The 56,642-nt window shown below is 64.9% G+C and carries 57 protein-coding genes and 1 pseudogene (2 of these 58 cut by a window edge); 10 read left to right on the forward strand and 48 right to left on the reverse strand.

Annotated features, from left to right (window positions below; translation table 11 throughout):
• The 21 genes from APT63_16455 to APT63_16555 form a co-directional block, all read right to left on the reverse strand.
• A protein-coding gene (locus APT63_16455) for a carbon-nitrogen hydrolase (protein ID AMA47084.1) crosses the window boundary here: on the reverse strand, window positions 1–541 show its 5' portion. The gene continues 251 nt to the left of window position 1, outside the view; 541 of the gene's 792 nt are visible here — the first part of the coding sequence; it begins with the start codon at window positions 539–541; its stop codon lies beyond the left edge, outside the window.
• Window positions 529–1,677 (reverse strand): aminotransferase, encoded by a 1,149-nt coding sequence (locus APT63_16460; protein AMA47085.1) that lies wholly within the window; start codon window positions 1,675–1,677, stop codon window positions 529–531. Before APT63_16460 ends, APT63_16455 begins: the two co-directional genes overlap by 13 nt.
• Before the next feature lie 66 nt (window positions 1,678–1,743).
• Entirely contained in the window at window positions 1,744–3,207 is a 1,464-nt protein-coding gene (locus APT63_16465; GenBank protein ID AMA47086.1) for a ribosome biogenesis GTPase Der, read from the reverse strand.
• Between the two features lie 116 nt (window positions 3,208–3,323).
• A complete protein-coding gene (locus APT63_16470; GenBank protein AMA47087.1) occupies window positions 3,324–4,466 on the reverse strand; it encodes an outer membrane protein assembly factor BamB in 1,143 nt (380 codons plus the stop codon).
• 1 nt (window position 4,467) lies between these two features.
• Window positions 4,468–5,109, reverse strand: a complete 642-nt coding sequence (locus tag APT63_16475; GenBank protein AMA47088.1) for a GTP-binding protein — start codon at window positions 5,107–5,109, stop codon at window positions 4,468–4,470.
• Window positions 5,110–5,148: 39 nt separating this feature from the next.
• On the reverse strand, window positions 5,149–6,438 hold the full coding sequence (locus APT63_16480) for a histidine--tRNA ligase (GenBank protein ID AMA47089.1): 1,290 nt from the start codon (window positions 6,436–6,438) through the stop codon (window positions 5,149–5,151).
• Window positions 6,439–6,462: 24 nt separating this feature from the next.
• Window positions 6,463–7,572: a 4-hydroxy-3-methylbut-2-en-1-yl diphosphate synthase gene (locus APT63_16485; GenBank protein AMA47090.1), complete on the reverse strand. Its 1,110-nt coding sequence runs from the start codon at window positions 7,570–7,572 to the stop codon at window positions 6,463–6,465.
• 3 nt (window positions 7,573–7,575) lie between these two features.
• The gene (locus APT63_16490; protein AMA47091.1) at window positions 7,576–8,562 is read right to left on the reverse strand and encodes a Cro/Cl family transcriptional regulator; all 987 of its coding nucleotides are present in this window, start codon (window positions 8,560–8,562) and stop codon (window positions 7,576–7,578) included.
• A complete protein-coding gene (locus APT63_16495; GenBank protein AMA47092.1) occupies window positions 8,562–9,320 on the reverse strand; it encodes a pilus assembly protein PilW in 759 nt (252 codons plus the stop codon). Before APT63_16495 ends, APT63_16490 begins: the two co-directional genes overlap by 1 nt.
• Window positions 9,321–9,333: 13 nt before the next feature.
• Entirely contained in the window at window positions 9,334–10,479 is a 1,146-nt protein-coding gene (locus APT63_16500; GenBank protein ID AMA47093.1) for a 23S rRNA (adenine(2503)-C2)-methyltransferase, read from the reverse strand.
• A 28-nt stretch (window positions 10,480–10,507) separates the two neighbouring features.
• A complete protein-coding gene (locus APT63_16505) occupies window positions 10,508–10,933 on the reverse strand; it encodes a nucleoside-diphosphate kinase (GenBank protein ID AMA47094.1) in 426 nt (141 codons plus the stop codon).
• Window positions 10,934–11,021: 88 nt separating this feature from the next.
• Window positions 11,022–11,222, reverse strand: coding sequence for a Fe-S assembly protein IscX (locus tag APT63_16510; GenBank protein AMA47095.1), 201 nt, complete (start codon window positions 11,220–11,222; stop codon window positions 11,022–11,024).
• Window positions 11,223–11,233: 11 nt separating this feature from the next.
• Window positions 11,234–11,575, reverse strand: coding sequence for a 2Fe-2S ferredoxin (locus APT63_16515; protein ID AMA47096.1), 342 nt, complete (start codon window positions 11,573–11,575; stop codon window positions 11,234–11,236).
• Window positions 11,576–11,578: 3 nt separating this feature from the next.
• Window positions 11,579–13,441 carry a molecular chaperone HscA gene (hscA, locus tag APT63_16520; protein ID AMA47097.1) on the reverse strand — a complete coding sequence of 621 codons (1,863 nt, stop codon included), beginning with the start codon at window positions 13,439–13,441 and terminating at the stop codon, window positions 11,579–11,581.
• Between the two features lie 42 nt (window positions 13,442–13,483).
• Window positions 13,484–14,005, reverse strand: a complete 522-nt coding sequence (hscB, locus tag APT63_16525; protein AMA47098.1) for a co-chaperone HscB — start codon at window positions 14,003–14,005, stop codon at window positions 13,484–13,486.
• Window positions 14,006–14,012: 7 nt separating this feature from the next.
• Window positions 14,013–14,336, reverse strand: coding sequence for an iron-sulfur cluster assembly protein IscA (gene iscA, locus APT63_16530; GenBank protein AMA47099.1), 324 nt, complete (start codon window positions 14,334–14,336; stop codon window positions 14,013–14,015).
• A 28-nt stretch (window positions 14,337–14,364) separates the two neighbouring features.
• Complete coding sequence (locus APT63_16535) at window positions 14,365–14,751, reverse strand: scaffolding protein (protein AMA47100.1); 387 nt, start codon at window positions 14,749–14,751, stop codon at window positions 14,365–14,367.
• Between the two features lie 57 nt (window positions 14,752–14,808).
• Window positions 14,809–16,023, reverse strand: a complete 1,215-nt coding sequence (locus tag APT63_16540) for a cysteine desulfurase (protein ID AMA47101.1) — start codon at window positions 16,021–16,023, stop codon at window positions 14,809–14,811.
• A 42-nt stretch (window positions 16,024–16,065) separates the two neighbouring features.
• Window positions 16,066–16,557 (reverse strand): transcriptional regulator, encoded by a 492-nt coding sequence (locus tag APT63_16545; GenBank protein ID AMA47102.1) that lies wholly within the window; start codon window positions 16,555–16,557, stop codon window positions 16,066–16,068.
• Window positions 16,558–16,723: 166 nt separating this feature from the next.
• Window positions 16,724–17,509 carry a serine acetyltransferase gene (locus APT63_16550; protein ID AMA47103.1) on the reverse strand — a complete coding sequence of 262 codons (786 nt, stop codon included), beginning with the start codon at window positions 17,507–17,509 and terminating at the stop codon, window positions 16,724–16,726.
• Window positions 17,510–18,274 carry an RNA methyltransferase gene (locus tag APT63_16555; protein ID AMA47104.1) on the reverse strand — a complete coding sequence of 255 codons (765 nt, stop codon included), beginning with the start codon at window positions 18,272–18,274 and terminating at the stop codon, window positions 17,510–17,512.
• 146 nt (window positions 18,275–18,420) lie between these two features.
• On the opposite strand from APT63_16555, the gene APT63_16560 reads away from it, so the two are divergent.
• On the forward strand, window positions 18,421–19,239 hold the full coding sequence (locus tag APT63_16560) for an inositol monophosphatase (protein AMA47105.1): 819 nt from the start codon (window positions 18,421–18,423) through the stop codon (window positions 19,237–19,239).
• A gap of 54 nt (window positions 19,240–19,293) precedes the next feature.
• On the opposite strand, the gene APT63_16565 is transcribed toward APT63_16560, so the two are convergent.
• The 7 genes from APT63_16565 to APT63_16595 form a co-directional block, all read right to left on the reverse strand.
• Entirely contained in the window at window positions 19,294–19,725 is a 432-nt protein-coding gene (locus APT63_16565; protein ID AMA47106.1) for a stringent starvation protein B, read from the reverse strand.
• A gap of 10 nt (window positions 19,726–19,735) precedes the next feature.
• Entirely contained in the window at window positions 19,736–20,359 is a 624-nt protein-coding gene (locus APT63_16570; GenBank protein AMA47107.1) for a stringent starvation protein A, read from the reverse strand.
• Between the two features lie 116 nt (window positions 20,360–20,475).
• Entirely contained in the window at window positions 20,476–21,210 is a 735-nt protein-coding gene (locus tag APT63_16575) for a cytochrome C (protein AMA47108.1), read from the reverse strand.
• Entirely contained in the window at window positions 21,207–22,421 is a 1,215-nt protein-coding gene (locus APT63_16580) for a cytochrome B (protein AMA47109.1), read from the reverse strand. Before APT63_16580 ends, APT63_16575 begins: the two co-directional genes overlap by 4 nt.
• Complete coding sequence (locus APT63_16585) at window positions 22,421–23,014, reverse strand: ubiquinol-cytochrome c reductase iron-sulfur subunit (GenBank protein AMA47110.1); 594 nt, start codon at window positions 23,012–23,014, stop codon at window positions 22,421–22,423. The genes APT63_16580 and APT63_16585 overlap by 1 nt, the downstream gene beginning before the upstream one ends.
• Before the next feature lie 208 nt (window positions 23,015–23,222).
• Complete coding sequence (locus tag APT63_16590) at window positions 23,223–23,615, reverse strand: 30S ribosomal protein S9 (protein AMA47111.1); 393 nt, start codon at window positions 23,613–23,615, stop codon at window positions 23,223–23,225.
• Between the two features lie 14 nt (window positions 23,616–23,629).
• Window positions 23,630–24,058, reverse strand: coding sequence for a 50S ribosomal protein L13 (locus APT63_16595; GenBank protein ID AMA47112.1), 429 nt, complete (start codon window positions 24,056–24,058; stop codon window positions 23,630–23,632).
• A gap of 359 nt (window positions 24,059–24,417) precedes the next feature.
• Between APT63_16595 and APT63_16600 the strand changes: the two genes are divergently transcribed.
• Window positions 24,418–25,449, forward strand: a complete 1,032-nt coding sequence (locus APT63_16600; protein AMA47926.1) for an AraC family transcriptional regulator — start codon at window positions 24,418–24,420, stop codon at window positions 25,447–25,449.
• A 530-nt stretch (window positions 25,450–25,979) separates the two neighbouring features.
• On the opposite strand, the gene APT63_16605 is transcribed toward APT63_16600, so the two are convergent.
• From APT63_16605 to APT63_16615, 3 genes are all read right to left on the reverse strand, one after another.
• Window positions 25,980–27,074 (reverse strand): ATPase, encoded by a 1,095-nt coding sequence (locus APT63_16605; protein ID AMA47113.1) that lies wholly within the window; start codon window positions 27,072–27,074, stop codon window positions 25,980–25,982.
• Window positions 27,075–27,157: 83 nt separating this feature from the next.
• Window positions 27,158–28,507: a tryptophan--tRNA ligase gene (locus APT63_16610; protein AMA47114.1), complete on the reverse strand. Its 1,350-nt coding sequence runs from the start codon at window positions 28,505–28,507 to the stop codon at window positions 27,158–27,160.
• 24 nt (window positions 28,508–28,531) lie between these two features.
• Window positions 28,532–29,161: an alpha/beta hydrolase gene (locus APT63_16615; GenBank protein ID AMA47927.1), complete on the reverse strand. Its 630-nt coding sequence runs from the start codon at window positions 29,159–29,161 to the stop codon at window positions 28,532–28,534.
• A 145-nt stretch (window positions 29,162–29,306) separates the two neighbouring features.
• On the opposite strand from APT63_16615, the gene APT63_16620 reads away from it, so the two are divergent.
• Window positions 29,307–29,741 (forward strand): cytochrome D ubiquinol oxidase subunit III, encoded by a 435-nt coding sequence (locus APT63_16620; GenBank protein AMA47115.1) that lies wholly within the window; start codon window positions 29,307–29,309, stop codon window positions 29,739–29,741.
• Between the two features lie 1,042 nt (window positions 29,742–30,783).
• On the opposite strand, the gene APT63_16625 is transcribed toward APT63_16620, so the two are convergent.
• From APT63_16625 to APT63_16640, 4 genes are all read right to left on the reverse strand, one after another.
• The gene (locus APT63_16625; protein AMA47116.1) at window positions 30,784–31,980 is read right to left on the reverse strand and encodes a methionine gamma-lyase; all 1,197 of its coding nucleotides are present in this window, start codon (window positions 31,978–31,980) and stop codon (window positions 30,784–30,786) included.
• 231 nt (window positions 31,981–32,211) lie between these two features.
• Entirely contained in the window at window positions 32,212–34,113 is a 1,902-nt protein-coding gene (locus APT63_16630) for an adenylyl-sulfate kinase (GenBank protein AMA47117.1), read from the reverse strand.
• A gap of 15 nt (window positions 34,114–34,128) precedes the next feature.
• Complete coding sequence (locus APT63_16635; GenBank protein AMA47118.1) at window positions 34,129–35,046, reverse strand: sulfate adenylyltransferase; 918 nt, start codon at window positions 35,044–35,046, stop codon at window positions 34,129–34,131.
• A 404-nt stretch (window positions 35,047–35,450) separates the two neighbouring features.
• The gene (locus APT63_16640) at window positions 35,451–36,209 is read right to left on the reverse strand and encodes a metal-binding protein (GenBank protein AMA47119.1); all 759 of its coding nucleotides are present in this window, start codon (window positions 36,207–36,209) and stop codon (window positions 35,451–35,453) included.
• 203 nt (window positions 36,210–36,412) lie between these two features.
• Here APT63_16640 and APT63_16645 point away from each other — a divergent pair, with 203 nt between their 5' ends.
• The 3 genes from APT63_16645 to APT63_16655 all read left to right on the forward strand — a co-directional run bounded on the left by APT63_16645 (window position 36,413) and on the right by APT63_16655 (window position 39,954).
• Window positions 36,413–37,582 (forward strand): 2-alkenal reductase, encoded by a 1,170-nt coding sequence (locus APT63_16645; protein ID AMA47120.1) that lies wholly within the window; start codon window positions 36,413–36,415, stop codon window positions 37,580–37,582.
• A 147-nt stretch (window positions 37,583–37,729) separates the two neighbouring features.
• Window positions 37,730–38,386: a carboxylesterase gene (locus APT63_16650; protein ID AMA47121.1), complete on the forward strand. Its 657-nt coding sequence runs from the start codon at window positions 37,730–37,732 to the stop codon at window positions 38,384–38,386.
• Window positions 38,387–38,487: 101 nt separating this feature from the next.
• On the forward strand, window positions 38,488–39,954 hold the full coding sequence (locus APT63_16655; protein ID AMA47928.1) for an ATP-dependent RNA helicase RhlB: 1,467 nt from the start codon (window positions 38,488–38,490) through the stop codon (window positions 39,952–39,954).
• A 668-nt stretch (window positions 39,955–40,622) separates the two neighbouring features.
• On the opposite strand, the gene APT63_16660 is transcribed toward APT63_16655, so the two are convergent.
• From APT63_16660 to APT63_16680, 5 genes and pseudogenes are all read right to left on the reverse strand, one after another.
• Window positions 40,623–41,069, reverse strand: coding sequence for a molybdenum cofactor biosynthesis protein MoaE (locus APT63_16660; GenBank protein AMA47122.1), 447 nt, complete (start codon window positions 41,067–41,069; stop codon window positions 40,623–40,625).
• Window positions 41,070–41,071: 2 nt separating this feature from the next.
• Window positions 41,072–41,317 (reverse strand): molybdopterin synthase sulfur carrier subunit, encoded by a 246-nt coding sequence (locus APT63_16665; protein AMA47929.1) that lies wholly within the window; start codon window positions 41,315–41,317, stop codon window positions 41,072–41,074.
• Entirely contained in the window at window positions 41,317–41,787 is a 471-nt protein-coding gene (gene moaC / locus APT63_16670) for a cyclic pyranopterin monophosphate synthase accessory protein (GenBank protein ID AMA47123.1), read from the reverse strand. Before moaC ends, APT63_16665 begins: the two co-directional genes overlap by 1 nt.
• Before the next feature lie 97 nt (window positions 41,788–41,884).
• Window positions 41,885–43,279, reverse strand: a complete 1,395-nt coding sequence (locus APT63_16675; protein ID AMA47124.1) for an ATPase — start codon at window positions 43,277–43,279, stop codon at window positions 41,885–41,887.
• Window positions 43,280–43,638: 359 nt separating this feature from the next.
• Window positions 43,639–44,745, reverse strand: a pseudogene (locus APT63_16680) (polysaccharide deacetylase).
• A 111-nt stretch (window positions 44,746–44,856) separates the two neighbouring features.
• Between APT63_16680 and APT63_16685 the strand changes: the two are divergent.
• Window positions 44,857–45,633, forward strand: a complete 777-nt coding sequence (locus tag APT63_16685) for a hypothetical protein (protein AMA47125.1) — start codon at window positions 44,857–44,859, stop codon at window positions 45,631–45,633.
• 69 nt (window positions 45,634–45,702) lie between these two features.
• On the opposite strand, the gene APT63_16690 is transcribed toward APT63_16685, so the two are convergent.
• Window positions 45,703–46,554, reverse strand: coding sequence for a hypothetical protein (locus APT63_16690; protein ID AMA47126.1), 852 nt, complete (start codon window positions 46,552–46,554; stop codon window positions 45,703–45,705).
• 170 nt (window positions 46,555–46,724) lie between these two features.
• Between APT63_16690 and APT63_16695 the strand changes: the two genes are divergently transcribed.
• Both APT63_16695 and APT63_16700 read left to right on the forward strand, forming a co-directional pair.
• Window positions 46,725–47,189: a multidrug transporter gene (locus tag APT63_16695; protein ID AMA47127.1), complete on the forward strand. Its 465-nt coding sequence runs from the start codon at window positions 46,725–46,727 to the stop codon at window positions 47,187–47,189.
• Window positions 47,190–47,217: 28 nt separating this feature from the next.
• On the forward strand, window positions 47,218–48,042 hold the full coding sequence (locus APT63_16700) for a short-chain dehydrogenase (GenBank protein ID AMA47128.1): 825 nt from the start codon (window positions 47,218–47,220) through the stop codon (window positions 48,040–48,042).
• A 580-nt stretch (window positions 48,043–48,622) separates the two neighbouring features.
• Here the strand turns inward: APT63_16700 and APT63_16705 are convergent.
• From APT63_16705 to APT63_16720, 4 genes are all read right to left on the reverse strand, one after another.
• On the reverse strand, window positions 48,623–50,053 hold the full coding sequence (locus tag APT63_16705) for an RND transporter (protein ID AMA47129.1): 1,431 nt from the start codon (window positions 50,051–50,053) through the stop codon (window positions 48,623–48,625).
• Complete coding sequence (locus tag APT63_16710) at window positions 50,050–51,111, reverse strand: efflux transporter periplasmic adaptor subunit (protein ID AMA47130.1); 1,062 nt, start codon at window positions 51,109–51,111, stop codon at window positions 50,050–50,052. The genes APT63_16705 and APT63_16710 overlap by 4 nt, the downstream gene beginning before the upstream one ends.
• A 27-nt stretch (window positions 51,112–51,138) precedes the next feature.
• Window positions 51,139–52,677 (reverse strand): disulfide bond formation protein DsbA, encoded by a 1,539-nt coding sequence (locus tag APT63_16715; protein ID AMA47131.1) that lies wholly within the window; start codon window positions 52,675–52,677, stop codon window positions 51,139–51,141.
• A 165-nt stretch (window positions 52,678–52,842) separates the two neighbouring features.
• Window positions 52,843–53,754, reverse strand: coding sequence for a LysR family transcriptional regulator (locus APT63_16720; GenBank protein ID AMA47132.1), 912 nt, complete (start codon window positions 53,752–53,754; stop codon window positions 52,843–52,845).
• Window positions 53,755–53,954: 200 nt separating this feature from the next.
• Here APT63_16720 and APT63_16725 point away from each other — a divergent pair, with 200 nt between their 5' ends.
• Window positions 53,955–54,401, forward strand: coding sequence for a universal stress protein (locus tag APT63_16725; GenBank protein AMA47133.1), 447 nt, complete (start codon window positions 53,955–53,957; stop codon window positions 54,399–54,401).
• A gap of 24 nt (window positions 54,402–54,425) precedes the next feature.
• Here APT63_16725 and APT63_16730 read toward each other — a convergent pair whose 3' ends face one another.
• The 3 genes in view from APT63_16730 to APT63_16740 are tightly spaced (at most 10 nt apart) and all read right to left on the reverse strand, a layout consistent with a single transcriptional unit that may run on beyond the window.
• The gene (locus tag APT63_16730; GenBank protein ID AMA47134.1) at window positions 54,426–55,283 is read right to left on the reverse strand and encodes an efflux transporter periplasmic adaptor subunit; all 858 of its coding nucleotides are present in this window, start codon (window positions 55,281–55,283) and stop codon (window positions 54,426–54,428) included.
• Between the two features lie 10 nt (window positions 55,284–55,293).
• Window positions 55,294–55,494, reverse strand: a complete 201-nt coding sequence (locus APT63_16735) for a Na+-dependent transporter (protein AMA47135.1) — start codon at window positions 55,492–55,494, stop codon at window positions 55,294–55,296.
• Window positions 55,484–56,642, reverse strand: the 3' portion of a protein-coding gene (locus APT63_16740; GenBank protein ID AMA47136.1) for a fusaric acid resistance protein. It continues 1,019 nt past the right edge of the window; 1,159 of the gene's 2,178 nt are visible here — the last part of the coding sequence; its start codon lies off the right edge, out of view; its stop codon occupies window positions 55,484–55,486. The genes APT63_16735 and APT63_16740 overlap by 11 nt, the downstream gene beginning before the upstream one ends.

Below are 56,642 nucleotides of genomic sequence, written 5' to 3' on the forward strand. Positions count from 1 at the left end.
AGTGCTGGCGCCGTGCAGCCGGCCAGTTGGCGGTGTACAGCAGCAGGTCGGTGTCGCGGGCATCCCGACTCCACACCGGAAAGCGCAGGTCGTAGCAGATCAACGGGCGGATGCGCCAGCCCTTGAGCTCGAACTGCACCTGACGCTCGCCCGGCGTGTAGTGTTCGTGCTCACCGGCCATGCGGAACAGGTGGCGTTTGTCGTAGTGCAGCACCTCGCCATCGGGGCGCGCCCACAACAGTCGGTTACGGTGGCTGCCATCCTCGGCCCGGACGATCACGCTGCCCGTGACCACCGCGCCCACGGCCGCCGCCTGTGCCTTGAGCCAGGCGTGGGTCGGGCCCAGCTCGGGTTCGGCCAGGGCCTCGGACTGCATGGTGAAGCCGGTGGTGAACATCTCCGGCAGGATGACCAGATCGACCGTACCGACCTGGGCCAGCAGCGTCTCGAGGTGGGCCTTGTTGGCCTGGGGGTCGTGCCAGGCCAGGTGCGTCTGGACCAGGGCCAGGTGCAGGTCAGGCAATGCATTCAGATCGCGCATAGTCGTTCCGCTGCCTGGCGCAGCGTCTCCTCACGTTTGGCGAAGCACAATCGCACCAGGCGCTGCCCGGCGATCGGTCGCTGGTAGAACACCGAGATGGGGATGGTCGCCACGCCGTGCTCCCGCGTCAGCCACAACGCCATGTCGGTGTCGTCGAGGTCCGGGCGGATGGCGCTGTAGTCGACCAGCTGGAAGTAGGTGCCCTGGACGGGCGTGAAGGTGAACCGTGACGATGCCAGCAGGCCACAGAGCAGGTCGCGCTTGGCCTGATAGAACGCCGGCAGGCGTTCCACGTGGCCTGGGTCCTGCGCCATGAAGTCGGCCAGGGCATGCTGCAACGGGGTGACACCACAGAAGTTGACGTACTGGTGCACCTTGCGCAGTTCGGCCGACAGCCGCGCAGGCGCCACCACATAACCGGTCTTCCATCCCGTCACGTGATAGGTCTTGCCGAACGAACTGACCACGAAGGCACGCGACCTCAGGGCCGCATGCGCCAGCACGCTGGCATGCCGCACCCCGTCGTAGACCAGGTGTTCGTAGACTTCATCGCTGAGCAGCAGGATGTCGCGCCCCTCGATGAGGGCTGCCAACTGGTCGAGGTCTTCTGCCGTGAGCAGTGCTCCGCTGGGGTTATGCGGCGAGTTGATCACGATCATGCGCGTGCGGGGGCTGAGGGCATCGCTCAGGCGTTGCCAGTCGATGCGAAAATCGCCACCGTCCAGGGCCACATGGACGCACTGCCCACCGGCCAGACGCACCGCCGGGTCATAGCTGTCGTAGCACGGGTCGAAGACGATCACCTCATCGCCTGGACGGACCACGGCGTGAATGGCGCAGAAGATGGCCTCGGTCGCCCCGGGCGTGATGGTCACGTCCTGCTCGGGGTCCACGAGGGCGCCGTACAGCGACGCGATCTTGCGCGCCACCTGCTCGCGCAAGGCCGGCAGTCCGGCCATGGGCGCGTATTGATTGTGCCCGGCGAGCACATGCCGCCCCACGGCTTCCAGCAGGCCCTGGGGCCCGTCGAAATCCGGGAACCCCTGGGAGAGGTTCAACGCGCCCGTCTCGGCCGCCAGCTGCGACATGGTGGTGAAGATGGTCATGCCGACGTTCGGCAACTTGCTGTCGATCATGGGGCGCTCCGTGGGGTCCGATGGGGCGACGGCTGCAGGCGACGAGCTTGCAGCTTGCCGCTGCCCTTACCGCTTGTCCTTGCGCTTTTTCTCCGCCTTCTTGTGGTGAGACATCAGGCGGCGCTTCTTGTTGACCTGGCGATCGGTCAGGGTGTTCTTGTTGCCCTCGTAGGGGTTGTCACCGCCCTTGTACTCGATGCGGATCGGCGTACCGACCAGGCGCAGCACGCGACGGTAGGTGTTTTCCAGGTAGCGCGAATAGGAGCGAGGCACCTTCTCGACCTGGTTGCCGTGGATCACGATGATCGGCGGGTTGGCGCCGCCCAGGTGGGCATAGCGCAGCTTGATGCGGCGACCGTTGACCAGCGGCGGCTGGTGCTCGCTGACGGCGTCCTCGAGGATCTGGGTCAGGCGGCTGGTGGGCCAGCGGGTCACTGCCGACTTGAACGACGCCTGGACCGACTTGTACAGATGGCCAACGCCGGTGCCGTGCAGCGCCGAGATGAAGTGGATGTCGGCGAAGTCGACGAAGAACAGCCGGCGTTCCAGCTCGGTCTTCACGTAGTCGCGCTCGCCTGGCGCCATACCGTCCCACTTGTTCAAGGCGATGACGATGGCACGACCGGCCTCCAGCGCGAAGCCCAGCAGGTTCAGGTCATGGTCCACCACGCCTTCGCGGGCGTCCATGACGAAGATCACCACGTTGGCGTCCTTGATCGCCTGCAGCGTCTTGACCACCGAGAACTTCTCGACTTCCTCGTGGATCTTGCCGCGCTTGCGCACCCCGGCGGTGTCGATCAGCGTGTACTTCTCGTCGTCACGCTCGAACGGGATGTAGATGCTGTCACGGGTGGTGCCAGGCTGGTCGTAGACCACCACGCGCTCTTCGCCGAGCATGCGGTTGACCAGGGTCGACTTGCCGACGTTGGGCCGGCCGATGATGGCGATCTTGATGCCATCCTTCTCGCTCGGCCCTGGAATGCGCGCAGCCTCCTCGCCTTCGGCGACGTCCTGGTCGAGCGCTTCGTCTTCCTTGTCACGGGGCAGGTGGCCCAGCACCGATTCCATCAGCGCATTGATGCCACGGCCCTGGGAGCCGGCCACCGGGATGGCGTTGCCCATGCCCATCGGCGCGAACTCGGCGCGGGCCGTGTCCGGGTCGATGTTGTCGATCTTGTTGGCCACCAGGATCGCCTGCTTGTTCCGCTTGCGCAGGTGCTCGGCGATCATCTGGTCGGCGGCGGTCATGCCGGCACGGGCGTCGACCAGGAACAGGACGTAATCGGCCTCTTCGATGGCCATCAGGGACTGCTCGGCCATCTTCTCGTCCATGCCGACCTCGTCACCGGTGATACCCCCGGTGTCGATCAGGATGAACGTGCGGCCTTGCCACTGCGCCTCGCCGTACTGGCGGTCGCGGGTCAGGCCCGACAAGTCGCCGACGATGGCGTCGCGGGTCTTGGTCAGGCGGTTGAACATCGTGGATTTGCCGACGTTCGGCCGACCCACCAGGGCGATAACGGGAACCATGAGGCTCTCCAAATACGTGAATTCTTGAAAATGCAAAGGCCGCTGCAAGGCAGCGGCCGAAGTTCATGCGGTACACGAAGTACCCGCTCGAGGCCGGCAAGGCCTCAAGCATAGCGTCAGCGGAGGGTCAGCGCTTCGAGCTTGCCACCGTTGCCGAACACATAGAGTGTGTCGCCGACGACCAGGGGGCGGGCACGCAGGCCATCCCGGTCGACGCGCTCGCGGCCGACGAAGCGACCGTCGACCTGGCTGAGCAGGTGCAGGTAGCCTTCGAAGTCACCGACGGCGACGTAGCTGGAGAACACCTCCGGTGCCGACAGCTGACGACGCGCCAGCGATTCGTTGCTCCACAGGGCACTGGCCGAACGTTCGTCGATGCCTTCGACGGTGCCCGAAGCCTGGCTGACGTAGACGTTACCGAACCCTTGGGCGACACCGACGTAGCTCGACGCATCGCGCTGCCACAACGAGCGACCGGTTTCCAGGTCCAGGCCCGCGACGCGGCCCTGGTAGGTGCTGACGTAGATCACGCCGCCGGACAGCAGTAGCCCGCCGTCGATGTCGACCACGCGCTCCAGCTCCGAACGGCCCTGCGGCACGGCGACCCGCGCTTCCCAGACCGGCACGCCGTTCTGGGTGTCCAGGGCGATCACCTTGCCGGTCGACAAGCCGGCCACCGCCAGGCGGTTGGTGACGATCGGCGCACCGGTACCGCGCAGGGTCAGCACCGCCGGGGTACTTTCGTAGATCCAGCGGCGATCGCCGGTGGCGGCGTCCAGGCCGATCACACGATCGTCCTGGGTCTGCACCACCACCACGTCACCGTTGTTCGCCGGAGGTGCCAGCACTTCGCTGGTCACCCGCGAGCGCCAGCGCTCTTCACCGGTGTCGGCATCCAGGGCGATCACTTCGCCCTTGAGGGTGCCGAGCATGACCAGGCCATAGCCGACGCCGACGGCGCCAGACACGGGCAGGTCCAGGTCCTGTTTCCAGATCACGTCGCCGTTGCTGCGGTTCATGGCCATGACCACGCCGTGGACGTCCGACGCGTAGATGCGGTCGTTTTCGACGGCCGGCACCAGCGTGTTGTAGGTCTCGCCCTGGCCGTCACCGATGGAGCGGCTCCACAGCTTGGTGAGGTGGACCTCTTCGGTGAACTGGGTCAGCTCGGCCGGTGGCAGTTCCTTCTTGCTGTTGCTGCTGCAACCCGCTGCCAGAACGGCAAGGGCCAGCACTGCTGCTTGTTTCCAACCGATCACGTCAGGCGTCCCCTTTGGCCAGGTCATCCAGCTTCAGTTGCAGGCCACCGACCGCGGCGTCATCCGACAGCGCAGCCTTGGCTTTTTCGTAGGCCCCATGGGCATCGTCGGCACGACCCAGCTGTACCAGCAGGTCGCCCTTGAGTTCTTCACGGCTGGCCAGGAAGGCCTTGTCGGCATCGCCGTCCAGCAGCTTCAGGCCTTCTTCGGCCTTGTTCTGGGCCGCCAGCACGCGGGCCAGACGCTGGCGCGAGATCTCGCCGAGCGTTTCGTTGGCCGGCTTGTCCATCACGCCCTTGAGCTCGGCGGCGGCATCGTCCAGCTTGCCGTCGTCGACCGCCACGCGGGCCACGAACAGGCTGCCGTACTGAGCGTAGGCGGTACCGCCATACTCGCTCTTGAGCTTGCTGGAAAGCTCGGCGACCTTGGTCGTGTCTGGCTGGCCGTTGGGCGTCGTCGACGTTTCCAACAGGGCCTGGTACAGGATCGACGCGCCCTGGGACTGGTTGGCCTGGTACTTGTGCCAGGCCTGCCAGCCCACCACCACGGCGGCGGCCAGCAGCGCGCCGGTCAGCAGCGGCTTGCCGTTACGGTTCCACCAGTCCTTGGCCTCGGCCATCTGGTCATCATCGGTACTCGACACCCCAATACTCCTTCTAAGCAATTCGGCTGTTCGACCGCTTCACGCCTGGGCGAGAGCGGCATCCAGATGCCCGGCCAGGGCATCCCAGGCAATGTTCTGTTGTTCACCCTGGCCACGCAGCGGCTTGAAGCCCACCTGCCGAGCAGCCAGCTCGTCGTCGCCCATGATCAGCGCATACAGCGCGCCGCTCTTGTCGGCCTTCTTGAATTGGCTCTTGAAGCTGCCGCCCCCGGCGTTGACCTGCAGGCGCAGCCCCGGCAGGCGATCGCGCAGCCCTTCGCTCAGGCGCAAGGCCGCCAGCTCCGCCTGCTCGCCGAAGGCGCACAGGTAGACGTCGACCTGACGGCTGATCGATTCCGGTACCTGGCCCAGGGTCTCGAGCAGCAGGATCAGACGCTCGATGCCCATGGCGAAGCCGACGCCCGTGGTCGGCTTCCCGCCCATCTGTTCGACCAGTCCATCGTAGCGGCCACCGGCACAGACCGTGCCCTGGGCACCGAGCTTGTCGGTCACCCACTCGAACACCGTCTTGCTGTAGTAGTCCAGACCGCGCACCAGTTTGGTGTTGAGACGGAACGGAATGCCCGCGGCGTCCAGACGTGCCTTCAGGCCCTCGAAATGCAGGCGCGATTCCTCGTCGAGATGATCCTCGAGCTTGGGCGCATCGACCAGCACGGCCTGGGTGCCGGCATCCTTGCTGTCGAGGATGCGCAGCGGATTGCTCTTGAGACGGCGCTGGCTGTCCTCGTCGAGCTGGTCCAGGCGTGCGGACAGGAACTCCACCAGCGCATCGCGATAGCGGGCACGTGCCTCGCTGGTGCCCAGGCTGTTGAGCTCCAGGGTGACCGCGTCACGGATGCCCAGCTGGCCCCACAGGCGCCAGGTGAGCATGATCAGCTCGGCGTCGATGTCCGGCCCGTCGAGGTTGAACACCTCGACCCCGATCTGGTGGAACTGCCGGTAGCGGCCTTTCTGCGGACGCTCGTGGCGGAACATCTGGCCGATGTACCAGAGTTTCTGCACCTGGCCATTGCCGGTGATGCCATGCTCGAGCACGGCACGCACGCAGGCCGCGGTGCCTTCGGGACGCAGCGTCAGCGAATCGCCGTTGCGGTCCTCGAAGGTGTACATCTCTTTTTCGACGATGTCGGTCACTTCACCGATCGAGCGCTTGAACAGCTCGGTGAACTCGACGATCGGCGTGCGGATCTGGCTGTAGCCATACGTATCCAGCAGGCCGGCCACGGTGCCTTCGAAGTAACGCCACAGCGGCGACTGCTCGGGCAGGATGTCGTTCATGCCACGAATGGCTTGCAGCGATTTGCTCACGGAAGATCCTTACGCATCTGTCGGTCAGCCTCGGGCGATCAATGCCGCGTCGGCCTCGGCCTTTTCGGCCGCTTTCTGGCGGATGAGCTTTTCCAGCTCGTCCACCAAGTTGTCATTGGTGAGTTTCTGCGACGGCTTGCCGTCGATGTAGATCAGGTTGGGCGTGCCGCCGGTCAGCCCTACATGGGCTTCCTTGGCTTCACCCGGACCGTTGACCACACAACCGATCACGGCCACGTCCAGCGGCACCAGCAGGTCTTCGAGGCGGCCTTCCAGGTCGTTCATGGTCTTGACCACGTCGAAGTTCTGCCGCGAGCAGCTCGGGCAGGCGATGAAGTTGATGCCGCGCGAGCGCAGCCGCAACGACTTGAGGATGTCGTAGCCAACCTTGACCTCTTCCACCGGGTCGGCGGCCAACGAGATCCGGATGGTATCGCCGATGCCTTCGGCCAGCAGCATACCGAGACCGACCGCCGATTTCACCGTCCCTGAACGCAGGCCACCGGCTTCGGTAATGCCCAGGTGCAGGGGCTGGACGATCTGGCGGGCCAGCTGGCGGTAGGCGTCGACGGCCATGAACACGTCGGAGGCCTTGACGCTGACCTTGAAGTCCTGGAAATCCAGCCGGTCCAGGTGCTCGACATGGCGCAGGGCCGACTCGACCAGGGCGGCGGGCGTGGGCTCGCCGTACTTCTTCTGCAGGTCCTTTTCGAGCGAGCCGGCGTTGACGCCGATGCGGATCGGGATACCCCGGTCGCGGGCGGCGTCGACCACCGCGCGGACGCGGTCTTCACGGCCGATGTTGCCGGGGTTGATGCGCAGGCAGTCGACGCCCAGCTCGGCCACGCGCAAGGCGATGCGGTAGTCGAAATGAATGTCGGCGACCAGGGGCACCGAAACCCGCTGCTTGATGCGGCCGAACGCCTCGGCGGCGTCCATGTCCGGCACCGAGACCCGCACGATGTCGACACCGGCATCGACCAGACGGGTGATCTGCGCGACGGTGGCGTCGACATCGTTGGTGTCGGTGTTGGTCATGCTCTGCACCGCAATGGGCGCATCGCCGCCCACGGGCACCTTGCCTACCCAGATCTTCCGGGATTCGCGGCGCTTGATCGGAGATTCACCGTGCATGGATTACTGTCCCAACTTGAGGCGGGCGGTCTGGCCGCTGGTGAACGGTGCGGTATCGACCGCCTGGCCGTTATAGGAAACCTGGGCGCCGCGCGCGTAGCCCAGGCGCACCGCGAGCGGTGGCTTGCCGGACAGCTCGAGGCGATCGCCCTTGCGCTTGACGCCGCTGGACAGCACCTTGCCGGTGGCATCGGTGACCTGGGTCCAGCAGTCGGCGGAAAAATCGATGGCCAACTGGCCCTGGCCGGCCACTGGCGCGGCGGCAGGCGCCGGGGCCGTCGTCGGGGCTGGCTGGGTCGTCGTCGCTGGCGGCGTCACGGCGGACACGGCCGGTGCGGTGCTGGCGGTCGCCGGCGCGCTCGAGGCCGTCACCGGCGCAGTGCCCTGGGACGGCGCAGGCGCATCGGCCACGGCGTCATTGCTTGCCTGCGGCAGGGCCAGGGGGGCCGACTCGGGCTGCTCGCCCGCGGCGACGGCCTGGTCTTCAGGCTCGTCCAACGGATGGATCTGGGTCGTGCCGTCGGCACTTTCGACCTCGACGTGCTCCATGGCCAGGTTGCCCGCGTCCTTGCGCGGACCACCCTGGTCCTGCCACCAGGCGAACCCGCCGCCCACGACGGCCAGCAACAGCAGCAGGCTGACGCCGCGCAGGATGTTGTGGGACAGGCGCATGGGTTCTTCGATACGGCCCAGCGAATGCACGTCGCTGCCCTTGGCGTGGGTGCCGGTGTGCTGATCGAAGGCATCGACCAGGGGCGCCTGGTCCAGGTCGAGCAGTTTCGCATAGGCGCGGATGTAGCCGCGTGCGAAGGTGTGTCCGGGCAGCCGATCGAAGGCGCCCGTTTCGAGATGGTTCAGCGAACTGACGGTCAGGTTGAGCTTGCTGGCCACTTCAGCCTGGGTCCAGCCACGGCTTTCGCGGGCCTGACGCAAGCGCTCACCGGGATGCTGGCCAGTCGCTGCTGCTAGTTCGGGATGCGCGGCTTTCATCATTGCTCCGACAGGTAGTGCTGATAGTCCGGCGTGCCGGGGTAAAGTCCATTCAGGGCGCGGTCCGAGGCGGTCGCCTGCCTGCCGGCGTCTGTCTCGCGCGACAGCCGCCGTTCCAGCGCCTGACTGCGTGGACCGGGTTCGGCCACCTGCTTGAAACGCTCATGGTAGTCACGCGCCTGCTCCAGGTCGCCTTCATCGAGCGACAGCTCGGCCAGCGCCAGCAAGGCACGTGGCTGATGGGGATCGAGCGTGACGGCCTTGCGCAGGTAGGCCTGGGCCTCGTCGCGACGACCGAGCTTCAGGGCCGTCATGCCCAGGTTGCCGTACACCTGCGGACGCTCAGGATACAGCGTATCGCTGGCCGCTTGGCGAAACATCTGCTCGGCCTGGGCAAATTCTCCACGAGCATAAAGGAAACTGCCGAAGTTGTTGCAGATTCGTGCGTCATGGGGGCGCGTGGCGAGGGCGGTACGAAAATGCGTCCTGGCGGTTTCGTCATCTTCTTCGGCCTGCGCCACCAGTGCCAGGGCCGCATGGGCGTCGGCATCCCGGGGGTCGAGCGCCAGCGCGCGCATCAGGGGAACCTTGGCTTGCTGCACCCGCCCCTGGTGTAGGTAGCCCAGGCCCAGCTGTACGGAAGCCCGCCCCGCCTGCGCCCTGCCCTCGCGACTGGCGAGCGGATCGACCGCGCCGCTGGTGACGCAACCGGCCAGCAGCGAGAGCGACAGCATCGACAGCGCGGCGCGCAGGGTCATCGGCGCGGTTCCGTCAGTTGCCTGCGGCGCCGTCGTTCATCTCGGCGTCAGCGTTGAGCTGGCGCACGGCGATGTAACGCTCGCTGCGTCGAGTGCGGTCCATGACCTGGCCGACGAGCTGCCCGCAGGCGGCATCGATGTCCTCGCCACGGGTGGTCCGGGTGGTAACGTTGAAGCCACCATGGTGCAGCAGGTCCTGGAAGCGCCGGATCGCGTTGTTGCTGGGGCGCTCGTAGCCCGAGTGCGGGAACGGGTTGAACGGGATCAGGTTGATCTTGCACGGCACGTCGCGCAGCAGCTCGATCATTTCGGCCGCGTGCTGCGGCTGGTCGTTGACGTCCTTGAGCAGCGTGTACTCGATGGTCAGCACGCGCTTGCCACCCAGGGTGGCCATGTAGCCCAGGCACGAGTCCAGCAGCATCTTGAGCGGGTACTTGCGGTTGATCGGCACCAGCTGGTTGCGCAGCTCATCGTTCGGCGCGTGCAGCGACAGCGCCAGGGAAACGTCGATGTGCTTGGCCAGCTCGTCGATCATCGGCACCACGCCGGAGGTCGACAGGGTGACGCGACGCTTGGAAATGCCATAGCCCAGATCGTCCATCATGATCTTCATGGCGGCGATGACATTGTCGAAGTTCAGCAGGGGCTCGCCCATGCCCATCATGACCACGTTGGTGATGGCGCGGTCGATCTTGGCCGGGACGGTCCCGAAGGATTTGTTCGCGACCCACACCTGACCGATGACTTCGGCGGCGGTGAGGTTGCTGTTGAAGCCTTGCTTGCCGGTGGAGCAGAAACTGCAGTCCAGGGCACAGCCGGCCTGGGACGACACGCACAGGGTGCCACGGTCGTCGGTAGGGATGTAGACGGTCTCGACGCAGCTGCCAGAGGCAACGCGGACCACCCACTTGCGCGTTCCGTCGGCGGAGATGTCTTCACTGACCACTTCCGGCGCGCGAATCTCGGCAACGCCCTTGAGCTTTTCGCGCAAGGCCTTGCCGACGTTGGTCATGGCGTCGAAATCATCGACGCCAAAGTGGTGAATCCATTTCATCACCTGCCCGGCACGGAAGCGCTTCTCCCCGATCGAGTCGAAGAACTGTTCCATTTCCGGCTGGGTCAGCCCCAGCAGGTTGATCTTTTCAGCAGATGTCGTCATGGATTCACCCTCACTCGTCAGCCTTCGCTTAGCGAGTGGTTACCTCGGTAGCAGCGAAGAAGTAAGCGATTTCGCGAGCGGCAGCGGCTTCGGAGTCCGAACCGTGCACGGCGTTGGCGTCGATCGACTCGGCGAAGTCGGCGCGGATGGTGCCGGCAGCGGCTTCTTTCGGGTTGGTGGCGCCCATCAGCTCACGGTTGCGCGCGATGGCGTTCTCGCCTTCCAGCACCTGAACCACGACAGGACCGGAGGTCATGAAGGCAACCAGGTCACCGAAGAAGCCGCGCTCTTTGTGCTCGGCGTAGAAGCCTTCGGCTTCGGCCTTGGACAGCTGCTTGATCTTGGAAGCGACGATGCGCAGGCCGGCTTCTTCGAAGCGCGAGGTGATCTTGCCGATCACGTTCTTGGCAACGGCGTCAGGCTTGATGATGGAGAAAGTACGTTGAACAGCCATGGAAAACTCCGGAATTTGAGTGTTGCGAAAAATTGAACCCGCGGATTATACGCGGGTTCCAGGGGATTGCCTAACCTGCCGAAGCGACTCAGTCGGCTTCTTCGATCCACGCCGCCTGGATGGCTTCGAGCACCTTTTCACCGGCGCGCTTGGGATCGTCGGAAAACTCCGGCAGCTCCTGCACCCATTTGTGCAGCTGGACGAAATTCACATAGCGAGGATCGACGTCCGGCTTGCTTTCGGCAAGCTGGATGGCGATCTCAAGTACGTCAACCCATTTCAGACTCATGCAGACGGCCCTCAGTGCGGCGCTTCAGCGGCGTGGTTGAGCGAGTACTTGGGGATCTCGATGGTCAGGTCCTCATCGGCCACCACCACCTGGCAACCCAGGCGCGACTGCGCTTCCAGGCCCCAGGCCTTGTCCAGCATGTCTTCCTCGAGCTCGTCGGCCTCTTCGAGCGAATCGAAGCCCTGGCGCACGATGCAATGGCAGGTGGTGCAGGCCTTGACGCCGCCGCAGGCGCTTTCCATCTCGATGTGATGGTCATGGGCCAGTTCCAGGATGTTGGTCCCGGCTGGCACGTCCACGGTCAGCCCTTCGGGGCAGAATTTCTCATGCGGCAGGAATGTCACCAGCGGCATCGGTTACTCCTCGATCTCATTCAGGTTGCGCCCGGCCAATGCGGCTTTGACCGTCGAATCCAGGCGACGGGCGGCAAACGCGTCGGTCACCTGCGACAGACGCTTGGTCTGTTGCTCGATGGCGGGGCCATCGGTGCCGGTCAGCAAATCACGTAGGTCCTGCATCTGCATCTGGATCGCCAGACGCTCTTCTTCGTCGAGCAGGCGCTCGCCATCGGCCTGCAGGGCACCGTCGACCGCTTCGAGCAGCCGCTCGGCATCGACCTGGTGCTCGCGCAGCTGGCGCGCCTGCTTGTCGCTGCCGGCATGCTCGAAGGAGTCCTTGAGCATGCGGGCGATTTCGCCGTCGGTCAGGCCGTAGGATGGCTTGACCTGAATGCTGGCCTCCACGCCGGAACCCACCTCGCGCGCCGCGACGCCGAGCAGGCCGTCGGCATCGACCTGGAAGGTCACGCGGATCTTCGCAGCGCCCGCCACCATCGCCGGAATGCCACGCAGTTCGAAGCGCGCCAGGGAGCGGCAGTCGCTGACCAGCTCGCGTTCGCCCTGCAGCACATGGATCATCATGGCCGACTGGCCATCCTTGTAGGTGGTGAACTCCTGCGCGCGCACCACCGGAATCGTGGTGTTGCGCGGAATGATCTTTTCCATCAGGCCGCCCATGGTCTCCAGACCGAGCGACAGCGGGATCACGTCGAGCAGCAGCAGGTCGCCGCCTTCGCGGCGATTGCCGGCCAGCGTGTCGGCCTGGACGGCGGCACCGACGGCCACGACCTGATCGGGATCGATGGACGTCAGGGGCGTACGCCCGAACAGCGCACCGACCGCCTCGCGCACTCGAGGCACGCGGGTCGAACCGCCGACCATCACCACCTCGGCGACCTCCTCCAGCTCCACGCCACTGTCGCGCACGGCGCGACGGCAGGCCTTGAGGCTACGGGCGATCAGCGGCTCGATCATCGCGTCGAAGGCGGTGCGGGTCAGCTGAGCGGTCCAGGCGCCATGGCGCACCTCGACCGACTCGGCGTCGGTCAGGGCTTCCTTGGCGGCGCAGGCGGTCTGCATCAGCTGGCGCTGGGTCGAGGGGTCGAGGTCGTTGTCCAGCCCGGCCTGGTCGATGATCCAGGTGGCGATGGCATGGTCGAAATCGTCGCCGCCCAACGCGGTGTCACCGCCAGTGGCCAGCACCTCGAAGACCCCGGCGGTCAGGCGCAGGATCGAGATGTCGAAGGTCCCGCCACCCAGGTCGTAGATGGCGACCACGCCTTCGGCGTTCTGGTCCAGGCCGTAGGCCACGGCGGCTGCCGTCGGTTCGTTGAGCAACCGCAGCACTTCCAGGCCGGCCAGACGCGCGGCGTCCTTGGTGGCCTGGCGCTGGGCGTCGTCGAAGTAGGCCGGAACGGTGATCACCGCCCCGACCAGTTCGCCGCCCAAGGTCTCTTCGGCGCGTTGACGCAGCGACTTGAGAATGTCGGCCGACACCTCGACCGGGCTTTTCGGGCCCTGCACGGTGTCGATGAACGGCATGTGCGACTCGCCATCGACGAAGCGGTAGGGCAATTGCTCGCCCAGCTGCCGCACGTCGGCGCGGCCACGCCCCATCAGGCGCTTGACCGACAGGATCGTGTTGAGCGGGTCGAGGGCGGCGGCGGCGCGAGCGCCCTGGCCGACCTGGGTGCCTTCGGCCGAATAGCGCACGGCCGAAGGCAGGATGACCTGACCGTCGGCGTCGGGCAGCGGCTCGCTGCGGCCGCTGCGTACGGCGGCGACCAGGGAATTGGTGGTGCCCAGGTCGATACCCACCGCCAGGCGCCGCTGGTGCGGCTGGGGGGTCTGACCGGGTTCGGCGATCTGCAGTAGGGCCATGCTTATCTGAATACCTTAGGCGTCGTCACGGTCGACACCGGGTTAATCGTCGAGGCGCTCTTCGAGTTGGCGCACTTCTTGGGCGAGCTTGTCGAGGAACTGCATGCGGCGCATCAGGCGTTCGGCCTGTTCACGCTGTGCTGCATCGTCCCAGCAGGCGGCGAAGGCCTCGTCGAGCGCGCTCTGCGCAGCCTTGACGCGGCGCTTGAAGACCGCGACACCGTCGAGGTCGGCCTCGTCGTGCAGCTCCTCGAGCTCTTCACGCCACTGCATCTGCTGCATCAGGAAGTCCGGGTCGTGGACCGTCACTTCCTGAGGCACCTCTTGCCCATCAAGGGCCAGCAGGTAGCGGGCGCGCCGCGGGGCGCTGCGCAGGGTCTGGTAGGCTTCGTTGAGCGCGGCGGAGCGCTCGAGCGCGAGGCGCTGCTCACGTTCGGACGCATCGGCGAAGCGATCCGGGTGGACCTCGCGGGCCAGTTCACGGTAGCGAACGGCCAGCGCATCGAGGTCCAGGCGGAATGCCGGCTGGAGGTCGAACAGGGCGAAATGGCAAGGAGTACCCACGGCAGCCTCAGACGTTGAAGCTTTCGCCGCAGCCACACTCACCGCGCACGTTGGGGTTGTTGAACCTGAAGCCTTCGTTCAACCCTTCCTTGACGAAGTCCAGCTCGGTGCCGTCGAGGTAGACCAGGCTCTTGGGGTCGATGATGACCTTCACGCCGTGGTTCTCGAAGACCTGGTCTTCATCGGCCAGTTCGTCGACGAACTCCAGCACGTAGGCCAGGCCCGAGCAGCCGGTGGTGCGCACGCCCAGACGAATGCCTTCGCCCTTGCCGCGACCCTGGAGGGAACGCCGCACATGGTTGGCGGCGGCTTCTGTCATGCTGATAGCCATCGAGACTCCTTACCTTGCGACAGGCGAGTTAAAGCAAACCTTTCTTCTGCTTGTAGTCGCGTACGGCCGCCTTGATGGCGTCCTCGGCGAGCACGGAGCAGTGGATCTTCACCGGCGGCAGGGCCAGTTCTTCGGCCAGCTGGGTGTTCTTGATGGTTTCGGCTTCGTCGAGGGTCTTGCCCTTCATCCACTCGGTGGCCAGCGAGCTGGAGGCGATGGCCGAACCGCAACCGTAGGTCTTGAACTTGGCATCTTCGATGACGCCCTGCTCGTTGACCTTGATCTGCAGGCGCATCACGTCGCCGCACGCCGGAGCGCCGACCATGCCGGTACCGACATCGGGATCCTCGGCGTTCATCTTGCCGACGTTGCGCGGATTTTCGTAGTGGTCGATGACCTTTTCGCTATATGCCATGGTGCAATTCCTTCCTCATCTGGGAGCCGCTCTTGCCGGCGACTGCTTGGCGGCTGCTTAGTGGGCGGCCCATTCGATCTTGGAGATGTCGACGCCGTCCTTGTACATGTCCCACAGCGGCGACAGTTCACGCAGCTTGCTGACCGCTTCGCAGACCTTGCGGGCGGCATGGTCGACGTCTTCTTCGGTGGTGAAACGGCCGAAGGAGAAACGGATGGAGCTGTGCGCCAGCTCGTCGTTGCGACCCAGTGCACGCAGCACGTAGGACGGCTCGAGCGACGCGGAGGTGCAGGCCGAGCCGGACGAGACGGCGATGTCCTTGAGCGACATCAGCAGCGACTCGCCTTCGACGTAGTTGAAGCTCAGGTTCAGGTTGTGCGGTACGCGGGCGGTGCTGCTGCCGTTGATGTACAGCTCTTCGAGGTCGGAGACCTGGCTGAAGAAGCGGTCGCTCAGGGCCTTGATGCGCACGTTCTCGGCGGCCATTTCCTGCTTGGCGATGGCGAAGGCTTCACCCATGCCAACGATCTGGTGGGTCGGCAGGGTGCCGGAACGCATACCGCGCTCGTGGCCGCCACCGTGAATCCCCGCTTCCAGACGCACGCGCGGCTTGCGGCTGACGTACAGCGCGCCGATGCCCTTGGGCCCGTAGACCTTGTGCGCGGAGAACGACATCAGGTCGACCTTGAGCTTCTGCAGGTCGATCTCGACCTTGCCGGCCGACTGCGCGGCATCGACGTGGAACAGCACGCCACGCGAGCGGGTCAGTTCGCCGATCGCGGCGATGTCGGTGATGGAGCCGACTTCGTTGTTCACGTGCATGATCGACACCAGGATGGTGTCATCGCGCAGGGCCGCCTCGACCATGGCCGGGGTGACGATGCCGTCTTCGCCAGGCTCGAGGTAGGTGACTTCGAAGCCTTCACGCTCCAGCTGGCGAGCGGTGTCGAGGATCGCCTTGTGCTCGACCTTCGAGGTGATGATGTGCTTGCCCTTGGTGGCGTAGAAATGCGCCACGCCCTTGAGGGCCAGGTTGTCCGACTCGGTGGCGCCACTGGTCCAGACGATCTCGCGCGGGTCGGCGTTGATCAGTTCGGCCACTTGGCGGCGAGCGTGTTCGACGGCCTCTTCGGCCTTCCAGCCGAACAGGTGCGAGCGCGACGCCGGGTTACCGAAGTTTCCGTCGAGCGTCAGGCATTCGACCATTTTCTGGGCGACGCGTGGATCGACTGGCGTGGTCGCGGAGTAATCGAGGTAGATCGGCAACTTCATTTCGTATCTCCTATCAGGCGGTCGCGCCGCTCGTCGAAACGGTCATTCGACGGCGGACGTCTCAATCTTGTCCAGGTGGGCGGAACGGCCCGCGACACGGCGCAGGTCCTGGCGGTGGGCAACTTCCTGGACTTCTCGGCGGATGACCAGATCGGCCAGGCTGATACCACTGAGGAACGTGTGGATCTGCTCGCTGAGGTCACACCACAGGTGGTGCGTCAGGCAGGTATCGCCACCATGGCAATCGCCCAGCCCCTGGCAACGGGTAGCGTCGACCGACTCGTTGACCGCGTCGATGACTTGCGAGACCTGGATGGTGTCCATGCCTCGGGACAGCTGGTAGCCGCCGCCGGGGCCTCGTACGCTGGAAACCAGGCTGTTGCGACGCAACTTGGCGAACAACTGTTCCAGGTAGGAAAGGGAAATGCCCTGGCGTTCGGAGATGTCGGCCAACGATACCGGTCCATGCGTGGCATGCAATGCCAGATCGAGCATGGCAGTCACCGCGTATCGGCCTTTGGTAGTCAATCGCATGGCTATCGGGTACCACGGGAGTTACAGGATAGTGGACGGGATTATGCAATTTCCGAGCATTCAAGTCAACTATAAAACCTACTGCTTTAGTCGGAATTAACCCCGAAAGACGGCCCGCATCATAGCAGGTACGGCGCATGAGCACACGCGCCGTACCTGCCCGCTGTCAATGTGGCGGGGTGTCGCCCTGCACGTCCTGCTTGACCTCGGCGAAGTCCTCGTCCCGCAGGGCGGGCATGTCCTTGGCGCAGTAGCTGCTGTCGAGCTTGCTCAGCTCGCCGCAGACCTCTTCCAGACGACCATCGACTGCCTGCAGGTGATCGAGCAGAAGCCCGATGGCCCGGGCCACCGGGTCGGGCATGTCGCCACTCACGCCATAGGCATCGAACCCGATCTTCGCCGCCATGGCCTTGCGCTTGGCCTCGACCTCGCCGTCCTCGGCCTTGACGATGATGCGCCCCGGAATGCCGACGGCGGTGGCCCCGGCAGGCACTTCCTTGGTGACCACGGCATTGGAGCCGATCTTGGCGCCCGCGCCGACGGTGAACGGGCCGAGCACCTTGGCCCCTGCGCCGACCACCACGCCATCTTCCAGGGTCGGGTGACGCTTGCCCTTGTTCCAGCTGGTGCCACCCAGGGTCACCCCCTGGTAGAGCGTCACGTCGTCACCGATCTCGGCCGTCTCGCCGATCACGATGCCCATGCCATGATCGATGAAGAAACGCCGCCCGACCTTGGCCCCCGGGTGAATCTCGATCCCCGTCAACCAACGGCCGAAGTTGGAGACCAGCCGCGCCAGCCATTTGAAATCACGGATCCACAGCGCGTGCCCCAGCCGGTGCAGCCAGATGGCATGCATGCCCGGATAGCAGGTCATCACCTCGAAGGCATTGCGCGCCGCTGGGTCGCGGTGGAACACGCTCTGGATATCTTCACGCAGACGCTCGAACATCTATCGGTCCTTCCGTTTGTGCGGCTCGCCCCGGGCCACTTTCTGGGTCTCGGTGAGAATGCCGCGCAGGATGCTCACTTCGGTACGCTCGACCGCACTGCGCCCGTACAGACGCCGCAGGCGCGGCATCAGTTGACGAGGCTTTTCCGGGTCGAGAAAGCCGATGTCCACCAACGCCTGCTCGAGGTGCTGATAGAACAATTCCATTTCGTCCATGGTCGCCAGCTCCGACGGGGTGGCCGCCGGCTTCGACGATGAAGCGCCCTGCCCGCCACTGGCCAGCCAGGCGGTACGCACCTCATAGGCCAGCACCTGCACCGAAGCGGCCAGGTTCAGCGAGCTGAAGTCAGGGTTGGACGGGATGTGCACGTGGAAATGACAACGCTGCAGCTCATCGTTGGTCAGCCCGGCATGCTCGCGCCCGAACACCAGGGCGATCTCCTCGCCGAGGGCTGCATGCTCGATCACTGCACGACCGCATTCGCGCGGATCGATCAGCGGCCAGGGCAGACGCCTGTCGCGGGCACTGGTGCCCAGCACCAGGCGGGTGCCGACCAGCGCTTCTTCGAGGCTGTCGACCACGACGGCGTCGGTCAGCACGTCATCGGCCCCCGAGGCCCGGGCGGAGGCCTCGGGCGACGGGAATTGCTGCGGCTGGACCAGCACCAGGCGCGACAGACCCATGTTCTTCATGGCACGCGCAGCGCCGCCGATGTTGCCGGGGTGGCTGGTATTGACCAGGACGACACGAATGTTTTGCAGCACGGTAATGCGCTCGCGGAGGCAGTGGGCGGAGGCAGAATCTTACAGAAGGCACCTCGCCAGCGCCACGAAAGCGAACGTCACGCTTCAGCGCGCGAACTTTTCTGCTAGAATGTGCGGCTTTCTTTAACACTCCAGGTGACCCACCCATGCAGCCTATGCTGAATATCGCGCTGCGCGCCGCTCGCAGCGCCAGTGAACTGATCTTCCGCTCCATCGAACGCCTGGATACCATCAAGGTCGACGAGAAGAACGCCAAGGACTACGTTTCGGAAGTCGATCGCGCCGCCGAGCAGAGCATCGTCAACAGCCTGCGCAAAGCGTATCCGAACCACTCCATCCAGGGCGAGGAGACAGGTCTGCATGCCGGCACCGGCGAGGAAGGCAAGGATTACCTGTGGATCATCGATCCACTGGACGGCACGACCAACTTCCTGCGTGGTATCCCGCACTTCGCCGTCAGCATCGCCTGCAAATACCGGGGTCGCCTCGAGCACGCCGTGATCGTCGATCCGGTTCGCCAGGAAGAGTTCACCGCCAGCCGCGGCCGTGGCGCCCAGCTTAACGGCCGTCGCCTGCGCGTCAGCTCGCGCAGCAGCCTCGAAGGCGCCCTGCTCGGCACCGGCTTCCCGTTCCGTGACGACCAGCTCGGCGATCTGGACAACTACCTGGGCATGTTCCGCGCCCTCACCGGCCAGACCGCCGGCATCCGCCGCGCAGGCGCCGCGAGCCTGGACCTGGCCTACGTCGCGGCCGGTCGCTTCGATGCGTTCTGGGAGTCGGGCCTGTCCGAGTGGGACATGGCCGCAGGCGTGCTGCTGATCCAGGAAGCAGGCGGCCTGGTCAGCGACTTCAATGGCGGCCACGACTTCCTCGACAAGGGCCACATCGTCGCTGGCAACGTCAAGTGCTTCAAGGCCGTGCTGACGGCGATCCAGCCGCACCTGCCGGCGCACATGAAGCGCTGATCCGTCACGCCGCGCCGAAAAAAGGCGACCCCTGGAGGGTCGCCTTTTTCATGCCTACTTGACCACTTTCAGGCTCGGCGGCCCGCTGGGACGAGGAGGCTGACCGCCGTCGTCCGGCGAGTCGTCACCCGGCAGCTCATCGAAGCCTGCCTCGGCATCCTCCTCATCCATCAGCGCAGGCTCCAGCTCGAAGACCATGCCCTGGCCGTTCTCACGGGCGTAGATACCCAGGATAGCGGGCACCGGCACGTACAGCGTGTGCGCGACACCACTGAAACGCCCTTCGAAGCTCACGGCTTCGTTGTCCATGTGCAGGTTGCGCACGGCACTGGGCGAGATGTTCAGGACGATCTGGCCGTCACTGGCGAAACCTTGGGGGACCTGGACAGCCGGGTAGTCGGCGTTGACCAGCATGTGAGGTGTGCAATCGTTGTCGACGATCCACTCGTAGAGCGAGCGCACCAGGTAAGGGCGACTGGAGTTCATCAACGGCTCCTTAAGCATTGCGCATTGCGCGTTCGGCAGCGGACAGGCTCGCCTGGAAAGGCTCGCGAGCGAACTGTCGCTCCATGTAATCGGCCAGCGGCTTGGCCTGCCGTGGCAACTCGATGTTCATCAGTGGCAGACGCCACAGTATCGGCAGTAGACAGCAGTCGGCCAGACTTTGCTCCTCGCTCATGAAACAGGCGAACCTAGCGAACACCGGCGCCACGCCGACCAGGCTCTCGCGAAGGGCCTGGCGGGCCACGGCGCGCTGGGCATCGGGCAAGCGCTCGTCGAGGATGACATCGGCCTGCGTGCACCAGTCGCGCTGGACGCGGTGCATCAGCAGGCGCGTGTTACCACGTGCCAGGGGATAGACCGGCAGCAGCAAGGGATGAGGATAACGCTCCTCGAGGTACTCCATCAGCACGCTGGACTCGTAGAGCGCCAGGTCACGGTCGACCAGCATCGGCACGCTGCCGTAGGGATTGATCTCGGTCAGATGTGCCGGCAGGCGACCCGCCTCGACCTCGACGACTTCGACGGTGACGGCCTTTTCCGCGAGCACCAGGCGCACGCGGTGAGAGTAGTGGTCAGCGGGGTCGGAATAACAGGCCAACCCGTTGGGCGCACCCATGGTGCTCCTCCTCGCAAACAAAGGGATAGGATGACAAAGACGAACGCGCCTGTGAGACCTTCGTGTCGACACGAAAGCGCTCGAAGGCGCGTCTATGGTGCAAGGACTCGACGCGCTCAGGGCACGTCCTTCCAGTATTCTCGCTTGAGCAGGTAGGCCAGCGCCATGAACACCGCGAGGTACAACAGCACGTAGACGCCGAGACGTCGGTGCTCGAGCCGGGAGGGATCGGCCGAATAGGCCATGAAACCCACCAGGTTCCTGATCTTCTCGTCGAATTGACGGGGCGTCAGGGTACCCGAATTCGGCACCAGGGTCAGCTGGTCGCAGGTCTTGCCGGACGATGCCGCGGCACTGCCAGGCGCACAGCCCAGCACCTGCCGCCCCTGCAGCCCTGCCAGCACGTTGGGCATGCCCACGCCCGGCAGTACACGATTGTTCGTTCCCAAGGGGCGTGATGGGTCTTCGTAGAAGCTGCGCAGGTAGGTGTACAGCCAGTCCTCCCCTCGCACCCGGGCGATCAGGGTCAGGTCCGGTGGCGCTGCGCCGAACCAGGCCTTGCCGTCTTCGGGGCGCAGGCTGCTGGTCATGTGATCGCCAATCTTGGCGCCTGTGAACACCAGGTTCTCCAGCATCATGGCATGGGGAATGCCCAGGTCGTCGGCCACCCGCTCGTAACGCTGAAACTGCATGCCATGGCAGCCCATGCAGTGATTGACGAAGGTCCGCGCACCGTCCTGCAAGGCGGCTTTGTCGCTCAGGTCGATGCGCGCCTCATCCAGCCCAGCCGCGGCCGCCCAGACGCCGTTCGACCAGAGCAGCCATGCCAACGCCATCAACAGGGCCTTCATCGGCGCGTGACTCGCGCAGGAACGGGCAAGGTCCGCTCGCGACGGGTATAGAACGGCATCAACAGGAAGTAGGCGAAGTAGATCACGGCGCAGCCCCGTGCCAGCCAGGTACCCCACAGGCTCGGCGCCTGCAGGCCCAGCACGCCCAGGGTCACGAAGGCCACGCAGAACAGGCCCAGGAAAACCCGGCTGGCCCAGCCCTTGTAGCGCATCGAACGCACCGGGCTGCGGTCGAGCCACGGCAGCGTGAACAGCAAGGCGATCGCCCCTGCCATCGCCAGAACGCCGAACAGCTTGTCCGGCACCGCGCGCAAGATCGCGTAGAACGGCGTGAAGTACCAGACCGGCGCGATGTGCTCGGGCGTTTTCAGGGTGTTGGCCTGCTCGAAGTTGGCGCGCTCCAGGAAATACCCGTTCATGTCCGGGAAGAAGAACACCACCGCGCAGAACACGAACAGGAAGACGCCGATACCGAACAGGTCCTTGACGGTGTAGTACGGGTGGAAGGCCACGCCATCGAGCGGTACGCCGTTCGGCCCCAGGTGCTGCTTGATGTCGATACCGTCCGGGTTGTTCGAACCCACCTCGTGCAGCGCCATGATGTGCAGCACCACCAGCCCGAGCAGAAGCAGGGGCAACGCGATCACGTGCAGGGCGAAGAAACGGTTCAACGTGATACCGGAAATCAGGTAGTCACCGCGCACCCATTGCGCCAGGTCCTCGCCGATCACGGGGATGGCACCGAACAGCGAGATGATCACCTGCGCGCCCCAGTAGGACATCTGCCCCCAGGGCAGCAGATAGCCCATGAACGCCTCGGCCATCAGCGCCAGGTAGAGCAGCATGCCGAACACCCACACCAGCTCGCGCGGCTTCTGGTAGGAGCCATAGAGCAGGCCACGGAACATGTGCAGGTAGATGACGATGAAGAACGCCGAGGCACCGGTCGAATGCAGGTAGCGCAGCAGTGCGCCATATTCCACGTCGCGCATGATCGACTCGACCGAGGCGAAGGCGCCCTCGGCGGTGGGGGTGTAGCTCATGGTCAGCCAGAGCCCGGTGACCAGCTGATTGATCAGCACCACCAGCGCCAACGAGCCGAACAGGTAGAACACGTTGAGGTTCTTGGGCACGTAGTAGCGACTGAGGTGCCCCCGCCACAACCGGGTCAACGGGAAGCGCGCATCGATCCACTGCACGAGCTTGTTCATCATGCGCCCTCCTGATCGACACCGATCACGATCACATCCTCGGATTCATAGGCATGGGGTGGTATAGGCAGGTTGAGCGGTGCAGGCTGTGCCTTGTAGACACGCCCGGCCAGGTCATAGCGTGAACCATGGCAGGGGCAGAAATACCCGCCCACCCAGTCAGGCCCCAGGTCGTCGGGCGCCACTTCGGGACGGAAGGACGGCGAACACCCCAGGTGCGTGCACAAGCCGATGACCACGAAGATGTCCGGCCGGATCGCGCGCGTACGCGGGTCCACATAAGCCGGCTGGTTCGAGGCGAGGGAACGGGGATCGGCCAGTTCAGGCACCAGCGTGTCGAGGGCGGCCAGCATCGGCTTGCCACGCCGCAGGACGAACACCGGCTGACCCCGCCACTCGACCACCATCTGCTGACCCGGCTCGATCTTCGCGACGTTGATCCTGACCGGCGCCCCGGCGGCCTTGGCCTTGGCGCTCGGGAACCAGGCCTTCACCAAAGGCACCGCAGCACCCACCGCCCCCGCCGCACCGACCACAGACGTGGCCGTCACCAGAAAGCGGCGCCGCCCTGTATTGACGCCGTCGTTGCTCATCTCACCTCTCCACCGCCATGAATCGCCGTTCGCCACCGAACGGGACGGCAGACAAAAACTGGCCGAATGGTAAGAACCCAGGCGAGGGATGACAAGGTAAATAGCGTTGGCGGCCCATGGCGGGCGGTACGACGCGATCTTGTACATACGCCGGAAACAAAAAACCCGACTCCATTGGAGTCGGGTTTTTTGGACTGCCGAAGCGCGATTAACGCTTGGAGTACTGAGGACGCTTACGTGCTTTACGCAGGCCCACTTTCTTACGCTCGACTTCACGGGCGTCGCGGGTCACGAAGCCAGCACGACGCAGCGCGCCACGCAGGGATTCGTCGTATTCCATCAGTGCACGGGTGATACCGTGACGGATAGCACCGGCCTGACCGCTGACACCACCACCGATGACGGTGACGTAGATGTCGAACTTCTCGACGGTCTCGGTCAGCTCCAGCGGCTGGCGAACAACCATGCGAGCGGTTTCGCGGCCGAAGAAGGTGTCCAGAGGACGGTTGTTGATGGAGATGTTACCGGTGCCCGGACGCAGGAAAACGCGAGCGGTTGCGGTCTTGCGACGGCCAGTGCCGTAATTTTGAGTCGCCGACATAATGAACTATTCCGTTAAATCTTCAGTTCTTGGGGCTGCTGAGCAGTATGAGGGTGGTTAGCGCCCGCATAGACCTTCAGCTTACGGTACATGTCGCGACCCAGCGGGTTCTTAGGCAGCATGCCTTTGACCGCGGTCTCGATCACGCGCTCAGGGGCCTTGGCGATCAGCTTCTCGAAGCTGATTTCCTTGATGCCGCCCGGGAAACCGGAGTGGGAGTAGTACATTTTGTCCGAAGACTTGGCACCAGTGACACGTACCTGCTCGGCGTTGATGACGACGATGTAGTCGCCGGTGTCAACGTGAGGGGTGTACTCTGCCTTGTGCTTGCCGCGCAGGCGCAGTGCGATTTCGGTAGCCAGACGACCCAGGGTCTGACCAGCGGCGTCGACCACGAACCAGTCGCGCTTTACTGTTTCTGGTTTAGCAGTAAAAGTTTTCATTCTTTATAGCCTCAAGGGCCGCCCAGCGAAAATAAGACGGCGGATCTTACTGGATAGTGCTTCGCTTGACAAGACAAGCGCGCAGCCGCATAGGGACGCTATCGGGGGCTCGGGTCAGCGCGTCCAATATTCGGCAGGGTTCCTTCGTGGGTGGTGCATCACTCCCACCGCACTGAGAGGGTGAGGATTATCCAGATTACGGAGAAGATTTCAACCTGCTTTGACGAGTAAACGCGCGTTTCGTGACGCTGGTAGCAGACATGACCTCAGGGCGAGCGTGGATACTGGACACTGATGCCGAAAGGTAAGACGATCCAGCCAACGAAAGTCCTCTTGTCTCTATAAGAATAATCACCATGATGTTCGACCCACCTTCGGCGTCGTTGCGGCGCGTCAACATTCTGGCCATCGACACGGCCTTCGCTTCGGCCCTGATGCAGGCCAAGGACTTCTTCCACCTCGCCTGCCTGCGCTTCGGCCGGCAAATGGGCGTCGGCCCGCAGCCGATGTTCGACATCCACCTGGTGAGCCCGGACGGGCAGCCCGTGAACAGCTTCAGCTCCGTGCAGATCCCGGTGGACGGTGGCCTGGAAGACGCCGACCTCATCCTGCTGCCGCCTTTCGCGGAAAGCTTCGACACGCTGTCCGTGCGCTACCCCCAGGTGCCTGCCTGGCTGCGCGAGCAGCATGCGCGGGGCGCGGTCCTGTGCGGTGAGTCGAGCGGGGTGTTCTGGCTGGCCGAAGCCGGCCTGCTCGACCACAAGGAGGCCACCACCTACTGGCGCTTCTTCGACAGCTTCGCCGCACGCTTCCCCAAGGTGAACCTCAACCGCGACAAGCACCTGACCGACGCCGACAACCTGTATTGCGCCGGCGGCACCACCTCGGCGTGCGACCTGTACATCTACCTGATCGAGCGGTTCTGCGGCGCGAGCGTGGCCCGGACCGTGGCTCGCGACATCCTCTACGAGGTGCAGCGCAGCTACACCCCGGGGCGCATCGGCTTCGGCGGCCAGAAGCTGCACCAGGACCTGTTGATCCTGCAGATCCAGCACTGGCTGGAGGAGCACTTCGCCGACAAGTTCCGCTTCGAGGACGTGGCCCGCAACCACGGCATGAGCATCCGCAATTTCATGCGCCGCTTCCAGAGCGCGACGGGCGACAAGCCTCTGCACTACCTCCAGCGGCTGCGCATCGAAACGGCCAAGGGACTGCTCTCGAGTACACGCAAGAGCATCAAGACCATCAGTTACGAGGTGGGATATGACGATGCGAGCTTCTTCGCCCGCCTCTTCCGCCAGCACACGCAACTGTCACCCAACCAGTACCGTCAGTTGCGGGCGTCGGGCACGGAAAGCAGCAGACCGCAGGCGGTGGTGGAGGTGGAGTAGCGGCGAGCGGCAGTGGATGAGGGGTATTCATCCGCAGCCACGCCATGGTGAGGGCATCCATCACAGTACTCTGTGGGAGCAACTGTCTTTTTCTACTTGCTGCATGCCCGATCCCATGGGCTGATGCGTAGGCTTACCCGCGACGCAGGCGGCGCCTGACAGAGCCCTATCGCTGGCAAGCCAGCTCCCACCCAGACCTCTGCAGCCGTCAGTGCAGGCAGGGCTGCGCAAGCAGCTTGTGGGAGCAACTGTCTTTTTCTACCTGTTACATGCCGGACTGCATGGACTAATGTGTGGGCCCTGCGGGCCCAATCGCGGCACTGGGGCCGCTCCTACACCCGTAGATTCACCGCAGGGGTACAGGCGATCACGGACCTGTGGGAGCGGGCTTGCCCGCGATAGCATCCGGTCCGTCACCGCCTGCATCGCGGGCAAGCCCGCTCCCACACAGGACTGTGCCGGTCTGTCAGATCCGCGAAACGCCCTCAGGCGTCTTCTCGCTCGAGGGCGATCGGCCTAGTCCCCTGCACTCAGGGCTTGTGCGCCCGCGACAGGAACTCGTGGGACTGCATCTCCAGCAGTCGGCTCAGGGTCCGCTGGAACTCGAAGCTCAGACGCCCACCGGTGTACAGGTCCTTGAGCTCCACTTCGGCCGAGATGATCAGCTTGACGTTACGGTCGTAGAATTCGTCGACCATGTTGATGAAGCGCCGCGCGATGTCATCGGTGGTCACGCCCATCTGCTCCACGTTGCTGAGCAGCACGGCGTGGAAGATCTTGCCCAGTTCGATGTAGTCGTTCTGGCTGCGCGGGCCGTCGCACAGGGCGCGGAAGTCGAACCAGGCCACGTCGTCGCAGGTGCGCAGCGCATGGATCTCGCGGTTCTCGATCACCAGCACGTCGTTCTCGACCGCCTGGGTGCACTCGGGCGTTAGCGCCTTGAAGCTCTGGCGCAGGCTTTCATGCGCGGCCTCGTTGAGCGGGTAATGGAACAGCTCGGCCTGTTCCAGGTGCCGCAGCCGATAGTCCACGCCGCTGTCGACGTTCACCACCTCGGTGTTCTGCTTGATCATCGCGATCGCGGGCAGGAAGCGCGCGCGCTGCAGGCCATCCTTGTACAAGCCGTCGGGCACGATGTTGGAGGTCGCCACCAAGGTCACGCCGTTCTTGAACAGCTCCTCCATCAGGGTGCCGAGGATCATGGCATCGGTGATGTCGGAGACGAAGAATTCGTCGAAGCAGATGACGCGCGCTTCCTGGGAGAAGCGCTTGGCGATGATCGTCAGCGGGTTCTTCTCGCCCTTGAGCGTTTTCATCTCTTCATGGACGCGCTTCATGAAGCGGTGAAAGTGCGTGCGCATCTTCTGCTTGAACGGCAGGGCTTCGAAGAAGGTGTCGACCAGGTAGGTCTTGCCACGTCCCACGCCACCCCAGAAGTACAGACCCTTGACGGGCGCCTGCTCCTTGCGGCCGAACAGCTTGCCGAACAGGCCAGGCTTGTCGTGCTCGGCGGCCAGCAGATCGTCGTACAGCCGCTGCAGGTGGCGCACTGCTGTTTCCTGCGCCGCGTCGTGGAAGAAGTCAGGGCGTTTCAGATCGGCTTGATAGCGTTCTAGAGGCGTCATAAGTGGTCAGCAAGGCAACAAAAGCGGGCCGTCACTGTAGCGACGGCCCTGGGTAATGGCAATCGGACTTGCGTCAGATTGTCTCAGTCGTGAACCGGCTGCAGCGCCGCACGCAGCCCTTCGATGGCGCGGTCGCGCGCAGCGGCGTCGGCGAACGCCGGGCTGTCGGCGACCTGCTCGTCGTCGAGCCAGACACTGAAGCCCGTCGCCTCGGCGCGCAGGTCGAGCTCGCCGCCCTGTTGCAAGCGCTTGCTCACGGCCCCAGCGGCCTTGCCGTCGGCGAAACGGCGCGACAGCAACAGTTGCTCGCCATCGGCAGCCAACAGGCGGAAGCGGAAGCTGCCATCGTCGTCACGGAAGCTGACGAAACGTGCAGCCTTGGCAGCCTTCTTCTTGGCCCCGCTGGTCACTTGAGCGCTGGCACAGAACGAGCGCAGGCCGACGGCTTCACGCAACTGCTCGAGGAACGGCGATGCGGTACGGCGTGCTTTCTGCGCGCCGGCCAGGAGGATGTCTTCCAGGTCCGCCGGACGCTCGATCAGCTGGTGATAGCGCTCGCGTGCCTCGCCCAGCTGGCTGTCCAGCAGCTGGAACAGACGCTGCTTGGCCTCGCCCCACCCCAACCCTTCCAGAAGCGCCTGACGGAATTCGCCGCTCTGGGCAGGGGTGGAGAACGCCTGGTAGAGGGTGAACAGGTGCGACTGGTCAGGGTCCTTCGGTTCGCCTGGCGCGCGCGAGTCGGTGACGATGCGCGAGATGGCGTCCTTCATGTCCTTGGCGCTGCTGAACAACGGGATGGTGTTGTCGTAGCTCTTGGACATCTTGCGCCCGTCGAGCCCTGGCAGCGTGGCCACGCTCTCTTCGATCAAAGCTTCGGGCATGACGAAGAATTCCTTGCCCTGGCCGAACAGGTGGTTGAAGCGCTGACCGATGTCGCGGGCCATTTCCACATGCTGGATCTGGTCGCGCCCGACCGGGACCTTGTGCGCGTTGAACATCAGGATGTCGGCGGCCATCAGCACCGGGTAGCTGTACAGCCCCATGCTCACGCCGGCATCCGGGTCTTCGCCGTTTTCCAGGTTCTTGTCCACCGACGCCTTGTAGGCATGGGCGCGGTTGAGCAGGCCCTTGGCGCTGACGCAGGTCAGCAGCCAGGTCAGCTCGGGGATTTCCGGAATGTCGGACTGCCGGTAGAACGTCACCTTGTCCGGGTCCAGGCCACCGGCCAGCCAGGTCGCGGCGATTTCCAGGCGCGAACGTTGGATGCGCAACGGGTCGTCGCACTTGATCAACGCATGGTAGTCGGCGAGGAAGTAGAACGAGTCGGCACCAGGCTGCTGGCTGGCGAGGATCGCCGGGCGAATGGCGCCGGCATAGTTGCCCAGGTGCGGCGTGCCGGTGGTGGTGATACCGGTGAGAATCCGTGTCGTCATGGGTTATCGCTTGATCAGGCTTGCTCAGTTCGAAAGACGCGGCAGCAGCAGATCCTTCAGATCGGTCAGCTTGCCATGAAAGAAGTGTCCGCATTCTGCCACTTTCAGCAGTTCATGGGGGCGCGTCAGTGCGTCGGACCATTCGTACACGAGAGACGGCGCCACCACTTCATCGGCGTCCGGTTGCACCACGGTCAGCGCGCCGCGCTCCGGCAGCGGGAAGTCCGGGCCGAGCCGCATCACGGCCGGCGCGATCATGAACAGGTGCTGCACCGGCGTTTCACGTGCTTCGAGCCGGCCGACCAGGCTGGCCGCGACGAAGCCGCCGAACGAGAAGCCCAGCACGACCAGGGGCAGGCCGGGGTGACGCTCGCCGATCCAGGCGGCGACGGCCTCGGCGTCGGCCACTTCGCCAGCGCCCATGTCATGGCTGCCAGCGCTCTGGCCGACGCCCCGGTAGTTGAAGCGCAGCGTCGCGTAGCCGGCGTCGCGCGCGGTGCGCTGCAGGGTGGAGACCACCTTGTTGAGCATGGTGCCGCCCTGGACCGGGTTGGGGTGGCAGATCAGCGCGACGCCACGTGCGTCGGCGACGTCCAGGTGCAGCGCTTCCAGCGGGCCGCAGGGGCCGTCGATGAACAGCGGGGTTTCGCGGATGAGCAAGGCACTACTCCGTGACCTCAGGAAAGGTCGACTCGTCTAGCTTGGGAATTCTGTTCTGGCATATTGGCGATCGCTCGCGGTATACAGCGCAGGTCTGAGCCGGTAACGTAAAGCAAAGCCGTTTAGAGAGGAAGGACTCGTGGAACACTCGCTTCTAGTTTGGTTGCTGCCCACCCTGGCCCTCGTGGTCGGCGTCGTGGTCGGTTTCGCCCTCGCCCGCCTGCTGCCCAAAGCGGTGCCGAGCAGTACCCAGCGCCAGCTGGACGATATCCAGCAGCGCTTCGACACGTACCAGAACGAAGTGGTCACCCACTTCAACAGCACTGCGACCCTGGTATCGCGCCTGACCCAGAGCTACCAGGACGTCCAGAATCACCTGGCCGACGGCGCCAACCGCCTGGCCCTGGACGAACTGACCCGTCAGCGTCTGCTGGCGTCGTTGCACGCCGAAGCCGCGCAGCCGCACCGCGACCGCCTGACTCCGCCGAAGGACACCGAGGCGCCTCGCGACTATGCGACCAAGGCGCCGGATGCGCCGGGGATGCTCGATGAGAGCTACGGGTTGAAGCGCTGAGTGGCGCATGCTGCATGAGGGCCTCGCAAGAGGCCTTTTTTGTGGCCGTCGTTGGACGTTTTTCGATCGTGAGGGCGCTCACGTCATTCCCTTGAGGCGCTTGAACTGACCTCTCGCGGGCAAGCCCGCTCCCACAGGTGGATGAGTGCGGTGATGATCTGACAGGCCGAGGTGCAACATGATTAAGCATGGCTACAAACGTGGGCCTAGATTTGAATGTTTCGTTGAACAGGACAAGACCCACGAGCAAATTATTGAGCGCGCAACTCGCTCTGGTGGCGGAGATCTATTCTAATGAGCAAGCCTGGGCGAAGCATCTTGAACATAGAAACAATGCACTCCGGCAGGGCCTGCCTAAATTTAACCTCACATATAGAATGGGAAGATTTTCCGCTTTATGCACTAAGGCTTCTTGAGCCACTGAAGGGTTATATTATTAACAAGTCAGACGCTGTCGATATCAGAGTCTGGGACGTCGCTATCGAGCAAGAAATTTTTCGTCTTACTTTCGATGATTTTCCAGTCATGGTATCACTCGAAGCATCAACACCAGCCGGCGATCTGCTACTTGCCAAACTCAAAATAAAACTAGGAAATCTGGATCTCTAGGGATCTCAAGGCACATTCAAACCAAGCTATTGCCCCTTGCAAGCACTGTCCGGCCTGAAAGATCATGCAAAAACCCAGGGCAGGCCACTCCCCGCCCAAGCGACAGATTTTGGATGAGTATCTTGATTGCATCTCATCAAGCCTGCTCACGCCTGATCAACAAGAGCCTCAAATCGCGTCGGACAAAAGCTCATTTTACCAATCCGCATTACACGGCATCTGCGTCACTGTGCCGACTGTCATCTTGATCAACCTCAACACATCTTAAAATACTGTTTCCTTCGCACGATCCCAAGCACTCACCACAAAAATCACTATGAACTCGTCCGCGAAACTCACCAAGCCACTTTGAGTCACGCATTGATTTCAAATACCACGTTACTTATTCATTACTCAACGCTCTGCCAACCTACATCATCTGCGAAGTCCATGGCTATTGACACAGGCGCAACGCCTGCTCCACATCCGCCAGCAGGTCATCCACCTCCTCTAACCCGACCGACAGCCGCACCAACCCCTCGGAGATGCCGTGCTGCAGACGCTCCTGCGGACTGTACGCGCTGTGGGTCATGCTGGCCGGGTGCTGAGCCAAGGATTCCGCATCCCCCAGGCTCACCGCGCGACTGAACAGCTGCAACGCATTCATGAAGCGCCGCCCCGCAGCCACGCCGCCCCTGAGTTCGAAGGCGATCATGCCACCCGGCAGACGCATCTGCCGTTGCGCCAGGGCATGCTGCGCGAAGCTCTCCAGCCCGGGATAGCGCACCTGCTCGACCTGAGGCGCCTGTTCGAGCCGTCGCGCCACGGCCAGGGCATTGCTGCAGTGACGATCCATGCGCAGTGCCAAGGTCTTGATGCCGCGCATCAGCAGCGAGGCATCGTGGGGCGACATCACGGCACCGGTCATGTCCTTGAGCCCCTCCAGACGGATCCGTCCCACCAGCGCCGCGCTGCCGATCACCAGGCCAGCGGTGATGTCGCCATGGCCACTCAGGTACTTGGTCGCCGAGTGCACCACCAGATCGGCCCCCAGCGTCAGTGGACGTTGCAGGTAAGGCGTGCAGTAGGTGTTGTCCACCACCACCAGCACGTCATGACGACGCGCCACGTCCACCACGCGGGCGATGTCCACCAGACGCATGGTCGGGTTGGCCGGCGTCTCGAAGAAGATCATTCGCGTACGGGGCGTGATGGCGGCCGCCAACGCCACGGGATCGTCGAGGTCGACATGCCGGACCTTGACGCCGAACTGGCCGATGCCATGGTGCACGAACGCGAACGTGCAGCCATACACGGTCAGGCCGACGATCAGCTCGTCGCCTGGACGCAGCAGGGTCCACAGGGTCGAGGTGATCGCGCCCATGCCCGACGCCAGGGCCAAGGCTGCCTCGCCCTCTTCCAGCGACGCCATGCGCTGTTCCAGCACGGCCAGGGTCGGGTTGGAGATGCGGCTGTAGAAGTGCCCGTCGGCCTCGCCCGCGAAGCAGGCCGCGCCGTGTTCGACGGTGGGAAAGGCATAGGTCGAGGTCTGGTAGACCGGAGGTATTAAGGCGCCTTGATGGGCCTGGGGATCGTAGCCATGGTGGATGGCCCGTGTGGAAAAACCGTAGCGGTCGTCAGCATCGCCCATGACCTAATACCTCCAGTGGTTTGGCATAAGCTTATGCCACTGGTGCGACCTGCGCGCTCGGACATGACTGAAGGCGGTGCGAAGAGCCCTGTGGTGGCAAGCGCCTGCACGCCGCTGCTGACAGCGCCGTCTTGCCAGCCTGCCCACGCTTCACCCTTCAGCCTGTCGGTCGCCCATGAAAAAACCCGCCAGGCTCATCGCCATGGCGGGTTTTTCCCTTCAAGCCAATCGCTAGATCGCGCCACGCGCACGCAGCACATCCAGCACCTGCTTGACGCCTTCTTCCACGCTCGCGGTCTGGGTGTCGATCACCAGATCGGCATCCAGCGGCACATCGTACGGGAAGCCTTCGCCCGGGATGTTGTCGCCCCCGGCGGCATACAGGCCCTGCGGGTCACGCTCGCGGCACACCTGCGGCGAAGCCTGCACGTAGACGGTGACCAGGCGCTCGCTGCCGATCAAGGCCTTGGCCTGCTCGCGCCCCTCGGCATCCGGCGCCACGAAGGCCGCCAGGGTCAGCAGGCCCGCTTCGTTGAACTGACGGGCCACGTGCGCGGCGCGGCGCCAGTTCTCGGTGCGACCGGCGCGGTCCTGCGGCAGGCCCTTGTTCAGGTCGTGGCGCAGGTTCTGGCCGTCGAGGACATAGACCGCACGGCCCATGTCGAACAGCTTGCGCTCCACGGCGTAGGCCAGGGTGCTCTTGCCCGCGCCGGACAGGCCACTGAACAGGACCGTCGCCGGCTGCTGGCCGAAGCGTCGCGCGCGCTCTTCGGTGCTCACGTGCGACGACGTCCCGTGCTGACCCGCGCCACCGTGTGGCAGCACCGGCGGCGCGATGATCATGCCGGCACCGACGGTGCCGTTGGTCAGGCGGTCGATGACGATGAAGGCGCCCGTGGTGCGGTTGCTGTCATACCCGTCCAGCGCGATCGACCAGTCCAGGCTGACCTTGACCTTGCCGATCTCGTTGAGCTGCAAGGCGCTGGCGGCCCCGCGCTCCAGGGTATTCACATCGACCTTGTGGGCGATGCTGGCGATCGAGCCCGGCACGTAGCTGGTGGCGCGCTTGATGTCGTACTTCTTGCCCGGCAGCATCGGCTCTTCGGCCATCCACACCAGCATGGCGTCGAACTGGTCGGTGACCGGCGGCACGTTGTCGGCGTGCACCAGCAGGTCGCCACGGGAGATGTCGATCTCGTCTTCCATGGTCAGGGTCACGGCCTGGCCGGGGCCTGCGTGCTCCAGCTCACCCTCGTAGGTGACGATGGACTTGACCCGGCTGCTCTTGCCCGACGGCAGGACCACGACTTCGTCGCCCTTGTGCACGATGCCGCTGGCCAGGGTGCCGGCGAAGCCGCGGAAGTTCAGGTTGGGACGGTTGACGTACTGCACCGGGAAACGCAGATCGGTGAAGTTGCGGTCGGCCGCGACTTCCACGGTTTCCAGGATTTCCATCAGCGCCGGGCCGGTGTACCACGGCGAACGTTCGCTGCGGTTGACCACGTTGTCGCCCTTGAGGGCCGACATCGGCACGAAGTGCAGGCTGCTGGGCTGCAGGTTGATGGCATCGGCGAATTTCAGGTAGTCGGCCTTGATCGACTCGAAGACGCCTTCATCGAAGCCCTTGAGGTCCATCTTGTTGACGGCGACCACGATGTGCTTGATGCCCAGCAAGGAGGCGATGTAGCTGTGGCGACGGGTCTGGGTCTGCACGCCATAGCGCGCGTCCACGAGGATGATCGCCAGGTCGCAGGTCGAGGCGCCGGTGGCCATGTTGCGGGTGTACTGCTCGTGGCCCGGCGTGTCGGCGATGATGAACTTGCGCTTGGCGGTGGAGAAGTAGCGGTAGGCGACATCGATGGTGATGCCCTGCTCGCGCTCGGCCTGCAGGCCATCGACCAGCAGTGCCAGGTCGACTTCCTCGCCGGTGGTGCCGGACTTCTTCGAGTCACGGGTGATGGCCTCGAGGTGGTCCTCGTAGATCATCTTGGAGTCGTGCAGCAGGCGCCCGATCAGGGTGCTCTTGCCGTCATCCACGTTGCCGCAGGTGAGGAAACGCAGCAGTTCTTTGCGCTCGTGCTGAGCCAGATAAGCGAGGATGTCTTCGCTGATCAAATCGGATTGGTGCGACATGGAGTAACCCTGAAGTTAGAAGTAGCCCTGACGTTTCTTGTCTTCCATGGAGCCGGCACCGTCATGGTCAATGACCCGGCCCTGGCGCTCGGACGTGCGCGTCAGCAGCATTTCCTGAATGATGTCGGTCAGGCTTTCGGCCTCCGACTCGACGGCGCCCGTCAACGGGTAGCAGCCCAGGGTACGGAAGCGCACCTTCTTCTTGACGATGCGGGCCTTCTCCTCGTCGGAGAGGTGCTCCAGGATGCGATCGTCGTCGATCATGATCAGGGTGCCGTTCTTCTCGATGACGTCGCGCTCGGCGGCGAAGTACAGCGGCACGATCGGGATGCCTTCGAGGTAGATGTACTGCCAGATGTCCAGTTCGGTCCAGTTCGACAGCGGGAAGACGCGGATCGACTCGCCCTTGTTGACCTTGCCGTTGTAGACGTTCCACAGCTCGGGACGCTGGTTCTTCGGGTCCCAGCGGTGCTTGCTGTCACGGAACGAGTAGACGCGCTCCTTGGCGCGGGACTTCTCTTCATCGCGACGCGCGCCACCGAAGGCAGCATCGAAGCCATGCTTGTCCAGCGCCTGCTTCAGGCCCTGGGTCTTCATGATGTCGGTGTGCTTGGCACTGCCGTGGGTGAACGGGTTGATGCCCTGTGCCACGCCTTCGGGGTTCACATGGGTGATCAGTTCCAGCCCCATCTCCTCGACCATGCGATCGCGGAAGCGGTACATCTCCTGGAATTTCCACTGGGTGTCGACGTGCATCACCGGGAACGGCAGCTTGCCTGGGAAGAAAGCCTTGCGCGCCAGGTGCAGCATCACGGCAGAGTCCTTGCCGATCGAGTAGAGCATCACCGGGTTATCGAACTCGGCGGCCACCTCGCGGATGATGTGGATGCTCTCCGCCTCCAGCTGTTTCAAGTGCGTCAGTTTGTCGACCATGGCTACTCACGAAAAACGATCTTATGGACGGCCGTCGGGCCGTGTTCGAGCAGGGCACTCTATCACAGCGACACTGTTCTATTTAGGAGGGGGGATAGACCGAAACAGTCTAACCATATGCCGTGAGGTTTGAGGGTTTTGGGCTGCACGCGGCAAGCAATGAGGTTGAACCTGGGGGAGCCGGGTCGCCAGCGATGACAGCGGTGTCGGCACCGTCGCTATCGCTGGCAAGCCAGCTCCCACAGGGCGCTGCGATAGCCTGCAACGCCGTGGCATGGCTACGGACGTGGGAGCAGCCCCTGCAGGGGCACCGAGCCGGCCGCGATCGGGCCCGCCAGGGCCCACATCAGCACTTGGCAACCCCATGGAATCTCCCACAGGTTGTTTCTAGCCTGTGGTTATTTTCAGACCGGGTTGGGGCAGTCGATGAACACGTGCTCGACGGCGAAGCGGCGGGCCAGGTAATCGCCCAGGGCCTGGACGCCGTAGCGCTCGGTGGCGTGGTGGCCGGCGGCGATGAAGCTGATGCCATTCTCGCGCGCGCTGTGGACGGTCTGTTCAGAGGCCTCGCCGCTGAGGAACAGGTCCACGCCCGCGGCGATGGCATCGTCGATGTAGCCCTGTCCGCCCCCGGTGCACCAGCCCACGCGGCTGACCAGGCGTTCGCTGTCGATCAGCAACGGCTCGCGGCCGAGGGCTTCGTGGACGCGGCGGGCGAAATCGCGTGCCGGGGTCGGTTCGGCCAGCGAGCCGATCAGGCCGATGATCTTCGGGTTGCCCGGGTCGAGCGGACCCTCGACCGTGATGTCCAGCTGCCGTGCGAGCTGGACGTTGTTGCCGACGTCGGCGTGCACGTCCAGGGGCAGGTGAAAGGCCAGCAGGCTGAGGTCGTTGCGCAGCAGGGTGGCCAGGCGGCGCTGCTTCATGCCGGTGATGCAGGGGTTCTCGCCCTTCCAGAAGTAGCCGTGGTGCACCAGCACCAGGTCGGCGTCGGCTGCCACCGCGGCGTCGAGCAGGGCCTGGCTGGCGGTCACGCCGCTGACGATGCGGCGCACCTGGGGCCGGCCCTGGACCTGCAGACCATTGGGGCAGTAATCCTGGATCTTCGCGCTGGCCAGATAGCGTTCGGCTTCCTCGACCAAGGTACTCAGGGCAACGGCCATGGGATGTCTCCTCCATGCAGCGGGTGGTCGGGCCTGCGCCCGAAAAGGCGTCCATTATACGAAGGGCGGCCGTCACGCGGGCAAACCCGTCGCCTGGCCGGCGCAATCGCACGCCAGCATCGTCGTCGCGACACGGGATGTGTATGATCGCGCGCGTTCCCGGGTGTGCCGTCACCCACCCTGCCCTTTCCAGGATGTGATCGATGTTCAAGTCCATGCGTTATTTTGCCTGGCCATTGCTGACCGGCGTGCTCATCGCCCTGCTGGTGATCCAGCGCTTTCCCCAGTGGGTCGGCCTGCCCAGTCAGGACGTCAACCTGCAACAGGCCCCGCAGACCACGCAGACCGTGCAGGGCCCGGTGTCCTATGCCGACGCGGTGACCGTGGCGGCGCCGGCCGTGGTCAACCTGTACACCACCAAGGCCAGCAAGGCCACCGGCAAGAACGCCCACCCGCTGTTCGAGGACCCACAGTTCAAGCGTTTCTTCGGCGACAACCTGCCCAAGCAGCGACGCTGGGAGTCCAGCCTGGGGTCGGGGGTGATCATGAGCCGCGAAGGCTACCTGCTCACCAACAACCACGTGACCGCCGGTGCCGACCAGATCGTGGTGGCGCTCAAGGATGGGCGCGAGACCCTGGCACGGGTCATCGGCAGCGATCCGGAAACCGACCTGGCGGTGCTGAAGATCGACCTCACCGACCTGCCGGCGATCACCATCGGGCGCTCCGACACCCTTCGCATCGGCGACGTCTCGCTGGCCATCGGCAACCCGTTCGGGGTCGGCCAGACCGTGACCATGGGCATCATCAGCGCCACCGGCCGCAACCAGCTGGGGCTGAACAACTACGAGGACTTCATCCAGACCGACGCGGCCATCAACCCGGGCAACTCCGGGGGCGCGCTGGTCGATGCCAATGGCAACCTGACGGGCATCAACACCGCGATCTTCTCCAAGTCCGGCGGTTCCCAGGGCATCGGCTTCGCCATCCCGGTCAAGCTGGCCCTGGAGGTGATGAAGTCGATCATCGAGCACGGCCAGGTGATTCGCGGCTGGCTCGGCATCGAGGTGCAACCCCTGAGTCAGGAGCTGGCCGAATCGTTCGGCCTGAAGGGCCGGCCCGGCATCGTCGTGGCCGGCATCTTCCGCGAAGGCCCGGCGCAGCGTGCCGGCCTGCAGGTCGGTGACGTGATCCTCAGCATCAACGGCGAGCCGGCCGGCGACGGTCGCAAGTCGATGAACCAAGTGGCGCGGATCAAGCCGGGCGACAAAGTGGTCATCGAAGTGATGCGCAACGGACAGCCGCTCAAGCTGGTCGCCGAGGTCGGCATGCGGCCCCCACCGGCACCGGTCGCGACCCCGTCGGAAGGCTGAGGCCGGAGCGGGTCGCCAGGGCGGCCCGACACCGATCGACGCACGCGCATAGGCAAATTCGCGAGGCCGTGACATGCTTCGAGGTCATTTCCACCTCCGTCACGTTCCCTGCTTCGCGCAGAGCGTGCGTCTTTTTCAGGAGCCTTCATGACCGACCCGCTGATTCTCGAACCGCAACAGACGGCCGACGCCTGCGTGATCTGGCTGCACGGCCTGGGCGCCGATCGCTACGACTTCATGCCCGTGGCCGAGTTTCTCCAGGAACGTCTGCTCAGTACGCGCTTCATCATGCCCCAGGCGCCGACCCAGCCGGTCACCATCAACGGCGGCTACGCCATGCCCAGCTGGTACGACATCAAGGCCATGACGCCTGCCCGTGCCATCGACGAGGCACAGCTCGAAGCGTCCGCCGCGCAGGTCATCGCGCTGATCGAGGCCGAGCGAGCCAAGGGCATCGACCTGACCCGCATCGTGCTGGCCGGTTTCTCCCAGGGCGGCGCCGTGGTGCTGCACACTGCCTACGTCCAGTGGCAGGAAGCGCTGGGCGGCGTCCTGGCGCTGTCGACCTACGCGCCCACCTTCAGCGACGAGCACCAGCTCAGCGCCTGCCAGCAGCGCACGCCGGCCCTGTGCCTGCACGGCGTGCACGACCCGGTGGTGGTGCCGTCCATGGGCCGCACGGCGTTCGAGTACCTCAATACCTGGGGCGTCCCGGCGCGTTGGCAGGAATACCCCATGGAGCACGAAGTGGTGGTCGCCGAGCTGAACGACATTCACGACTGGCTGAGCGAAAAACTGCGCTGAGCGGCCCCTTCACCCGGCGCGTGCGGCAATAACCTGCGCCGAGCCGGGTTCTTGCATTACACTGCCCGCCGTACATTCCTTAACCAATCGACGAGATGACCGTGCTCAAGGCACTCAAGAAACTCTTTGGCATGGGTGAGGCAGGCGTACAGCCAGCCGCCGTCCCCGCTGCCATGGCGCCCAGCGTGGCGCCCGTCCAGGCTGCCGCCGCGGCCCCGACGACACCTTTGCCTGCCGTGGCGCCACCGGCTCCCGAGCAGCCCGACCCACAGGTCGCCGCCCCGGCTGCCATACCCACCTCGAGCACGCCACGACGCGCGCGAACACCTCGCCCCAAGCCCCAGGCCTCGTTGTGGAAACGTGAGGACTTCGTGGTCGAGCCCCAGGAAGGCAAGACACGCTTTCATGATTTCGCCTTGTCCGACACGGTGATGCACGCGATCCATGACCTGGGCTTCCCCTATTGCACGCCCATCCAGGCCCAGGTGCTCGGCCATACCCTGCGCGGTCAGGACGCCATCGGCCGTGCCCAGACCGGGACCGGCAAGACGGCTGCGTTTCTGATCTCGATCATCTCGCAGCTGCAGCAGACGCCACCGCCCAAGGAGCGCTACATGGGCGAGCCGCGGGCGCTGATCATCGCGCCGACCCGCGAACTGGTGGTGCAGATCGCCAACGACGCCAAGGCCCTGACACGCTACAGCGGCCTGAACGTGATGACCTTCGTCGGCGGCATGGACTTCGACAAGCAGCTCAAGAGCCTCGAGGCGCGGTACTGCGACATCCTGGTGGCCACGCCGGGCCGCTTGCTGGACTTCCAGCAGCGTGGCGAAGTGCACCTGGACATGGTCGAGGTGCTGGTGCTGGACGAAGCCGACCGCATGCTCGACATGGGCTTCATCCCGCAGGTCCGTCAGATCATCCGGCAGACCCCACCCAAGAGCGAGCGCCAGACGCTGCTGTTCTCCGCGACCTTCACCGAGGACGTGATGAACCTGGCCAAGCAGTGGACCACCGACCCTGCGATCGTCGAGATCGAGCCGGAGAACGTCGCCAGCGATACGGTCGAGCAGCATGTATACGCGGTGGCCGGTAGCGACAAGTACAAGCTGCTGTACAACCTGGTGACGCTGAACCAGTGGCAGCGGGTGATCGTCTTCGCCAACCGCAAGGACGAGGTGCGCCGCATCGAGGAGCGCCTGGTGCGCGACGGCATCAATGCCGCCCAGCTTTCGGGTGACGTGCCGCAGCACAAGCGCATTCGCACCCTGGAAAACTTCCGCGAGGGCCGCGTCAGCGTGCTGGTGGCCACGGACGTGGCCGGTCGTGGCATCCACATCGACGGGATCAGCCACGTGATCAACTTCACCCTGCCGGAAGATCCGGACGACTACGTGCACCGCATCGGCCGCACGGGCCGCGCCGGCACCAGCGGCGTGTCGATCAGCTTCGCCGGCGAGGACGACTCCTACCAGCTACCCGGGATCGAAGCCCTGCTCGGCCGCAAGATCAAGTGCGAGATGCCGCCCCAGGAGTTGTTGGCGCCGGTGCCCAAGCGCACGTCTTGAGCGGCAAGCTGCAACCGTCTGGCGAAGGCATTTTCCAAATGCCGACTTCAAGGACGGGAGTGTCCGCGTAGTTGCGTGGCAGGCCGATGCAATCTCTTTGTGTGCGGGCCCGCGATAGCGGTGGTAATGCCGATCCATAACCGACAGGTCGAACGCTGGCCTGTCAGCCCTGAGGTGGATGAAAGGCCCTATCGCTGGCAAGCCAGCTCCCACAGGTGCCCCTTTCAAGCAGGCCATCGCACGATGGCAAAGCCGCCTGTGGGAGCGGGCTTGCCTGTGGGAGCCCGCCTCCTTGGCGCCGCGCTGCTGCGCAGAGAACATGGCGATAGCTGGCAGGGTCTGGGGCTTTATTGCTCATCGATTTTAGGGCCGCTTTGCGGCCCATCGCGGCCGGTCCGGCGCCCCGGCAGGGGCCGCTCCTACACCCGTAGCCCCACCGCGCGAGACTGCAGGCTATCGCGGTCACCTGTGGGAGCGGGCTTGCCCGCGATAGCGGTGGTAACGCCGATCCATTGCCGGCAGATCGAACACTGGCCTGTCAGCCCTGAAGTGGATGAACAGGCCCCTGTATCCTGCCAGCTATCGTCATGTTCTCTGCGCGACAGCACGGCGCCAAGGCGGCGGGCGGGTGCTCGATCGCTACAGAAGCCGGCTCCTTGCAACCCGTCTCACCACCGCTTCGCCGCGTCCTGATCGCTCTGGCGCCCTTCGACCCACCGTGGGCCGTCGGGCGTGGTTTCCCGCTTCCAGAACGGCGCCTGGGTCTTGAGGTAGTCCATGATGAAGTCGCAGGCCTGGAAGGCGGCCTGGCGGTGGGCGCTGGCCACGCCGACGAAGACGATCGGTTCGCCCGGCTCCAGGGCACCGATACGGTGCAGCACGTGCACGTTCAGCAGCGGCCACCGTGATTGCGCCAGCTCCACGATCTTGGCCAGGGCCTTTTCGGTCATGCCGGGGTAGTGTTCGAGGAACATCCCTGCGACGTCGCGTCCATCGTTGAAATCGCGCACGTAGCCAACGAAACCCACCACCGCGCCCACACCGACGTTTGCGGCGTGCAAGGCTTCCAGTTGCTGGCCGGGCTGGAAGGCGGCCTGTTGCACCTGAACGCTCATGCTCAGCCTCCGGTCACGGGGGGGAAGAAGGCGACTTCGTCACCGTCCGTGACCGGCTCGTCGAGTCGGCACAGGTCCTGATTGCGCGCGCACATCAGGTTCTGCTCGCCCAGCACCGCATAGGCATCGCCCTTGGCCAGCAGTGCGCGGCGCACGTCGTCGAGCACGGCGAACGTGCCCTCCAGCGCGTCGCCCTCGCGCCCGATGCGCTCGCGGTAACGCGCGAAATACACCACTCGAACCTGCATCATGCCTCCGCCTGGTAAGGGCCACTCTTGCCGCCGGTCTTTTCCAGCAGGCGCACCTGCTCGATGACCATGCCTTTGTCGACGGCCTTGCACATGTCGTAGATCGTCAATGCCGCGATGCTGGCGGCGGTCAGGGCTTCCATCTCCACGCCCGTCTGACCCGCCAGCTTGCAGCGGGCGCTGATGTGCACTGCATCGGAGCCTTCGGCACGCAGCTCGAGCTTGACGCTGGTCAGCATCAGCGGGTGGCACAGCGGGATCAGGTCGCTGGTCTTCTTGGCGGCCTGGATGCCGGCGATGCGGGCCACGGCGAACACGTCGCCCTTGGGATGCTCGCCGTCGACGATCATGCGCAGCGTCTCCGGGCGCATGCGCACCCGCGCTTCGGCGATGGCTTCACGGGCGGTGACGGCCTTGTCGGTGACATCGACCATGGCGGCGCGGCCTTGGGAATCGAGATGGGTTAGCACGGTTTTCCTCCGGTAAGAGGCAAAGAGTGTAAACCCGACGTCAAGGTTCCCGGAATGGAAAAAGCCGGGCGGCGCGGCGCCCGGCGGATGGGAAGGGTTACAGGTGCGATTCGGCGTATTCGGCCAGCACCGAACGTGGCACGCCCTGCAGGGTGATGTGCACGCCGTGGGGGAAGTCCTTGAACCGCTCGGTCAGGTAGGTCAGCCCGGAGCTGGGAGCCGACAGGTAGGGGGTGTCGATCTGCGCCAGGTTGCCCAGGCAGACCACCTTGGAGCCCGCGCCGGCCCGGGTGATGATGGTTTTCATCTGGTGCGGCGTGAGGTTCTGGCACTCGTCGATCAGGATCAGGCTCTGCTGGAAGCTGCGTCCGCGGATGTAGTTGAGCGACTTGAACTGCAAGGGCACGCGCTCGAGGATGTACTCGACGCTGCCATGGGTGTTCTCGTCGTCCATGTGCAAGGCTTCGAGGTTGTCGGTGATGGCGCCCAGCCAAGGCTCCATCTTCTCGGCCTCGGTGCCGGGCAGAAAGCCGATCTCCTGGTCGAGCCCCTGCACGCTGCGGGTGGCGATGATGCGCCGGTAGCGCTTGCTGACCATGGTCTGCTCGATGGCAGCGGCCAGGGCCAGGATGGTCTTGCCCGAACCGGCAGCGCCCGTGAGGTTGACCAGATGGATGTCCGGGTCCAGCAGGGCGAACAGCGCCAGCGCTTGGTGGATGTCACGCGGCTTGAGGCCCCAGGCTTCCTGATGCAACAGCGGTTCCTGGTGCAGGTCGAGCAACAGCAGTTCGTCGCCGCGCACGCCCTTGACCCAGCCGACGAAACCTTGCTCATCGACGATGAACTCGTTGACGTGCACCGGGGTGATGACGTCGTTGAGGTGGACACGGTGCCAGGTGCGGCCGCGCTCCTGACGCGTCTCGACCTTGTCGACCCGATCCCAGAACGAGCCGGCGACCGAGTGATACCCTTTGGACAGCAGTGATACGTCGTCGACCAGCTGGTCGGTGCTGTAGTCCTCGGCGGCGATGCCGCAGGCCCGCGCCTTCAGGCGCATGTTGATGTCTTTGGTGACCAGCACCACGCTCAGGTCCTTGCGCCGCGCACGCACCTCCAGGACCTGGTTGATGATGATGTTGTCATTGAGGGTTTCCGGCAGCAGCTGGGCCGGATCGTTGCGTGGGGTCATCAGGATCGAGAGGTAACCTTTCGGCCCGCTCTTGCCGCGCTGGATCGGCACGCCGCGCTCGACGTCCTGGGGCGAGGCATCGCCCAGGGTCTGGTCGATCAGCCGGATGGCCTGGCGGCATTCGGCGGCGACGGTGTGCTTGCCGGTCTTGAGCTTGTCGAGCTCCTCGAGCACGGTCATCGGGATGGCGACGTAATGCTCCTCGAAATTGAGCAATGCATTGGGGTCGTGGATCAGGACGTTGGTATCGAGCACATACAGGATTGGCTGGTCGGAAGAAGGGGTGCGTCCTTGGTCATCCATACTCTGTCACCTTATGTGGGAGCCAGACGGCGCGCTATCACCGCGCCGCGAAGTGACACCGTTCTCCCCGTATCCGCGTCGTTACGGGCGGGGAGCGCACCTGCAGCCAGGAGGGCCTGGATGACGCCACCTGTGCTGCAGGATTCGGCTGTCCACCTCCTACATACCGCAAACCCATGGCAGGCAACAGTCTTTTTCAACGGGCAGGCAGTTTATTTTGTACGACCGACTACACACCTTGGTTTGTCGTCCAGGTACGACTACAGTCAAGGGTCAACCTCCCCGTGTTCGTCGTCCGTCGGCACGCTATCCTCGGCGCCCTGCTCGTCCTCCTGCGGGGGTGGGGCCTGAAAATCTCCCCGACAATCGGCCCAGCCGATCCCGCTCTGTGCGGTGAGTGTCAGCAGTTGCTGCACCGCAGGCTGCGCCTTGGCCGACGTCTCGTTGAACTGCACGATGCCCTGACGCCAGAGCAGCATCAGGCTGAGCACGCGCTGCGCCGACTGCTCGGCACTGAGCGGCCCATTGTCCTGCGCGTCGATGTCCCACAGCGAAACCCGCAGGTGACGAGCCGCCATGAACGCCTGGCCATCCTGGCGCCGCTGCCCGTAGGGCGGGCGGAACCAGCCGACGTACTGCTGCGGCGCATCGCTCTGGATCCTGGCCTGGCTGCGTTGCAGGGAGGCCTGCCAGTCCTGCCACTGCGCATGGGAGCGGTATTCCCACCCCTGCAGACCGACGCAGTGATCGGCATAGCGCTCGCGCAGGGCCGCGGCGGAGGTGGCGTCGCGGCGCTGCTGCCAACGGCTGCCCAGCACGAAGAACAGACCCGAGACCTGCTGCTGGCGCAGGTAGTGGGCCAGCGTTTCGGTCGTGCCGTCCGTCAGGCCAGGGCCACCGACGACGCTGAGCAGAAACAGGCGGTCGCCGAAGGTCCCGCCGGTGTCTTCCGGTTCGAGAAACCGCTGCACCTCGCTCTCCAGGCGCGGCAACAGCGCGGCCTTGCGCAGCAGGTCATCCAGGTAGCGCACGTGGAACTGACGACTGGGCTCGACCCAGCCGGCATAGAACGCACCGACCTGGGTGTCGAAGGTCGCGGCCAAGGTGCGCAGTTCGGCCAGGGACTCGGCCGGGAAACAGAACGAGGCATCCTGATCACAGCTTTGCAGCGCCTGCCGGTAGTTGTTCCACAGCCGCCCCCACATCCTGGCGCGTACGGCACGCACCGACTGCAGGTTGATCTGGCGCAGTTGCAGACGATCGGCCAGGGCCTGCTCATCGAGCCCTTCGCTGTCGTGCAGGACCTGGGCGAACGAGAGGATCTGCGCGCGCGAGGCGACGTCGAACAGCACCGGGCTGTCCAGCCGCTCAGGCCAGACGCTGCGGTCGAGGCTGACGAACGGCGTCGGCGCGGCCTGGGCCACGCTACCGAGGAAAACCGCCAGGACGATCCAGACGACACGCATGCGACAACTCCCTGTGAGCGAGCCGCGTACTATAGCCGCAAGCGCTCGATCAGGGTTTGGCGTGATCGGCCGACCGCCTTAGAATCGCCCGATGACTTCAGGAGCCCCACCATGCTGGCCGTACTCTCACCCGCCAAGACCCTCGACTACGACACGCCGCCCGTCACCCAGCGCCATACCCTGCCGCAGTACCTGGACCATGCCCAGCTGCTGATCGACCAGCTGCGTGATTTTTCGCCGCAGCAGATCGCCGAGCTCATGCACCTGTCGGACAAGCTGGCTGGACTCAATGCCGCGCGCTTCGGTAGCTGGACAGCGCATGCCACGCCTGAGAACGCCAAGCAGGCCCTGCTGGCGTTCAAGGGCGACGTCTATACCGGACTGGACGCCGACAGCCTGGGCGAGGCCGATTTCGACCATGCCCAGCGACACCTGCGCATGCTCTCGGGGCTGTACGGGCTGCTGCGGCCGCTCGACCTGATGCAGCCGTATCGCCTGGAAATGGGGACGCGTCTGGCCAATGCCCGGGGCAAGGACCTGTACGCCTTCTGGGGCACGCGCCTGAGCGAAGGGCTGAACCAGGCCTTGGCCGACCAGGGCGATGACGTGCTGGTGAACCTGGCGAGCAACGAGTACTTCAGCGCGGTCAAGCGCGAGGCGCTCAAGGCACGGGTGATCGACGTGGAGTTCCGGGATTTGAAGAACGGGCAGTACAAGATCATCAGCTTCCATGCCAAGAAGGCACGGGGGTTGATGGCGCGCTTTATGATTCAGGAGCGTATCGAGGATCCTGCACGGCTCAAGGCGTTCGATGTGCAGGGGTATCGGTATGCGCAAGACGCCTCGGGCGAGAACCGGTTGGTCTTTCTGCGCGACGAGGCGCCTTGACACAGCAGTTCGGCACGACCAGACCCCGTCGAACGGGCCTGGTCTAGCCGCCAGCGGCCAGGGTCAGGCTCAGGCACGTGTGACGTCGAGCATGCCTGACACCTTGAAGTGCCTGGCGTTATGACTGAACTCGAAGTCGTAGTGAAGCTTCAGGAATGTTAGCTGCGCGTCGTGTTCGACCTGTTTGATACTGAGCGATCCCAGCCTTGCCGGATACGCGCGCTCCGCGTGCAGGAAGATAGCCGTTGTCGGTCGTACCTTGCCGTCTGTCACGGTGAAATTGAGCGAGATGCCTGCACGCGTGTGGTCTTGAATGTCTATCTCATGGACGGAGACGACGCCTGTGGCAGAGCCCGCCTCATGAGTCAGCCCAAAACGATTTCCCTTGAATTTATCAATGCCTTCGAACGCGGGTTCGATTGAGCCCGACCCAGAGCCGGTCGCTGTCAGCTCGATGTTTTCATACGTTACGTTGAATTTCCCCTCCTCGATGGAAAACTTCTGGCCATCCTCGTCCGCGCCTTCGAACTCGAAGCCGTCCACTTGCAGGGTTCCTGCTTCCCTGTTCCATCTCAAGCCAGTGATGCTGCCGCGAGTCGCATACCCACCCGTCGAGCTGGCGAAGTAGGCCCATACGGCCTTTGCGCCAGGTTCGTAGGGAAGGATCTTGTGATTGCCGTCCCCGATATCGTCAGGAAAGCTTAGAAACATGTAGATCGGCTCAGGCGCTTGACTAGCGTTCTGAGTGTCCGGGTCGATCATGCCCAGGACACCCACCGTCTTGCCAGTCTGAGAGAAGTGAACCGATGTCGATTCGAATCGAGCGCCAGGCACCCACGATGCAGGCGATACTTTCGCCGACATCTTGCCAGTAGCGTTGTCAGTCTGCGGAGCGGCAGCCACCTTTTGGTCAATGTTCATGGTCTTGTCCTCTTGATGATCACGATGTGTAGTCGTATTGCCGAAGCTAAAGCGTGGCTCGACGCCCGACTACTGGCATAAATGTCAGGGTGCTGCCGCGTCACATGCCTTTTGAAGGTACGCCCCTGCCAGGCTAGGATGTCCCTTCCCTCTCCAAGGACGCGGCCTTCATGATCATCGGTGCATTGCTCATCCTGACCTGGCTGGTAGTGCTGCTGCGCTACCCGGCCAAGGCCCTGGTGATTTCGCTGGCTGCGGTCTGCGGATTGGGTCTGGTGGCTGCCTGGGTCGCCTGGCAGGATCATCGTGAAGCCGCGCAACTGGCACGCCTCGAACTTCGCCTGCGCTATGCGCCCGACCAGTGCCCTGCTGATCGCGCCTTGCGGGTCGAGATGAAGAACGGCAACGAGGTGCCCCTGGTCGAGTTGCGCTGGCAGGTCGCCGCCTATGCGCCCGGCGACACGATCAACCTGGCCGAAAACACCTACGATTCGCCGCGTTACCAGGGCCCCGGCCAGGTTCAGCCTGGCGCGGCCTGGAGCGATTGCCTGCCCCTGCCGCCCGTCCGTGCGGGTTATCGGGCGCAGACGCTGGTATTCCGTGCCGAGCAGTTGCAAGGTCGCTTCGCTGACTGATCGCCCCTTACATTGACAGGTACCGTGCATGTCCGTCGTCTTGATCACCGGTTGTTCCAGTGGCATCGGCCACGCCCTCGCCGAAGCCTTTCGCGACGCCGGTCACCGTGTCTGGGCCACGGCGCGACGCCCCGAGGACGTCGAGCGGCTGAGCGCTGCCGGTTTGCGTGGGTATGGCCTGGAGGTGACCGATGCCGAGGGCGTGGCGCGTCTGGCCGAGCGGCTGGAAGCCGAGGAAGGCGGGTTGGACATTCTGATCAACAATGCCGGTTACGGCGCCATGGGGCCGTTGCTGGACGGCGGTGGCGAGGCGCTGCGCCAGCAGTTCGAGACCAACGTGTTCGCCCTCGTCGACGTGACGCGCGCGTTGTTCCCGCTGTTGCGCCGCAGCCAGGGCTTGGTGGTGAACATCGGCAGTGTGTCGGGTGTGCTGGTGACACCCTTCGCTGGCGCCTACTGTGCGTCCAAGGCGGCGGTCCATGCGCTCAACGATGCACTGAGGCTGGAGCTGGCGCCGTTCGGTGTCCGGGTGATGGAGGTACAGCCAGGCGCCATCGCCTCACGGTTCGCCACCCATGCCCAACGTCAGGCCGAACAGGTTCTGACGCCGGCTTCACCCTGGTGGCCGCTGCGCGATGGCGTGCGGGCCAGGGCCCGGGCCTCCCAGGATCGACCCACGCCGGCGACGGTGCTGGCCCAGGAGGTGTTGCAGGCCTGTGCCCGACAGCCTGTTCCGATTCGGGTGCGCGTGGGCAACGGCAGCCAGGCACTGCCCTGGCTGGCGCGCTGGGTGCCACGGCGGTGGCTGGATTGGGCGCTGAAAAAGCGGTTTGGTCTGCTGCGCTCGCTCTAGGTCAGGAACCTGCACGTATGCTGACCTAGGTGGTGACTGATCAGCCGCTATCGCTGGCAAGCCAGCTCCCACCAAGACCAAGGCAGCCTGCAAAAAAGGGGTGTGCACGCTTGCCTATGGGAGCCTGCATATATCCCGGCATAGGTAGTGCCTGATCGACCGCTATCGCTGGCAAGCCAGCTCCCACCAAGACCAAGGCAGCCTGCAAAAAAGGGGTGTGCACGCTTGCCTATGGGAGCCTGCATATATCCCAGCATAGGTAGTGCCTGATCGACCGCTATCGCTGGCAAGCCAGCTCCCACCAAGGCCAAGGCAGCCTGCCAAAAAAGGGTGCACGCTCGCCTGTGGGAGCCTGCACATGTCCCGGCATAGGTGGTGCCTGATCAACCGCTATCGCTGGCAAGCCAGCTCCCACCCAGACCAATGCAGCCTGCCAAAAAGGGTGTGCTCGCTCGCGTGTGGGAGCGGGCTTGCCCGCGATGGCCCCTGCCAGGGGCCTAAGCTCCATGCCTGGTCATGGTTACCGGGCGACGCTGATCAGCCTGGCCAGCCTCCCCTCTTCAAGCCGGGACGACGTCAACTACTCGAACGCCTGCCACCCACCGCCCAAGGCCTTGTACAACCCCACCAGCGCCTGGGATACGTCCGCCGAACTGTCGATCCACTGCTCCTCGCTGGCCAGCAGCGCTCCTTGCACGGTCAGCACGTTGACGAAATCCACGGCCCCTTCCACGTACTGCCGCTGGGCCGTTTCCAAGGCGATCCGGTTTTCCTTCACCGCCTCGGCCAGGTGATCCCGACGCAACTGGCTGGCGTTGTACAGCCGCAGGACATCGTCGATCTCATGCCAGGCGCCGAGCACCACCTTGCGGTAGTTGAGTGCCGCCTCCTGCTGCTGAGCCTCGCGCAATTGCAGGTTGCCCTTGAGCCGCCCGCCTTCGAAGATCGGCAGCGACAGTTGCGGCCCGAAGGCGAAGCGACGCGCATCCCAGACGCCCAGGTCCGACAGCTGCATGGCCTGCAGGCCGACGCTGCCGGACAACCGGATGCTGGGGTAGAAGTCCGCCTGGGCCACGCCGATGTTGGCGGTGGCGGCGTGCAGGCGGGCTTCGGCCTGGCGAATGTCCGGGCGACGTGCGGCCAGTTCCGACGGCAGGCCGATGGCGAAAGTCTGCCGGGGTGCGGGCAGGTCGGCCTCGGCCAGCAGGGTCGCCTGCAGGCTGCGTGGGGGCTCGGCGGCCAGCAGGCTCAGGGCGTTGATCAAGTCATCCCGGCGCGCTTCGAGGCTGGGCAGACGCGCCTCGATGGAGGCCACTTGCGCGCTGGCCTGGGCCACGTCCAGGCGCGTGGCGACGCCTTCGGCCTGGCGGCTGCGCGACAGCTTCAGGCTGTGCCGGGCGACGTCGAGGTTCTCCTGCGTCACCCGCAGGGTGTGCTGGGTCGCGCGCAGCTGGATGTAGTCACCTGCCGTTTCAGCCAGCAGGGCCAGCAGTACGCCGCGACGGTCGTTCTCGGCCACCGCGACGGAGGCATCGGCCGCTTCCACCTGGCGGCGCACCCGCCCCCACAGGTCCAGCTCCCAGCCGGCGACCAGGTCACCTTGCCAGAGGTTGTAGGCCGACTTGCCGCTGCGCCCCGACGGGTCGTTGAGGCCTTCGGCACTGTTGCGTGCCCGGTCGTAGCCGGCCTGGACACCGACCGCCGGCACTTCGTCGCTGGCCACGCTGCTGCGCAACGCCCGGCTTTGCAGCAACCGCGCGCTAGCCATCTTCAGGTCGAGATTCTGTTGGACGACGCGCTCGATCAAGGCGCTCAGGCGGTCGTCGTGGAAGGTGTCCCACCAGCGCGTCTCCAGGGGCTGCGCCTCGGGCTGACTGGCTGCGCCCTGCCCTTGCACGGGTTGCCAGTTGGCGGGTGCCTGGGCGTCCGGACGCTGGAAGTCCGGCCCCAGGGTGCAGCCGGCCAGCAGGAGGGCGGCCAGCAACGGGCTCAGGCGTGTCAGGGCGCTCATCGTGCGCTGACCTGCGTGCCGTCCAGGGACGTGTCCTGGGTATCGATGGTCGCCTCGACCGACATGCCGACCCGCAGTCGCGCCAGCAAGGGCTGGCCGTCATCGAAGACGATCTTCACCGGAATCCGCTGGACCACCTTGGTGAAGTTGCCGGTGGCATTGTCCGGCTTGACCGCGGCGAAGGTCACACCGGTGGCCGGGGCGATGCTCTGCACGTGGCCCTGCAACACCGCGTCGCCAAAGGTGTCCACGCGCAGGGTGACCGGCTGACCGGGCTGCACGTGGGTCAGCTGCGTCTCCTGGAAGTTGCCCACCACATAGGCCTGGTGCAGCGGTACCACCGACAGCAGCCGGGCACCGGGATTGACGTAGGCCCCCACGCGCAGCGCGCGCTCGCCGACCATGCCATCCACCGGCGCGGTGATGCGCGTATAGGACAGGGCCAGGCGCGCTTGCTCCACGCCGGCCTCGGCGCGCTTGAGCTGACCGTCCGCACTGGCGACCTGCGCCTGCAGCACGTCCACCTGCTTGCGCGTGGCCAGCAAGGCTGCCTCGGCATTGGCCTGCCGAGCGCGGGCCTGGTCGACGCGACTGCGGGCCTGCTGTGCGTTCTGCACGGTGCCCGCCCCCTGCTCGGCCAGACGTCCATAGCGCCCGACCTCCTGGGTGGCGAACGCCGTTTCGGCCTTGGCCGCTTTCAGCGCAGCATCGGCCTGGGCGATCAGCGCCTGCTGGCGCTCCAGCGTGGCCCGCGCATCAACGCTCTGCGCCCGGGCCACCAGCCGCTGGGCCTCGGCGGCGTCCAGCGCGGCCTGATAGTCCCGCGCATCGAGGGTCGCCAGCAGCTGGCCGGCCTTGACCTGCTGGTTGTCTTCCACCAGCACCTGCTCGATGAAACCGGCGACCTTGGGCGCGACCACGGTGTAGTCGGCGACCACGTAGGCGTCGTTGGTGCCCTGATGCGCGTCGCTGCCGAGCAGCCAGGGCCCGGCCAGGGCCGCCAGCACGGCCACGGCGAGCACCGAGCCGATGACGAGGGTCTTGCGAGGATTGTTCATGTGAGAAATTCCGAATGCAGCCCCAGGTCAGGCCACCGCGCGCGGTGGGTAGACCCGGGTAGGGACCAGAGGAATGAGGCAGATCAAAGCCACGGCAATCCCCGCCAGGACCAGGTAGAGGTCGGCCGAGGTCAGCACCGCGGCCTGCTCGTGAATGCGCCGGGCCAGACCGGCAGCGTGATCGTCGATCAGCGGCGCGTTGCCGAGGCTGTCCACCAGGTGATTGGAATGAAAATGCCGACGCAACGTCCCCAGCGCTTCGAGCAATCCACCGGCGATCACTGCCGACAGGCCCTTGACCGTGTTGAACCAGGCTGAGGCGAACGGCCCTTCCTGTGGGGTCATGCCATTGGTCGACATCATCAGCAGCGGCAGCACCGACATCGGCTGGCCGAACACCTGAAGCAGGTAGAACCCGTAGAAGTCGTCGCGGATCCATTGCGAGGTCAGCAAGTGGCTGCCGACACAGGACAGCGCCATCAGGCTCAGGCCCGTGGCCAGCACCCAGCGGCAGTCGACCGCCCGGATGTTGCACAGGGCCGCCGTCAGAGGCAGTGCGATCAGCTGCGGCAGGGCCACCAGCAGCATCAAGGGGCTGACCTGCGCGGGCCGATAATCCTGCAACTGCGCCAGGTACGCCGATGGCAGGCTGCCGCTGCCCGACAGCACGATCAGCACGCCGGCCAGGGTCACCAGGGCGAAGCTCAGGTTGCGGCGGCCCAGCAGGCGCAGCTGGAAGAACGGCAAGGGTTCGGACCATTCGTTGTAGAGAAACAGCACCAGCAACACCAGGCCACCGCCCAGCAGCCAGGTGATCAGCGGCGAATCGAACCAGCCCCAGCGATCCCCCAGGCTCAGGCCCAGCACTAGGCCACTGATCGCCGGCAGCCCCAGGACCACGCCGCGCCAGTCGAACTGGGCGAAGCGTTCCAGGCGCAGCGGGTCCTGGGGCAGGCCCCAGCCCACGCAGGCCATCGCCACCAAGGACGGCACGATGATCTGCCAGAACGACCACTGCCAGCCGACATACTCGGTCCACAACCCGGCCAGGGGCGTGCCCAGGTTCGGCCCGAAGGTGGCGGTCAGGGCATAGCAGGCCAACCCGTAGATCTTGATGCCCGGCGGCAGGAAGCGCAGCGCCACGCTCATCAGCATCGGCGGCAGGGCACCGGACGCCAGCCCTTGCATCACGCGCAGCAGCATCAGGCTGTGCAGGTTCGGCGCATAGGGCTGGGCCAGGCCCAGCACGGCGAACAGGCCGATCGCGGTCAGGGTGAACCGGCGCAGCGAGAAGGTCGCCGCCAGCCAGGGCGAGAAGGCCATGGCCGACACCGAGGCGGCTGAATACACGGCCAGCAGCCAGGCGCCTTCATCGGCGCCGATGCCCATGGCACCGCGGATGTCGGCCAGGGACAGCTTGATCACGCTCTCGTTGAGGCCCGCGCACAGCACCGCCAGCAGCACGCCGAACAGCCCGGTGACCACCCGTGGGCCGAAGGTCGTGTGCGCGGGCGCGGCCGCCGGCGGTGCGACCGGCGCAGTGGAAGACAGGGACAGCGACGCCATGGAGCAGACATCTCCAGCAACAAATTGGGGAAGCTGGGCATTCTAGGAGAGCATCGGGCTGACGAAAACTGACTTGTCGGCAGGTTTAGAGTGTGTCTGACGCAATGGTCAGCGCGCTGGAGCGTGCTTTTGCTGCACGCTCGGCGGCCCTGTCGGCGGTACGCGCTAGCGCTCCGGGTCGGCGCTGCAGCAGCGTTTCAGAAGCTGGCGCAACCAGCGGTGCGCCGGGTCGTGATGAAACCGTGGGTGCCAGGCCTGCATCACCGTCACCCGCTCCATCGACAGCGGGATCTCGAACGAGCGCAGTGGCAGGCCGAGCTTGGCGACGCTGTTGAGGATGTTGGCCGGCATCGGCAGGATCAGGTCCGAGTCGGGCAACGAGAACATCGCCGAGTGAAAACTCGGCGTGATCAGCGCGACCCGGCGCTGGACCTTGAAGTTGGCGAGTTCCACGTCGATCGGCCCGTTGGCGCGCCCCCGGCGGGACACGCTGATCTGCGGGTAGGCGGCGAAGCGTTCGGGGGTGATCGGCGCCTCGAAGATCGGATGGTCACGCCGTGCCAGCCCGATGTAGCGGGTATGAAACAGGCTCTGCACCTTGATCTCCGGGCCCAGGTCGATGCTCGAGCTGATCAGCAGGTCGGTGCGCCCATCGCGCAGCACGGCATCGTCATCACCGCCGGTTTCCGGCACGAAACGCAGCACCGTGCGTGGCGCCTGCTCGTGCATCATGCGCAGCAGCTGCGCGCCGTACAATGCGATGAACAGGTCGTTGGTGCGGATGTTGAAGGCACGCTCCAGGTTCGGCAGGTCGACCGCATCGCCACTGCGAAACACCTGCCCCGCCTGTTCGACCAGCGCGCTGACCTGCTCGCGCAACGCCAAGGCCCTGGGGGTGGGCACCAGCCCTCGCCCCGCACGCACCAGGACCGGATCGCCCAACGCTTCGCGGATCCGCCCCAGGGTCCGGCTCATGGCCGCCGGGCTCAGGTTCATGCGCTGCGCGGCGCCCACCACGCTGCCTTCGTCGAGCAAGGCGTCGAGGGCGACCAGCAGATTCATGTCCGGGAGTTGCATGACCGTTTTCCATGGCAAGGTGAGACGACGCAGCTTAACAGCTGGACGAATTGCGCCGAACGCAATCGGTGAGTGCGGCACGCGGCATTTCTCGCGTGGGGCCGAGGTGGTACACCTGTCGGTGCTGATTGCGGCCGGCGCCTGGTGGCGGCCGTTCGCGACTCGATGCCCACCGCCACCGCTGCCGCCAAGGAGCCCCCATGCCCCGCACCGTCCTGATCGCCATCGACGCTTCCGTCGCCTCCCATGCCCTGCTGGCGCTGGCCGAACGCTATTGCCAGCCGCAGGCCCACGAACTGCACGTGCTCCTGGCCATCGACGCGACCTTTGCCGTGCACGGGCGCCCGGCGGTCTTCACGGAGCAGGAGCTGGACGAGTACCCGGCCGCCTGCGACGAGCAGCGTCAGGCCGACCAGGCCATGGCCGGCGCGCTGCGTCGGCTGCGCGAAGCCGGGTTCGTCTGCAAGGGCGCCCTGCTCGCCCAGGCGCCGGAAGACGCCATCGTGGCCCAGGCCACGGCGCTGGATTGCGAGCTGATCATCATGGGGCATCGGCACCTGTCGCGCCTGGGGCGGCTGCTCGATCCGTCGATCAGCGCCAAGGTCATCGACCGGGTGAGCGTGCCGGTGCTGGTGGGCGTCGCCTGACGCCCGACGCAGCGAGAACGCGCATCACCCCTGTGGCCGCACCACTACCGTACAGGTCATCCCCGCCGCCAGCAGGAACCCGTCCGGCACCTGGTCCAGGTGGATCCGCACCGGCACCCGCTGGGCCAGGCGCACCCAGTTGAAGGTCGGGTTGACGTCGGCGATCAGCTCGCGGCTCTGGGGGTTGTCGCGGTCGTAGATGCCGCGGGCGATGCTTTCGACATGACCTTGCAACTGCTCGCCGCTCATCATCTGCAGGTCGGCGGGGTCGCCGACCCGGACGTGGGGCAGCTTGGTTTCCTCGAAGAAGCCGTATACCCAGAACGAGTGCTCGTCGACCACGGCCATGACCGCCTCGCCGGTACGCGCGTAGTCGCCCCGGTGCACGTTGAGGTTGGTGACGTAACCGTCAACGGTGGCGACGATGCGCGTGCGCTCCAGGTTCAGCTCGGCGGCGGCCAGGGCTGCCTGTGCCCGCTGGTAGTCGGCCTGGGCGGCCAGGGCGACGCTGTCGGCGTCGTCGCGGTTCTCGCGGGAGATCACCAGGTTGTCCAGGTCGGCACGGCGGCGGGCGTTGTCCTTGCGCATCGCCCAGGTCGCCTTGCGCGAGGCGACCAACGCCTGGGCCTGCTGCACGGCCAGGCGGTAGTGCGCCGGGTCGATCTGCAGCAGCAGGTCGCCTTTCCTGACCCGCTGGTTGTCGCGGACCGCCACGTCCACCACGTAGCCGGGCACGTCGGCGGCGACGTTGATGATGTCGGCGCGCACACGGCCGTCACGGGTCCAGGGCGTGGTCATGTAGTGCAACCACAGCTGGCGGCCGATGACCACGGCAGCGGTCAGCACCAGCAGGGTAGCGAACAGGCTGAAGAACTTTTTCATCGCGGATGCCTCACCAGTAGACCCACAGCGCCATGGCGCCGAACAGACAGACGAACAGGCTCAGGCGCAACAGCGCCGGGTGCCAGAAGAAGCGGTAGCCATCATGGCTGGCGATGTAGCGGTCCAGCCCCCAGGCCAGGCCCGCGGCGAACAGGAACATCAAGGTCATGGTGGGCAGGTAGACGCCGTGGAAGGCGATCTCACGGGGCATGGTGCAGTCCTTGTGCCGGCATCAGCGGCGAACGGGGGTCGAGCAGCGAACTGCGGATGAAGTGCAGGTAGCTTTGCACCCGGCGCAGCACCGAGGTGTCGAAATGCCGGGCGAAAGGCTCGTCGGCGGCCTGGACGCTGGCGATCGCCTGGTCGACCGCCCACAGTGCACGTTCGTGGTTGCCGGCGTTCGGTTGCAGGAACAGCCGCGCTAATGCGCGCCCCATCACCCGGATCGCCTGGCGCCAGGGTTGCCAGTCGGCGTAGGCCGGGTGCACCGGCACGCTCGCCTGCTCCTTGCGCAGCTCGATGATCGCGTGCCCGATCTCCAGCACCGCGAACATCCAGCGCAGCAGTTCGCCCTGGACCTGGGGCTGGCCGGCCGCCAGCCCATAGGCCTGGTGCAGCAGGTCGCGGGTGCGGCTGTCGAAGGCCGAGCCCAGGCCACGCAGGCGGCCACTGATCGCCCACAGCACCTGCTCGCGCAGCTCGCGTTGCAGGCGAGTCCACAGCCAGCGGCTGTTGGGCGGCAGGATGATCGCGCCGGCCGCCGCGCAGACCAGCATCCCCAGGAGCATGCCCAGGTAATCGTTGATGAAGCTGTAGGGGTCGTACACCGTCAGGTTATTGGGCACGCTGCCGATGGCGAAGAACACCAGCAGGCCGACGCCATAGCCGGCGTAGGCCGGGCGCGAAGCGAGAAAGGCACCGAGCGCGAACACCGGCGCCAGCACCAGGCAGAGCAAGGGAAAGCCGTCGATCCACGGAAACACGAAGAAGGTCTCGAAAAAGCCCACCAGCGCCCCGAGCAAGGTGCCGCATGCCATCTGGAACGACAGCCGCCGGGGGTTGGGCGAGGCGGCCGAGAGGCCGGCGGTGACCGTGGCGATCAACGTCATCATCGCCCCGCTCGGCCAGTCGCTGAGCAGCCAGTAGCTGCCCAGCAGCAACAGCACCGCCGCGCCACGGATCCCGGCCGCCAGCGATACCAGCCAGCTGGTCTGGGCCACGTAGGGCTCGTCCCAGCGCTCGCGTTCGTGGGTGTGGGCGGCCAGTGACGCATGGGTCTGGGCATAGCTGTAGAGGTCGTCGATGAAGCGGTACAACAGCTCGAAGGCGGTATGGAAGTCGAGCAGTTCCGCCTCGCTC

This window comes from Pseudomonas monteilii (assembly GCA_001534745.1).
Classification (GTDB): Bacteria; Pseudomonadota; Gammaproteobacteria; order Pseudomonadales; family Pseudomonadaceae; genus Aquipseudomonas; species Aquipseudomonas alabamensis.

Coding starts and splice junctions, on each gene's coding strand:
- hscA (AMA47097.1), bottom strand. CDS start 13,441: ATGGCCCTACTGCAGATCGCCGAACCCGGTCAGACCCCCCAGCCGCAC.
- APT63_16705 (AMA47129.1), bottom strand. CDS start 50,053: ATGAGCGCCCTGACACGCCTGAGCCCGTTGCTGGCCGCCCTCCTGCTG.
- APT63_16605 (AMA47113.1), bottom strand. CDS start 27,074: ATGACGCCTCTAGAACGCTATCAAGCCGATCTGAAACGCCCTGACTTC.
- APT63_16570 (AMA47107.1), bottom strand. CDS start 20,359: ATGGGTGCGCCCAACGGGTTGGCCTGTTATTCCGACCCCGCTGACCAC.
- APT63_16700 (AMA47128.1), top strand. CDS start 47,218: ATGTCCGTCGTCTTGATCACCGGTTGTTCCAGTGGCATCGGCCACGCC.
- APT63_16540 (AMA47101.1), bottom strand. CDS start 16,023: ATGAAGTTGCCGATCTACCTCGATTACTCCGCGACCACGCCAGTCGAT.
- APT63_16725 (AMA47133.1), top strand. CDS start 53,955: ATGCCCCGCACCGTCCTGATCGCCATCGACGCTTCCGTCGCCTCCCAT.
- APT63_16550 (AMA47103.1), bottom strand. CDS start 17,509: ATGTTCGAGCGTCTGCGTGAAGATATCCAGAGCGTGTTCCACCGCGAC.
- APT63_16640 (AMA47119.1), bottom strand. CDS start 36,209: ATGGCCGTTGCCCTGAGTACCTTGGTCGAGGAAGCCGAACGCTATCTG.
- APT63_16710 (AMA47130.1), bottom strand. CDS start 51,111: ATGAACAATCCTCGCAAGACCCTCGTCATCGGCTCGGTGCTCGCCGTG.
- APT63_16735 (AMA47135.1), bottom strand. CDS start 55,494: ATGCCCCGTGAGATCGCCTTCCACGGCGTCTACCTGCCCACCATGACC.
- APT63_16490 (AMA47091.1), bottom strand. CDS start 8,562: ATGAAAGCCGCGCATCCCGAACTAGCAGCAGCGACTGGCCAGCATCCC.
- APT63_16515 (AMA47096.1), bottom strand. CDS start 11,575: ATGCCGCTGGTGACATTCCTGCCGCATGAGAAATTCTGCCCCGAAGGG.
- APT63_16560 (AMA47105.1), top strand. CDS start 18,421: ATGCAGCCTATGCTGAATATCGCGCTGCGCGCCGCTCGCAGCGCCAGT.
- APT63_16685 (AMA47125.1), top strand. CDS start 44,857: ATGCTGGCCGTACTCTCACCCGCCAAGACCCTCGACTACGACACGCCG.
- APT63_16645 (AMA47120.1), top strand. CDS start 36,413: ATGTTCAAGTCCATGCGTTATTTTGCCTGGCCATTGCTGACCGGCGTG.
- APT63_16610 (AMA47114.1), bottom strand. CDS start 28,507: ATGACGACACGGATTCTCACCGGTATCACCACCACCGGCACGCCGCAC.
- APT63_16630 (AMA47117.1), bottom strand. CDS start 34,113: ATGTCGCACCAATCCGATTTGATCAGCGAAGACATCCTCGCTTATCTG.
- APT63_16460 (AMA47085.1), bottom strand. CDS start 1,677: ATGATCGACAGCAAGTTGCCGAACGTCGGCATGACCATCTTCACCACC.
- APT63_16635 (AMA47118.1), bottom strand. CDS start 35,046: ATGGTCGACAAACTGACGCACTTGAAACAGCTGGAGGCGGAGAGCATC.
- APT63_16495 (AMA47092.1), bottom strand. CDS start 9,320: ATGACCCTGCGCGCCGCGCTGTCGATGCTGTCGCTCTCGCTGCTGGCC.
- APT63_16585 (AMA47110.1), bottom strand. CDS start 23,014: ATGAGCAACGACGGCGTCAATACAGGGCGGCGCCGCTTTCTGGTGACG.
- APT63_16465 (AMA47086.1), bottom strand. CDS start 3,207: ATGGTTCCCGTTATCGCCCTGGTGGGTCGGCCGAACGTCGGCAAATCC.
- APT63_16535 (AMA47100.1), bottom strand. CDS start 14,751: ATGGCATATAGCGAAAAGGTCATCGACCACTACGAAAATCCGCGCAAC.
- APT63_16510 (AMA47095.1), bottom strand. CDS start 11,222: ATGAGTCTGAAATGGGTTGACGTACTTGAGATCGCCATCCAGCTTGCC.
- APT63_16580 (AMA47109.1), bottom strand. CDS start 22,421: ATGAACAAGCTCGTGCAGTGGATCGATGCGCGCTTCCCGTTGACCCGG.
- APT63_16720 (AMA47132.1), bottom strand. CDS start 53,754: ATGCAACTCCCGGACATGAATCTGCTGGTCGCCCTCGACGCCTTGCTC.
- APT63_16485 (AMA47090.1), bottom strand. CDS start 7,572: ATGCACGGTGAATCTCCGATCAAGCGCCGCGAATCCCGGAAGATCTGG.
- APT63_16545 (AMA47102.1), bottom strand. CDS start 16,557: ATGCGATTGACTACCAAAGGCCGATACGCGGTGACTGCCATGCTCGAT.
- APT63_16505 (AMA47094.1), bottom strand. CDS start 10,933: ATGGCTGTTCAACGTACTTTCTCCATCATCAAGCCTGACGCCGTTGCC.
- iscA (AMA47099.1), bottom strand. CDS start 14,336: ATGGCTATCAGCATGACAGAAGCCGCCGCCAACCATGTGCGGCGTTCC.
- APT63_16565 (AMA47106.1), bottom strand. CDS start 19,725: ATGAACTCCAGTCGCCCTTACCTGGTGCGCTCGCTCTACGAGTGGATC.
- APT63_16715 (AMA47131.1), bottom strand. CDS start 52,677: ATGGCGTCGCTGTCCCTGTCTTCCACTGCGCCGGTCGCACCGCCGGCG.
- APT63_16625 (AMA47116.1), bottom strand. CDS start 31,980: ATGGGCGATGCTGACGACCGCTACGGTTTTTCCACACGGGCCATCCAC.
- APT63_16660 (AMA47122.1), bottom strand. CDS start 41,069: ATGAGCGTTCAGGTGCAACAGGCCGCCTTCCAGCCCGGCCAGCAACTG.
- APT63_16665 (AMA47929.1), bottom strand. CDS start 41,317: ATGCAGGTTCGAGTGGTGTATTTCGCGCGTTACCGCGAGCGCATCGGG.
- APT63_16595 (AMA47112.1), bottom strand. CDS start 24,058: ATGAAAACTTTTACTGCTAAACCAGAAACAGTAAAGCGCGACTGGTTC.
- APT63_16575 (AMA47108.1), bottom strand. CDS start 21,210: ATGAAGGCCCTGTTGATGGCGTTGGCATGGCTGCTCTGGTCGAACGGC.
- APT63_16500 (AMA47093.1), bottom strand. CDS start 10,479: ATGACGACATCTGCTGAAAAGATCAACCTGCTGGGGCTGACCCAGCCG.
- APT63_16675 (AMA47124.1), bottom strand. CDS start 43,279: ATGGATGACCAAGGACGCACCCCTTCTTCCGACCAGCCAATCCTGTAT.
- APT63_16730 (AMA47134.1), bottom strand. CDS start 55,283: ATGAAAAAGTTCTTCAGCCTGTTCGCTACCCTGCTGGTGCTGACCGCT.
- APT63_16690 (AMA47126.1), bottom strand. CDS start 46,554: ATGAACATTGACCAAAAGGTGGCTGCCGCTCCGCAGACTGACAACGCT.
- APT63_16590 (AMA47111.1), bottom strand. CDS start 23,615: ATGTCGGCGACTCAAAATTACGGCACTGGCCGTCGCAAGACCGCAACC.
- APT63_16650 (AMA47121.1), top strand. CDS start 37,730: ATGACCGACCCGCTGATTCTCGAACCGCAACAGACGGCCGACGCCTGC.
- APT63_16600 (AMA47926.1), top strand. CDS start 24,418: ATGTTCGACCCACCTTCGGCGTCGTTGCGGCGCGTCAACATTCTGGCC.
- APT63_16695 (AMA47127.1), top strand. CDS start 46,725: ATGATCATCGGTGCATTGCTCATCCTGACCTGGCTGGTAGTGCTGCTG.